We start from the raw sequence: 51,200 nt of genomic DNA, 5'->3' as shown, positions 1-51,200 counted from the left end.
GCTTGGGGCAGGACCCCGGCCTCGAACGCGGGCAAGAGTTCTTCGGGCAGGTCGGCGGAGCCGCGGGCGATCGCGGTGGCCCGCGGCAGGTCCAGGTGCCCGGCGGCCATCGCCTCCACCGTGGCCGGCAAATGCTCGCACAGCTGCGCGGCCTCGGTGAGGTCCTTCTGCGCAGCCCCGCGGGGCTGGGCCAGGGCCGCGGCGATCTCCGTCGCCGCGCAGGAAGAGAACCCGTGCGCGTTGCCCATCTCGGCGCCTTCGGCCGGGCGCAGCTCGGTGAACCGGCTCAACGCCTTCACCCGGCCGGCCTGCAGCCACGCCACCGCCTTCGCGGACGCCTGCAGGTAATCAATGGTCCCGACATCATCCAGGCCATCCGGATCAATCCGCTCCAAAACCGCGGCCAGCGCCGCCGGCGCCAGGTTCTCCCAGCCCTCCGGCAGGCCCGGCGCCTCCGGCAACACCGCAGCCGTCGCCAGGGTCCCGGCCGCTTCCTCGGCCGCTTCATCGAAGGGCTCCGAGTGCCGGCCGCCGAAGGCCAGGTTCTCCTCCGCCCAGGCGTCAAGCAGGAGTTTGTGCAGCATGATTTCCAGCAGCGAACTGCCCGCCAAACCGAGCGCCCGCAAACCGCGCTCCCGGTCCGGCTCCGCCGCCGGTATGAAATCAAACTGGAAATCTTCCATACCCCCACCCTACGAACCGCCTCTGACAGTTTGTGACCACGCGCACACCATGCGGTGGAAAACACTGGAAACATTCCGGCACGTGGCGAGCTTGCGTTGGCTGACCAGGGCGAGGTGATGCTGGGATTGCCGTTTAGCGGCGAACGACGAAACGCGTCAGCTTGGCGTCCCGGCCATCGAGCTCGGCCCAGCTCTTTTCGTGTTCGAACACCGTCAGGCCGGACGTCGGGTAGTGCGTGGCCATGTCCATCACCGACTCCTCGTCCGACTCGACGGATGCGAGCCGCATGGCCAGGTTCTGTACCGCGGGCATGTGGCTGATCACCAGCAGGCTCGTGATGGTATCGGGGAGCTGGTTGATCTCGCTGAGTACCTGCGTGGCCGAGGCTTCGTAAATTCCGTCGGAGAGCATCGGGGTGGGCGCTTTGTCGCCGAGTTCGTTGCAGATCCAGGTGCAGGTCTGCCGGGTGCGAAGCGCGGACGAGCACAAAATGAAGTCGGGAATGTGGCCCTGCTCCACCATCCACCGGCCGATCAGCGGCGCCTCGTTGTGTCCGCGCTGGGCCAGCGGCCGCTCGTGGTCGTCCACGCCCAAGGGCCAAGCGGCCTTCGCATGGCGCAGGATCAGCAGCTTCTTGATGTGGTGCTCGCTCATCCTCCGAGTCTAGCGGCGGCGCCGTCCGACCCCTTGTGCCGGGACGGAGCAACTGGAAGGCTCGGCACATGGCGGATCAAATGATAAAGGTGGACGTAATAGTCATTGGGGCGGGTGCCGTTGGCGAGAACGTGGCCGAACGCACGGCGCGCGGCGGCTTGAAGACCGTCCTGATCGAAAAGGCGCTGGTGGGCGGTGAATGTTCTTGTTGGGCTTGTATGCCTTCGAAGGCACTCTTGCGTCCCGGCACCGCGGTCAATGCCGCGCGCAGCATAGACGGCGCCAAACAGGCGGTAACCGGGTCGCTGGATGTGGATGCGGTGCTCCAGCGCCGGGACGGTTTTACTTCGCACTGGGACGACAAGTCACAGGTGGAGTGGGTGCACGGCGCTGGCATCGAACTGCTCCGCGGCACGGCCCGGCTAACCGGTGAGCGCACGGTGGAACTGGCTGCGGAGGACGGTACAACCACCTCCATCGAGGCGGGCCACGCCGTCGTACTGGCCACCGGCTCAGTGCCCACCGTTCCGCCGATCGAGGGTCTGGACAGCGTGGACTTCTGGGGCACGCGCGAAGCCACTGCCTCGCAGGAGATCCCGCAAAACCTGCTGGTGCTCGGCGGCGGGGTGTCCGGGGCGGAGTTGGCGCAGGCATATGCGCGGCTGGGATCAGCCGTCACGCTGGTTGCCCGCGGTGACCTGCTGGCCAATTACTCGGAACCGGCACGCCGCCTGGTGGAAGCCGGCCTGTGCGAGGACGGCATCGATGTCCGGCTGCACACCACCACGCAGAAGGCTGCGCAGGATGAATCGGGTATCCACTTGACGTTGATACCAACAGATAACGACGGCGGCGCCGCGCCTTCGAATGTCAGCGGCGCCAAGCTGCTGGTTTCCACCGGGCGCCATCCGGCCCTGGTCGACCTGGGCCTGGAAGCCATCGGCGTTGTTCCCGAGGACCTGGAGACCGATTCCAGTGGTCAGGTGGCAGGTGTGGAGGGTGGCTGGCTTTACGCTGTCGGCGACGCCGCGGGAAAAGCGTTGCTGACCCACCAGGGAAAGTACGAGGCCCGCGCCGCCGGAGAGGCAATCGCGGCAAGGGCCGCGGGCGACTTGGACGGCGGGACGCCGGAACCATGGAGCCGCTTCGCCGCCACCGCCGATGAGGCTGCGGTACCGTCAGTGGTCTTCACCGATCCGGAAGTGGCGATGGTGGGGCGGACCCTTGAGCAGGCACGGGAGGGCGGCGCCAATGCCAGAGGCGTTGAACTGCCGATCGCCGTCGCCGGTTCGGCGCTGCACGCGGACGGCTATGACGGCTGGGCGCAGCTGGTGGTGGACGAGGACCGGGAAGTAATTCTCGGCGCCACCTTTGCCGGCCCCGATGTCAGCGAGCTGCTGCACGCGGCGACCATCGCCGTCGTCGGCCAGGTTCCGTTGGACCGTCTCTGGCATGCCGTTCCGGCCTACCCCACCATCAGCGAAGTCTGGCTCCGGCTGCTCGAGGAATACGGCCTCTAAACGGCACCGGCGCCTGGCGAGCTTCAAGCGCTTTGGCTGCTTAAAACGGCGAGGGCGCCTCCTTGCGGAGACGCCCTCGGGCCACAAGCAGGACTTAGATGGAATACTCCGGTGCGGCCCAGACGACAACCTCGGGGTGCTCGTAGAAGCGGTAGCCCTGGCCGCGAACGGTGCGCACGGTGTTGGCCAGGCGCCCGAGCTTGGAACGCAGGCGGCGGATGTGCACGTCGATAGTGCGCTCGTTCGGCACCTCTTCGGCGTTCTTCCACAGACCGGAGAGCAGTTCATCGCGGCCCACGGTCCGGGTGGCATTTTCCACCAGGTAGTTGAGCAGCTCGAACTCCTTGAACGTTAGGTTCAGGGTTTCGCCGTCCAGGTGGACCTCGCGGCGGGACAGGTCGATCAGCACGCCGCTGGGACGGCTCGACTGCTGCGCCGTGTGCACCGTGCGCTGCTGGACCTCGGTCCGCGGACGGCGGCTGACGGTCGGATCGCCAAGGGCCTGGCGGACGACGTCGATATTCTCGCCCTGTGCGTCGGCAGGAGCCAGTGCGACGGCGGCGTGGCTCTGCGCTCCGGGAACCAGGGTCTGGACATAGGAGCGGATCTGGGAAGCAAGCTGTGTCAGCGATGTACCGGCTGCCGCGGCGGCGGACTCGTCCAGGCCTACATACAAAACAAACCCGCGGGCGACATTGTCAGCTGACACTGCCTGCGGGCCTGGTTCCCCATTGGGCGTAATCACCGGCGTGGGGGCGGTGGTCGGGTTGGCGGCATCGCCGTCGAACTGCCCGGGAACGGCGCGGAGCACACGGTACTGCTGAGCGGGATTGGCCTGGGGCGCGCCGTACTGCGGGCGGTTGAAGCCCTGGCGCTGGGCTGCAGCGGCCCGGTTCTGGGCGTTGCGGACGGAGATGTGGACGTATCCGGATGAAACTGACATGTTCTAAAACCTCATATGTGAATGGCCGTCATCGCGGCGCGAATGCATGGGTATGCCCGCACGGGATGCTGTTTGCCCGCCATCGGACAGATGAATTGCCTGAATAACTCTTGGGTGGTGAGTTAGGCCTGCATTCGACAACAGCACAAGGTCCATCCGGAATGGGATCCGGTGAGGATTGCTGCGGCTGCAGATGCTGTTGAAATGTTGTTCACGTCTCTGATTTTGTCCGTAATAAACGGTACGTGCAAGTAACAAAAGCTGATTCGTCTCGCATCGTGAGATTTCTGGCCCTTTTGTGTTCCAACTCACATTCAGAGTCCTGAATATTTATAAGGACCCTTATCGCGATGATGGCGAGGAGTCAGGGCATATTCATGCACGTTAACGGTATGTATATGCAGTTTGAACGATCATAGTTACCCGCAAAGATGCAAGTGTCCCACTATTTGGACTGCTGGGGTCCATAGTGAAGGTCTGTAGCACAACCGGCTGGAGGTGCTTCTCAGGTTTAGGTCAGCCGGCGATGCCGTACAGCCGGTCTCCAGCGTCGCCGAGACCCGGAACGATATAAGCGTGTTCATCCAGCCGATCGTCCACCGAAGCCAGCACGATGGTCACGTTTTCGGCATCGCCAAGTTCGGCCTCGAGCATCTTGAGCCCTTCGGGGGCGCCGAGCAGGCAAATGCAGGTCACGTCGGCGGCGCCCCGGGCGAACAGGAACTTGATCGCCTCGCGCAGGGTGCCGCCGGTGGCCAGCATCGGATCCAGCACGAAGACCTGGCGGCCGGTCAGATCAGCCGGCAGACGCTCGGCATAGGTGATGGCTTCGAGAGTCTCCTCGTTGCGCGCCATTCCGAGGAAACCGACCTCTGCGGTGGGAACCAGCTTGGTCATGCCCTCGAGCATGCCGAGTCCCGCGCGGAGAATGGGCACCACCAGCGGGGTGGGCTTGGTGAAGGCCGTCCCGACGGTCCTGGTCACGGGCGTCTCGATTTCCACCGGTTGCGTGCGCACGTCGCGCGTGGCCTCATACGCCAGCAGGGTCACCAGCTCTTCGGTCAACTGGCGGAAAACGGGCGACGGCGTGGTCTTGTCGCGGAGAACGGTGAGTTTGTGGGCAACAAGAGGGTGGTCCACTTCGAGTACGCGCATGCGTCAAAGTTACAGTCACGCGGATAGGCAGCACAAACACCCCCTGATTAGTCCGAGGGTGTCTGCGGCCGTACCGAAGTTGTCCGGAGCAGTGCCCGCGGCAACAATTGAGCATATGATGCCTGCCAATCCGCTGCACAGCGAGTGGATGGACCTTGCCCTGGAGCAGGCGCGCCTTGCCCTCATCACCGCGGACGTGCCGATCGGCGCCGTCGTTATCGGTCCGGACGGCACGGTCATCGGTTCAGGCCGGAATGAACGCGAAGCCCACCACGACCCCACCGCGCATGCAGAAATGGTTGCGATCCGCGAGGCGGCGCGGAAGCTGGACTCCTGGCGACTGGAGGGCTGCACCCTGGTGGTCACGCTGGAGCCGTGCGCCATGTGTGCCGGCGCGGTGGTTCTTGCCCGGGTTCCCACGGTGGTTTTCGGTGCGTGGGATGAGAAGGCCGGGGCCGCCGGCAGCGTGTTCGATATCCTCCGCGAGCGCCGGCTCAACCATTGGGTGGAGGTCCATCCCGAGGTCCGCGCCGATGAGTGCGGGAACCTGCTGCGGGAATTCTTCGAAGCCCACCGCGACTAGCCATCGCGCCGATAGCAAGTAGGCTTGGCATTTCCGGAACCCGAAAGGATAGCGATGACTCACCAAGAAAACGGACACCAGGAAGTAGCCAAGATCCTCAAGGATGCCGACATCGCGGTACTGACAACGGTGAACGCCGAAAACCAGCTGGTCAGCCGCCCGCTGGCCCTGCAGGCAGTCGAGTTCGACGGCCTCCTTTGGTTCTTCACCCAGGACCCCTCCCCCAAGGCCGACGAAATCCGCGCCAACCAGCAGGTCAACGTCTCGGTCCACGCCGGCGGCGGCTATCTCTCCATCTCCGGTACCGCGGACATTGTGCACAACAGGCCGAAGATCGATGATCTGTGGAGCGCCGCCGTCGAGCCATGGTTCGAGAACGGGAAGGATGATCCAGCTGTCGCCCTGATCCGGGTGGCGGCGGACACCGCCGAATACTGGACAGCCGACTCCCCCAAGGTTGCCACCCTGTTCAAGCTCGCCAAGGGAATGGTCACCGGTGAACAGCCCGACGTCGGTAAGAACGACGTCGTCGAGATGTAGCCGCGCTTGGGAGACATTTAGAGCCCGCGCCGGGCCGCGGACGAGCCGCTGATGCGCCGTTTTGGGCCACAGCCCAACTACCGGTAAAGTTGACGCGTCTGGTGACGTGTCCGAGCGGCCGAAGGTGCAACACTCGAAATGTTGTTTGGTGTAAAAGCCAACGTGGGTTCAAATCCCACCGTCACCGCCACTGATAGCCCCGCAACCACCACGGTTGCGGGGCTATTGTTTTTTCCCGGCCCGTCCCGGCGCAGGCCGGCCGGATCCCGCTGCGGTCTGAGCGATTCCACATCCTCGGCGGCGATCACTAAAGTTGGACCATGGCCGACTCCCTCACCACCACCGCCACGGAACATATTGGTGCCGCGGGCGAAACGCTCCCGGACGCCTACTACATCCGGCTGGACGACACCCGCTTCCACTCGACGCTGCACTCGCAGGGTGCCTGGAATGCGCACGAGCAGCACATGGCCAGCGCTTCGGGCTTGCTGATCCACGCGGTCCAGCAGAACCATCCGCGGCCGGAAGTCGCCCTGAGCCAGGTCACGTTCGAGATCCTCGGCGTCATCCCGGGCGGCGAAATCGAGGTGACAACCGAGGTAGTCCGACCCGGCCGCACCATCGAACTGATCGAGGCGACGCTGAGCGGCAACGGCCGCCCGGCCATCCGCGCCCTGGTCTGGCGCCTGCTCACCGGTGACACCAGTGAAGTGGCCGGCGGCGATGGCGGCCAGCTCAAGCCGCCCGCCGAATGCGCGCCCTATGAAATGGAGTCAGTCTGGGACGGCGGCTTCATCGCGTCCACCGAATTCCGTGTCGCGGAGCGGTACCGCCCCGGCAGCGGCGCCGCGTGGATACGCACGCCATACGCAATTGTGGACGGCGAGGAGTCCGAGCCCATCGCCCGCTTCATGGGCCATGTTGATACGGCCAACGGGATTGCGGTCCGGCAAAGCCCGCGGGAGTACATGTTCCCCAACCTGGACCTCACCGTGCACCTGTTCCGCCAGCCCGAGGGCGACTGGACCGGCATGGACACCCGCGTGCACTTCGGCGCGTCCGGCGTTGGCATGACCGCCACGGACCTTTACGACGAGCGGGGCCTTGTGGGCAAAGCCGCGCAGATCCTCACCGTGCGCAAGTTCCCCGAGCCGAAGGCATAAGCGCCAAACCCCGCAACGAACGACGACGGCGAGGCTCACCTTAGCGCGGCGCTGCTCGCCTTTGCGGAGGCTGATGCGGTCCTCCACAGCTGGTGAAAGCTTCCACCAGCCCATGGCCTAGGATCGAAGTGGGGCCGCCGAAGTGACGCACCAGACAACGGCGGTTGTCTGTCCTGCCCAGTCTCGCAAAGAAAGCAGTCCGCCGTGGAGTTAGTTCTGCCAGCCGTTCTCGTCGTCGTCGTTCTCATCATTATTTTCAGTTTCATGCGGGCCTACCGCGTCGCCGGTCCTTCCGAGGCGCTGATCATCACCGGCCGGGGCGGCCAGGATGACCAGCGGGTGGTCTCCGGCGGACGCGTCATTGTGTACCCATTCATCCAGCGGGCTTACACCATGTCGCTGGCCTCGCGCCAGATCCGGGTGGAGATCGACGGCATCTCGAAGAACGGCATCCAGCTCCAGCTCACCGGCGTGGCGCAGGTCAAGGTCGGCGGAGACGATATCTCCATCCGCCGGGCCGCGCAGCGTTTCCTCAACCAGCAGGACCAGATCGACCACTACACGCAGGAAATCCTGGCGGGCTCGCTGCGCGCCGTCGTCGGAACGCTGACGGTGGAGCAGATCATCCAGGACCGCGCGTCCTTCGCCGCCTCGGTCTCCGAAGAGGCCGAACACTCCATGAACAACCAGGGCTTGGTCATCGACACCTTCCAGATCTCGGCTGTGGATGATGAAGGCGACTACATCAACAACATGGGCCGCCCGCAGGCCGCCGAGGTGGCCAAGCTCGCCGCCATCGCCGAGGCGCAGGCCACGCGCGAGGCCTCCGAGGCACAGGCCCTGGCCGATGAGAAGGTTGCCATCGCCCAGCGCACGCTGGCCCTGAAGCAGGCCGAAATCAAGGAAGAGACCGATGCCCGGCTGGCCGCTGCCAACGCCGCCGGCCCGCTGGCCGAAGCCGCGCAGCGCCAGCGGATCCTGGAGCAGGAAGAACTGGTTGCTGTCCGCCAGGCGGAACTGAAGGCCAAGCAGTTGGACACCGAAGTGCGCCGGCCGGCCGATGCGGAACGTTACCGCCAGGTGCAGATCGCCGAGGCCGCCAAGACCCAGTCCATGCTGGCCGCCGAAGCCGAACTGGCCCGCCGTGAAAACGAAGCCAAGGCAGTGGAGCTTGAAGGTGCCGCCAAGGCCGCCGCCATCCGCGCGCAGGGTGAAGCAGAGGCCGCATCCACGCTGGCCAAGGCCGAGGCCTACAAGCAGTTCAACGACGCCGCCGTGCTGGACCGGATGCTGGACACGCTCCCCCTGATCGCGCACGAGCTGGCGGCACCGTACGCCAACATCTCGGAGCTGAACGTCATCTCCAACGACGGCGAAAGCAAGCTCAGCCAGAACATCTCCACCAACCTGGTGGAAACGCTGTCCATGCTCAAGACGATGACCGGCGTGGACCTGACCGACGTCGCCCGCAACATGACGGCCGAAAAGACATCCAAGGCGGGGGCTACCGGAACCAGCACGGATCTGCTGGCGGCCTCCGACAACCATGAGCGCGCCGGAGGCTAGCGGTAACTCTGTTGGACCGGCGGGGCTCCTGGCCCGCCGGGCGGCAGCCGGATGACAAGATAGTCCAATGGCACTTCGCATTCTGACCGTCGGCCGCAAGCACGAGCCCTGGGTGGCCGAGGGGATCGACCGCTACGAGAAGCGGATGAAGAAGCCCTTCGATGTCACCTGGCTGCCCATCCCGCATTCCGCCCGCGAGCACGACGCTGCCCGCAAGGAGGAATCCGAGCAGCTGCTGGGCAAGCTGGGCGGCAAGTACGCCAACGACTTTGTCATCCTGCTGGACGAACGCGGCAAGAATATCGACTCGCCCACGCTGGCCCGCACGCTGCAGGCGCCGCTGGATACCTCGCGCAACATCACGTTGATCATCGGCGGCGCCTATGGCGTGGACCAGAGCATCCACCAGCGCGCCGATTTCGTCTGGTCCCTGTCCAAGCTGGTGTTCCCGCACCAGCTGGTCCGGCTGATCCTGATCGAACAGCTCTACCGGGCTCAGGAAATTGCAAGCGGCCGACCCTACCATCACGAGTGAGGCAACAGGGGCTGTGCCGGATGCATGATTTGAGGCGCGCGGGTCCCTGGCGGCTAGACTTTTACAGACTGTAGAAGAACGGCAGGAAGGGAGGCGGCCATGCATTCCGCGGCTCCCGTCCGCCTGCTCCGCGCCGCCGCCGTGAGCGCCACCGTGTTGTGCCTCGCCGCCGCCGCGCACGTGGCCGGCGGTGGCACTATGCCGGCCTCCGGCGTCGTTATTGGCCTGAGTGCGCTGACGCTGCTTCCGGTGACCTTGCTCGCCGGCCGCAAACTCGGCCCCACCACGATGGCCGCCATCCTCGCGGGCAGCCAACTGGCCCTGCACCAGGCCTTCACCGCTCTCAGTACGACGGCGGTGTGCACCGAAGCGGGCCACCACGCCTATGCGGGGGCCGGGTCGCTGGAATGCGTGGCCGGTGCCGCTGGTGTTGCTGTGCACGGACCGGCCGAGCATGGTGCTGCCATGGTGGTCGCCCACGTGCTCGCCGCCGCGCTGACCGGGCTGCTCCTGGTCCGGGGCGAAGAGGCCGTCTGGGCGCTTGCCGCCTGGCTTCGGCCGCTCGCCAAGCTGCCCTCCGCCGTCGTTCTTCCCATTCGTCCCGCCCAGAGCGCGCCGGCACCCGGTACGTTGCTGCGCCCGCGGACCCTGTGCCAGCTGAAGCTGGAGCCGCTGCGCGGGCCACCGGCGCTTTCCTTTCACTAAGCCATCCGGCTTGCAGCGTTCCGGGCAACACCCCGGCCATCGCCCGCAGGCCATCCAGCTCACGCGCCCTGCTTGGCGCACCCTGAAAGGGAATAGCCATGACCACCCAGACCACGAACCCTGCCCGCACCGCTGGCGCTGCCAACACTAACCGCCGCACGGCGCGCACCCTGCGCGCCGGGCTTGCCGCCGCCGCGACCATCGGGCTCCTCGGCTTCGGTGCCGCCGCGGCCTCGGCCCACGTCCATGTCACCCCGGACAGCACGGCTGCCGGCTCCTCGTCCCTGCTCACCTTCGACTTCTCGCACGGCTGCGAGGCTGCCCCCACCACCGAAATTGCCATCAGCCTGCCGGAGCAGATCGACGACGCCACGCCTACGGCGCATCCGGGCTGGGACGTCGAGAAGGTCGAGGAGACGTTGGAGACGCCCAAGAAGCTCGAGAACGGGACCACCATCACCAAGCGCGTGAGCGAGATCGTCTACACCGCGAAGGAGCCGCTGGCCGACGGCGTCCGCGATGCCTTCCAGATCCAGGTCCAGCTGCCGGCGGCCGAGGGCGAAACGCTGGCCTTCCCCGTACTGCAGACCTGCACCGAGGGGTCCACGGACTGGGCGCAGGTCGCCGAAGCGGGCCAGGACTCCCACGACCTGGAATCCCCCGCGCCGTCGTTCGCGGTAACCGCGGCCGAGGCGGCGGGCCAGGGCCACGGCACGGCCGCGGGCTCCGCCGACACGGAGCAGGCGTCGAACACCTCCGCGGCCGGTGCCGGTGGAACCAACGACGGCGGTGCGGCCACGGCCGGCTGGGTCGGCCTCGGGGCCGGGCTGATGGGCCTGCTCGCGGGCGTCGCGGCGCTGGTTCGCACCCGCGGAGTGAAGAAGTAAAGAACGCTCCGCAAAAAGTCGGCGAAACCCGGTCCTTGGCGGCCGGGTTTCGTTGACTCCGGGCCGGCTGGCCGTACGCTGGTGTCATGGTGAAACGTAACAAGCTGCCCGGTGCAGCAGCGGCAGTTCTGATGGGTTGTGCTGTACTGCTGGCCGGGTGCGGCCAACCGGAATCGCAGGAGCCCGCCGGCAGTGTTCCCGCAACGTCTCCTGCCGCCCCCGAGGCCTCGGAGCAGGCCTCCGGTTCGGCGTCGGGGTCCGGCTCCGCCGCCACCGAAAGCACGCCTGCGGAGGAAGCAGAAACCTCCGCCCCGGCCGCCGAAGAGACGGACGCGCCGGCCCAGGGCACCGCTGAAACGGGCGAGTGCAAGGCGGACCAGTTGGAGGCCGCCATCAAGACCGAGCCGGGGGCCGGCGCGGCCGGCAGCGTCTACCGCAGCCTGGTGGTCACCAACATCGACTCCGAGGACTGCACCGTCCGCGGCTACCCCGGGGTGTCCTACGTGGACGCCGCCGGCAACCAGGTCGGCGCGCCGGCGGACCGGGATCCGGCAGCGGAAGCCGTGACCGTAACGCTGGCGCCGGGCGAATCCGCCGTTGCCCAGCTGCAGCAGACCAACGCGGGCAACTACGGTCCCGAATGCAACCAGGCGGACGTGGCCGGGGTGCGCGTGTACCCGCCGAACGACACCGCCTGGCTGACCGCGCCGCAGGAGACCATCGGCTGCGCGAACGAGGCCGTGGTGCTCATGACGGTCGGCACTTTTGTAGCCGCATAACCGCTTACCGGATGCATCCTGTCAGTGCCGGGCGATAGTCTCGAACTATCGAAAACAGCTCGCCGGTTCTGTCCAGGTTCTCCCCGGCCACAAGCGCGTGGTTCGCCGGGGCTTTCAGAGCGCCCACGGACGCGCAGGAGGGCGCCTGGAACGCCATCTCGGCCGGCTCCCATGCGCTGGTGGTCGCCCCTACCGGCTCCGGCAAAACGCTGGCGGCCTTCCTCTGGGCGCTGGACAGCTTCATCACCGCGGCCGAACAGGCCCCGGAACTGCCCATCGAAGAACTCCCGGCAGGCAAGCGCGGCAAGAAACCCTCCCGCGGCACCAAGGTCCTCTACATCTCGCCGCTGAAGGCCCTGGGCGTGGACGTGGAACGGAACCTGCGTGCCCCGCTGATCGGCATCACCCAGACCGCCAGGCGCCTTGGGCTGCCCGCCCCTGACATCACGGTAGGCGTGAGGTCCGGGGACACCCCGGCGTCGGACCGGCGCAGACTGCTCACCCACCCGCCTGACATCCTGATTACGACGCCGGAATCCCTGTTCCTGATGCTGACTTCCAGGGCGCGCGAGACTTTAGCGGCGGTGGACACGGTCATTGTGGACGAGGTCCACGCCGTCGCCGGGACCAAGCGCGGCGCCCATCTGGCCCTGTCGCTGGAGCGGCTGGACGCGCTGCTGCCGAAACGTGCCCAGCGGATCGGGCTTTCGGCCACGGTTGAACCGCTGGACACGGTGGCCCGCTTCCTCGGCGGCAGCGCGCCGGTGGAAATCGTGGCGCCGCCGTCGCAGAAGAAATGGGACCTGACCGTCTCCGTCCCGGTGGAGGACATGACGGCGCTGGCGGCACCGTCGGCGGAGGAACTCGGGCCGGGCGCGCAGCCGGCATCCATCTGGCCGCATGTCGAAGAGAAGATCGTGGATCTGATCGCCGCGAACCGGTCCACCATTGTTTTCGCCAACTCCCGGCGGCTGGCCGAACGGCTCACGGCCCGGTTCAACGAGATCTGGGCCGAACGCCAGGCCGCAGCCGATGTCTGGGCGACGGAACAGCCACCGGACAATGCCGCCGGGGCCGACGGGACGTCAGCCGGTGCCGAACCTGTCACAGAGGCCGGTCCAGCCGTTGCCGGTTCCCCGCCGCGCATGCCCGCCCAAATCATGGCGCAGGCCGGTTCGATGTCCGGGGCGGAGCCGTTGCTGGCGCGTGCCCACCACGGGTCGGTCAGCAAGGACCAGCGCGCCCTGATCGAAGATGACCTGAAGTCCGGCCGGCTGCGCTGCGTGGTCGCCACCTCCAGCCTGGAACTGGGCATCGACATGGGCGCCGTGGATCTGGTGGTCCAGGTGGAGTCCCCGCAATCGGTGGCCAGCGGGCTGCAGCGCGTGGGCCGGGCCGGGCACCAGGTCGGCGAGACCTCGCAGGGGGTACTGTTCCCCAAGCACCGGCAGGACCTGGTCAACACCACCGTCACGGTGGAGCGCATGCTGGCCGGACGGATCGAGCCCCTCTACATTCCGGCCAATCCGCTGGACATCCTCGCCCAGCAAACGGTGGCGGCCACAGCATTAGGTCCCGTAGAGGTAGAGGAATGGTTCGACGTCGTACGCCGCTCCGCACCCTTCGGCACTCTGCCGCGCTCCGCCTTCGAGGCCACCCTCGATCTGCTCGCTGGCCGCTACCCCTCGGACGAGTTCGCCGAACTGCGCCCGCGGATTATCTGGGACCGCGTGGCCGGAACCATCACCGGGCGGCCGGGTGCGCAGCGGCTGGCGGTCACGTCCGGCGGCACCATTCCGGACCGCGGGCTCTTCGGCGTTTACCTGGTGGGCTCCGAAGACGGCGCGGGCAAGGGCGGCAGGCGGGTCGGCGAGCTGGACGAGGAGATGGTCTACGAATCGCGTGTGGGGGACGTGTTCGCCCTCGGCGCCACGAGCTGGCGGATCGAGGACATCACCCATGACCGGGTGCTTGTCTCCCCCGCCTTCGGCCAGCCCGGCAAGCTCCCGTTCTGGAAGGGCGATTCGCTCGGCCGGCCGGTGGAGCTGGGCCGCGCGTTGGGCGCTTTTGTGCGCGAGCTGGCCGCAACGGCACCCGAGCCGGCGCTGGAGCGGCTGCGCGGAAACGGCCTGGACGAGTGGGCCGCCGCCAACCTGGTGGCCTATCTGGCCGAGCAGCGGCAGGCCACGGACGTGGTGCCGAGCGACCGGGCGCTGGTGGTGGAGCGCTTCCACGACGAACTCGGCGACTGGCGGGTGGTGCTGCACAGCCCGTTCGGCATGCCCGTGCACGCGCCGTGGGCCCTCGCCGTCGGCGCCCGGCTGCACCAGCGCTACGGCCTGGACGGTTCGGCGATGGCCGCGGATGACGGCATTGTCCTGCGCGTGCCGATGATGGAAGACGAGCCGCCGGGCGCGGAGCTGTTCCTGTTCGACCCGGAGGAGCTGGACCAGATCGTCACCGCCGAGGTGGGCGGTTCCGCCCTGTTCGCGTCCCGGTTCCGCGAATGCGCGGCCCGCGCGCTGCTGCTCCCCCGGCAGAACCCGGCCAAACGCACCCCGCTGTGGCAGCAGCGCCAGCGCTCGGCCCAGCTGCTGGATGTCGCCCGGAAGTACCCCACGTTCCCCATCGTGCTCGAAACCGTGCGCGAATGCCTGCAGGATGTCTATGACCTCCCCGCTCTGAAAGACATCGCCTCGTCCATCGAGCGCCGGGAACTGCGCATGGTCGAGACCACCACGCCGCAACCTTCGCCGTTCGCCCGCTCCCTGCTCTACGGCTATGTGGCGTCCTTCCTCTACGAAGGCGATTCCCCGCTGGCCGAGCGGCGCGCGGCGGCCCTCTCGCTGGATCCGTCGCTGCTCAATGACCTGCTGGGCCGGGCGGAACTGCGCGAACTGCTGGACGCGGACATTATCGCCCGCACGGAGCGCGAACTCCAGCGCCTCAGCGAGGATCGGAAGGTCCGCGGCATCGAGGGCATCGCGGACCTGCTGCGGCTGCTCGGACCGCTCACGACGGCGGAAATCGCCTTGCGCGTCGAACTCCCCGAGGGCTCGGGGCCGGCGGAAGCCGAGACCACGACGCCGGATAGCGAGGCTGCGGTGGACGGTGCCGCCGCGGCCTACGTCGAGCCGCTGCTGGCGGAACTGGCCAAAGCCAACCGCGCACTCAAGGTGGGCATCGCCGGCGTCGGGCGCTGGGCCGCCGTCGAAGACGCCGCGCGGCTGCGCGACGCACTCGGTGTCCCGCTGCCGATGGGGGTGCCGCTGGCCTTCATCGAGCCGGTGGCGGATCCGCTCGGCGACCTGGTGGGCCGCTATGCCCGCACACACGGTCCGTTCACCGCGCCGGAATGCGCGGCCCGGCTGGGGCTCGGCGTGGCCGTGGTGGACACGGCACTGCGCCGGCTGCTCAAGGACGGCCGCGTGGCCGAGGGCGAGTTCCGTCCGCCGGAAAGCGCCGTCCCGCCGGTGACCGGCGTGGTGGAGTGGTGCGATGTCGAGGTGCTGCGCAAGATCCGCCGCCGCTCGCTGGCCGCCCTCCGCCAGGAGGTGGAGCCGGTGGACCCGGCCACGTACGCGCGGTTCCTGCCGGTCTGGCAGAACGTGGGCTCCGGCCTGCGGGGGCTCGACGGGGTGGCCACCGTGATCGACCAGCTCTCCGGCGTGCCCGTTCCGGCGTCGGCCTGGGAGCCCCTGATCCTGGGCACCCGGGTGGCCAACTACGCGCCGTCGATGCTGGACGAGCTGACCGCTACCGGCGAGGTGCTGTGGGCCGGGGCCGGATCGCTGGCCGGAAACGACGGCTGGATCACGCTGCAGCTGGCCGAGAACGCCCCGCTGACGCTGAACCCGCAGCCCGATTTCGAGCCCAGCGTGCTGCAGTACGAACTGCTGAACCTGCTTGCCTCCGGCGGGCAGTTCGGCGGCGCCGCCTTCTTCTTCCGCCAGCTCGCGGATGCGCTGGCCGCCGGCGGCACCCAGGCAACGGATACCGACGTGGTGACCGCCCTGTGGGAACTCGTCTGGGCCGGGCGGATCACCAATGACACGTTCACGCCGGTGCGCGCCCTGCTCGCCGGCGGGACCACCGCGCATAAGCAGCGGCCGTCCGCGCCGCGGGCCCGCTCGGCACGGCTGGGCCGGATCGGGCGGATGCACGGGCTGGGCACGGGGACCGGCCTCGGGTCGGGAGCCGGGCTGAGGCCGGGCGCCGGAGCGGGTCACTCCGGCCGCGCCGCCCTCCCGCTCGCGGCCGGTCGCTGGTCGCTGCTGCCGGCGCCGGAAGCGGATCCGACCATCCACGCGCATGCCACCGCCGAACTGATGCTGGACCGCTACGGCGTGGTGACCCGCGGCTCGGTGGCCAACGAAGGGATTCCGGGCGGCTTCGGGCTGCTCTACAAGGTGCTGGCGCGACTGGAGGAAACCGGGCGCTGCCGGCGCGGCTACTTCATCGAACATCTCGGCGCCGCGCAGTTCGCGGTACCCGCCACCGTGGACCGGCTGCGTTCCTTCAACCGCGACGCGCAGCTGGCCGAGCAGGCCCCGGCCGCGCTCGCCCTCGCCGCCACGGATCCGGCCAATCCCTACGGGGCTGCGCTGCCGTGGCCGGTCCAGGACGGCGGACACCGGCCTGGCCGCAAGGCGGGTGCCTTGGTAGTGCTGGTGGACGGGGAGCTGGCGCTGTATGTGGAGCGCGGCGGCAAGACGCTGCTGACCTTCACCGAGGATCCGGTCGCGCTGACACTGTGTGCCGAGGCCTTGGTGGGCATCATCCGCCGCGGCGCCGCGGACAAGATGGCGGTGGAGAAGGTCAACGGCGCACCCGTGCTGGACACGGACGTGGCTCGGGCGCTGACCGGCGCCGGCTTCTACACCACGCCGCGGGGACTGAGGTTCCGTGCCTGAGGGGGACAACGTCTGGCGCACCGCGCGCAGCCTGCACGCGGCGCTGGCCGGGCAAGTGCTGCTGCGCTCGGACTTCCGTGTGCCCAAGCTGGCCACCCTGGACCTCGCGGGCAACACCGTGGACAACGTTGTCTCGCGCGGCAAGCACCTGCTGATGCGCACCTCCGGCCCCGCCGGGGACCTGAGCATCCATTCCCACCTGCTGATGGACGGCAGCTGGCGGATCTACGCCCCGGGCCAGCCGTGGAACAAGCCGGCATTCCAGGCCCGCGTGGTGCTGGAGACCAAGCCGGCCACCGCCGTCGGGTTCCTGCTGGGCATCCTCGAAGTAATACCGACGGCGGAGGAAGCCCAGGCGGTGGGCCATCTGGGGCCGGATCTGCTGGGCCCGGACTGGGACGCGGAGGAGGCGCTGCGGCGGCTGCGCTCGGACCCGGAGCGCGGCATCGGCCTGGCGCTGCTGGACCAGCGGAACATGGCCGGCGTGGGCAACGTCTACCGCTGCGAACTGTGCTTCCTGGCCGGTGTGCACCCGCTGGCGAAGGTAGGACAGGTACCGGACCTGCCTAGGATCGTGCAGCTGGCCAAGACCCTGCTCGAAGCGAACAAGGACCGGAACCGGCGCAACACCGTCGGCGGGCCGGCGGGCCGGAACGCGAGTCCGGTCTGGGTCTACGGCCGCGCCGGACAGCCCTGCCTGCGCTGCCGCACCCCGGTGGTCCATACCAAGCTGGGCGAGACGGAGCTAACGGAGCGGGACCTGTATTTCTGCCCGCGCTGCCAGCCCGAGACCATATGATTAGCAACGGAACGCGAGAAGGGGGACTATGAGCTGGGTCGAGACCATCCCGGCCTTCGTGACGGCCGTGGTGCTGGTCTTCGGACCCGGCCTGCTCTGGGGCAGCGTCCTGGGACTGCGCCGCCTGGCGCTGGTCGCCGTGGCCGGGCCGTTCAGCGTCACCGCCATGGTGGTCGCTGCGGAATTGGGCGGGCTGACCGGATTACCCTGGGCCTGGCCAACCCTGCTGCTGGTCACCGTGGTCGTTGCGGTAGCGCTCTGGTGGCTGCGGCGGCTGATGCGCAACCGGCTCCACCGCGAACATACCGCGGCATCGGCCCCGGCGCCGTGGCGGACGGTCGCGATTACCTGGGCCGTCTCCGCCGTGCCGCTGGCCGGCTACATGTTCTGGATCATCGGCTCGCCGGACAATATCGCCCAGTCGCACGACAACATCTTCCACCTCAATGCCCTGCGCTACATCGCGGATACCTCCAACGCTTCCTCGCTGACATTGGGCTACCTGGGCACCACCGACCAGGGAGTCTTCTACCCGGCGGGCTGGCACGCCGTCGTTTCCCTGGTCATGACCACCGCCGGCCTACCCGTGGCCGCGGCCATCAACGTCACCAACATTGTCCTGATCACCGGCATCTGGAGCACCGGCTGCCTCTTTTTCGTCAGCCGCATTACCGGTGAAAGGATGATGCCGCTGCTGGTGGCCGCGGTACTCACTACCGCCTTCAGCAGCTTTCCGTACCTGCTGCTGGAATTCGGCGTGGTCTATCCGTTCATGCTCTCCATCGCCATCCTGCCTGCCGCCCTGGGCCTGGTGATCCAGTTGCTGCGGATCGGACTGCCGGGCACCATCTCCACCGAGGGCAACATCCTGCTGCTGGTCGGGCTGATACCGGGCATGGCGCTGGCGCACCCGGCCACCGTGATGGGACTTCTGGCGCTTGCGACGCCGATGGTACTGGCTGCGGCGTACGGCGTCTCCCGCTCGGGTACTTCACGCGACAAGACAAAAGCCGGGCTCAGCACGGTGGCCTATCTGGTGGTGCTCGGCTTCCTGTGGGCAGTGCTCCGGCCGGCGCGCAGCAGCTCGGAAAACTGGGACAACATGGGCAACGCGCTCCTGGCGCTCTGGGAGGTGGTGGTGCATGCCCCGCTCTACCGGCCCATCGGAATCCTGGCGACGATACTCACCATCGTGGGGGCCGCCGTCGTACTTAATGTGCGCAAGCACCGGTGGGTCCTGGGGATCTATCTGGTCGCCGCCGTGATTTTCGTGGTGGGGAACTGGAAGGAAGCCCCGCTGATCCGCTGGCTGGTGGCCGGCATCTGGTACAATGACTTTTTCCGGATCAGCGCCATGCTCCCGGTGGCCGGCATCCTGATCGCCTCGCTGGGCGGCGTGGCGTTGGCCGGGACGGCGCGGTCCTTCTTCCGGGCGTGGCTGGCGCACAAGGACAAGAGGCAGCCGGTATGGTTCCGGCCGGCCGCCACGGCGGTGCTGACCATCGTGGTGCTGGCGGTCGCTCCGCTCTTCGCCGCCCAGCGCAGCATCCAGGAAGCGGCGTTCAAGTACCGGTTCACGGACGATTCGTACCTGCTGACCGAGGACGAACTCGCGCTCATCAAACGGCTGCCCGAGCACGTTCCGGCGGACGCCGTCGTCGTTGGCAATCCGATGACCGGCGCGTCCTTGTCCTACTCGTACACGGGGATCCAGACGCTGCTGCCTTCCGGCACTACCTCCCCCGCCGTCAACGGGAAGCTCATTCTTCAGAAGCTGGACGAAATGGACACAGACCCGGCGGTCTGCGAAGCCGTGCGCGCAGCCGGCGTGGGATTTGTCCTGGACTTCGGCACGAGTTCGGTCCACCCGGGCGAGACCAGCATCCAGCCGGGGCTGCGGGACCTGGATACAGAGAACGGTTTCGAGCTCGTGGACAGCGAAGGCGACGCGTCGCTCTACCGGATCACCGGCTGCAGCTGAGCGGACGGGGCGCGATGGCTGCCGGGTGCGGTGGATGCCGGCCGCGGGTCAGCCTTCGCAGTCCTTGCAGTAGAAGAGGCCGTCCTGTTCCCGGGCCAGCATGGAGTGGTGGCGGATCAGGAAGCAGGATGAACAGGTGAATTCGTCCTCGCCGGGCGGGATGATCCTGACCTGGAGCTCCTCGCCGGAAAGGTCGGCACCGGGCAGCTCGAACCCCTCTGCCGCGTCGGCTTCGTCCACCTCGATCTCCGAGGACCGGCTGTCGCTCTTGTGGGATTTGAGTTCTTCGATGGACTCTTCGGGCTCGTCCTCGGTCGATTTTCGCGGTGCATCGTAGTCTGTAGCCATCGCGGGCCTCCACTTCAACTGTTGACAGTCCTCGTACGCTTCAGCACGCTCCCGCAAGAACGTTGGTTCCCCACTATAGGGCAGTTGCCGGGGTCGCTGTCATCCCTTTCCACAGGAATGGCAGCGACGCTGGGAGCGGGCCTGGGCAGCGGCGGCCGGACAGCTGCTGCGCCGGGCGCCGGTACCCTTGAAGGGTGATGAAATCCCCCCTCCCCGTGCGCGACGGCGTCAACGCCACCCGGCTGCGCCTGCCTGATAACGGACCTTGGCAGACGGCGCTGGACTACATGCTGCACCGCTGGGGCCATGTGGATCCGGAGGGCATCAAGGACCGTTTCGACCGCGGCGAGATTGTCGGCGAGGGCGGTGTGCGGTTGCACCGGGACACCGCGCTGGAGGAGCACACCTTCATTTGGTACTACCGGACGCTGCCGGCCGAGGACCGGCTGCCGGTGGAGCTGGACATTCTGCACCAGGACGAGAACATCCTGGTGGTGGACAAGCCCCATTTCCTCCCGACGACGCCGGGCGGGACCTACATCAGCGAATCGGCCCTGGTCCGGCTGCGCGTCCAGCTCGACATCCCGGACCTGATTCCCATGCACCGGCTGGACCGCCTCACGGCCGGTGTGCTGCTCTTCTCCACCAACCCCGCCACCCGCGGCAAGTACCAGGTGCTGTTCGAGAAGCGCCGCGTGGAAAAGGAGTACGAGGCAATCGCGGCGGTGGACCAGCGGCTTCAGTTCCCTCTCGTCGTGCGCAACCGGATGGTCAAGTCCCGCACCTACTTGCTGGCCGAGGTAGTGGAGGGCGAGTTCAACGCCGAGACCCGGATCGAGCTTGAAGAAACCCGGGGTGTGCTCGGCAAGTACCGGCTGGAACCGCATACCGGCAAGACCCACCAGCTGCGCGTGCATATGGCCTCGCTGGGAGTGGGCATCCTGCACGATCCGTTCTACCCGGTCCTGCTGGACAAGGCCCCGGACGATTACAGCCGGCCGCTGCAGCTGCTTGCCCGGGGCGTGCGGTTCACCGATCCCCTCTCCGGCGCACCGGTCGAATACCGCAGCCGGCTGGAGCTTTCCGAATGGGCAGCCGCTGCCGCTCCGCAGCCTGCGGGACGCTGAGCGGGACAGTCAAAGCCGACTGATCATTCCGGCTCAGCCCCTTACACGGCCGGAACTACGTGGTTAGAGTCGAAGCAACGAGCCGTTGCCCGATCGGGCCTTGTGCGGTGGGGCGGAGGTTCGGCCGACCAGTGCTGCACGCCGACAAGGGAGCCTCGACATGTTCCACCGCAACGTAGCCGAGAAGATCCATCTCATCGAGCACGCCAATGTGAACCTGTACCTCGTCGAGGACGGCGACCGGATCATGCTCGTTGATTCCGGCCTGCCGGCCATGTGGAAGATGACGGTCGCTGCCCTCCGCGAGCTCGGCCGTTCGCCACGTGACATTTCCGCGCTGGTCCTGACGCACGCGCACTTCGACCACCTCGGGTTCGCCGCCAGGATCCAGCACGACCTCGATGTGCCGGTCTACGCGCACCCGGGCGACAGCTACATCGCCGAGCACCCGTACCGGTACAAGCATGAAAAGAACCGGCTGACCTACCCCGTTAAGTACCCCGCCTGCGTTCCCATCCTGGCCCGGATGACGCTGGCCGGAGCGCTCAACGTCCGGGGTGTCAAGGATCTTCGCGTACTGGGCGCCGAGACCGGCCTGCAACTGCCCGGCGCACCGGCGGTTATCCATACCCCGGGCCATACCGAAGGCCACTGCGCGCTCCATTTTCCGGAACGGGACACCATTATCACCGGAGACGCCTTGGTCACACTTGATCCGTACACCGGCAAGCGGGGGCCGCACATCGTCTCCGCGGCCGCCACGGCAGATACTCGACAAGCGCTGAAATCGCTCGAGCTGCTGGCCGAAACGGGCGCCGGTACGGCGTTGTCCGGCCATGGCGAACCGTACCGCGGCGGGGTTGCCTCCGCAGTGGACGAGGCCGTGCGTCGCGGCGCCACCTAGCACCGGCGGCCAGGACGGCAAGGGCAGGAGGACAGGCTGCGATGGAATCCGTGGTGGAGGTTGACCCCGACGATCTGTACGGACTGATCGCCACCCTGACACAGGACCAGTGGTTGCCCGCGCGTCCGCGCATCCGTGTTGCCGTGGCCTACCGCGGACACACCTCCGCAGTGCGTGACCTGTCTACCGGACTCGTGCGGCTGCGCGGGGACTCCAGTGCCGAGGTGGAACCTCATCTGATGCGCAACTTCCGCAAGTACGCCCACCGGGACACCGCCCCCGGGGACTCGGACTGGAACTGGCTGAGCGTCGCGCAGCATTACGGCCTGCCGACGCGCCTGCTCGACTGGAGCCACTCGCCCTACGTCGCGCTGCACTTTGTCACTAGGGACACCTCCCGCTATGACGAGGACGGCGCGGTGTGGTGCGTGGATTATGCGGCGGCCCATGAACTGCTGCCGCAGGAGCTGCGCAGCGAGATCGAACCGGCCGGCGGCGGGCTCTTCACCACTGAGATGCTCTCCCGCTCTGCCTACACACTGTCCGAGTTCGACCGGTTTCACGACGACGATGGACACAGCATCCCGTTGTTTTTCGAGCCGCCCTCGCTGGACGAGCGCATTGTGAACCAAGCCGCGATATTTTCCGCCATGTCCGACGCCACGGCCGGCCTGGACGAATGGCTGCAGCGCCATCCCGAAATCTATCGCAAAGTCATTGTTCCCGCGCAGCTCAAGTGGCGGATCCGGGACCATCTGGACCAGGCCAACGTGACCGAACGCGTGCTGTTTCCCGGTCTCGACGGCCTGTCACGCTGGCTGCGGCGCTACTACAGTCCGCGTGACCCGGTGCGGAACCCGCGGGACGCCTGAGGAAGCGGCCTGCTCATGGCCGACGGCGAGCGCCGCTGGTCCAAGCGAGCGCTATTGTCCCAGCAGGCTCCGGTGGACGGAACGGAAGGTCTCGGCCAACCCGGCAGAAAACAGTACGAACTCGATGAGCTGGACGCCGCCGTCGTACTTCATGGCCTCCCCCAGCCCGGCCAGGGCGACGCTCCCGCCGTCCCAGCCGTAGACCCCGGCGCTGATCGCCGGAAAGGCCACGGACCGTGCGCCCAGCTCATCGGCCACGCGGAGGCTTTCGCGGAAGCAGGAGGCCAGCAGGGCGGGATCATTCTGGCCTGCGTGCAGGTTGGGTCCGACGGTGTGGATCACCCAGCGGGCGGGCAGCCGGAAGGCCTCGGTGGCGACGGCGGATCCTACCGGCAGACCGTCGGGCAGCTGCGACGACCGCAGTTCCCGGCACGCGGCCAGCAGCTCCGGACCGGCGGCGCGGTGGATGGCGCCGTCCACCCCTCCTCCGCCCAGCAGGCTTGAGTTCGCCGCGTTGACCACGGCGTCCACCTCGCGACGGGTGATGTCACCTTCGAGAATCCTTATCTCCATACTTTGTACTCTGCCACCGGTGCAGCATTGCGGGTAGATTGGGGAGGTGGAAATCCCCGAAGGGCCGTGGCAATGGCTGTATTATCCGATGACCTTGCTGATGGTCGTTCTGGATGCTCCCATGCCCGCCGCGCCGTCGGAAATCATGGTCATCGGCGGCGGCACACTGCTGGCCCACGGCGACCTGATCCTGCCGCTGGTGGTCCTGACCGCGTTCGCCGGCAGCATGGCCGGGGACGTGCTGCTGTTCCTGCTCTTCCGCGGCGGCATCAACACCCTGCTCAACCGGTACCGGTGGGGCCGCAGGGTGGACCGTGCCGTGACCCAGGCGCTGGAGAAGGCCGGCCGATCCTCCACCTATGCCGCCATTGTCGCCGCGCGCTTTATCCCCGGCGGCCGGACCGCGTCCGTCGCAGCTGCAGGCCTGGCGGATGTCCCGCTGAATGCGTTCCTGGTCTTGTCTGCCACGGGCTCCACTGTCTGGGCATTGTGGATGACCGGATTGGGGCTGGCCACCGGCCTCGCCACGGATCTGCCGTTCTGGGTGAATCTTGTTTTGGGCACGGTGATTGGCATACTGGTGGGCACGGCCATAGCTGCCGTCATCAGCCTGCGCCGCCGCAGCCAGCCGGCGCCGGTGCTCGGGGGTGCCGTCGACATCGAGGAGTAGCAGGAGCGAACACCCCGCTTCGGTCCAAGCCGTTATGGACGCCGTAAAACCCTACCTCCACAAGACCCGGACCATCCTCGCCACTGACCTGGCACGCCAACTCGCGGTCAGCGTCAGCCTCGTGTTCGCGCTGCTGATCGGCGTGCGCGGTGCCGGCCTGCTGGGCGGCACCTCCATCAAGGACGCGGCCGGGGGCGCGTTTGCCCCGGACTTCACCCTGCTGGCCCCGGCTTCGGGCGCGTTCAGCATCTGGTCGGTGATCTACGTGGGGCTGGTGGGCTACACCATCTTCCAGTGGTGGCCGACGCAGCGCCGCACCCCGCGGCAGCGCGCCGCAGGCTGGCTGGTGGCCGCGTCGCTGGTCCTCAATGCCTGCTGGATCCTGAGCGCGCAGGCCTCGAATGTGGGGCTGAGCCTGATCGTCATGATCCTGCTGCTGGCGGTACTGCTGGCCGCGGTCTACTTCCTGACGCGGTATCCGACAAAGTCCCTCGTGGAAGGGCTCCTCACAGATGCTCCGGTAGGGCTGTACACCGGCTGGATTCTGGTGGCGGCAGGCGCCAACGCGGCCAGCTGGCTCACGCTGCGCGGCATCGACCTGTTCGGCTGGGGCGCCGATGTCTGGGCAGTCATCACCCTCGGCATGGTCTCCTTCGCCGGAGCGGTAGTGGCGATGACTGGCCGCGGCCGGATGTCCGCCGTAGCGGCCTTGTGCTGGGGGCTGGGCTGGATCGCCGTGTCCCGGCTCCTGGGTGATCCGGTCTCCGTGCCGGTGGTCATCGCGGCCGGATTCGGTTTCTTCTTCGTGCTGGTCTGCGGGACATCGCGCCGTTTCCGGGTGGGGCACGAAGAGCGCCGGGCCTTTCGCCGCGGCTACGTTCCGGAGATCTGAAATCCAAACAACGACGGCGGGCCACGGCGGCCAAGGGGGTATCAGTATGACCAGCAACTACGGCACTTTCGTCCAACGTCCCACAGGACCTGCCGGGGCGATGGAGAGCACGTGGTGGCCGTGGCGCGACATGGACGTCCATGTTGAGCGCATCGGCGCCCCGGACGCCCCGGTGCGGTTGGTACTCTTCCACGGTGCCGGCGGCAACGCCGCTGCCATGCGTCCCTTCGCAGAACATCTGGCAGCCCTGGGAACCGATGTGAGCGTTCCGGATCTTCCCGGGTACGGCCTCACTCGGTCACCCGATCCGGCGGGTATCCGCTATGGACACTGGCAGCAGTTCGCCCAGGACTTCGTGCGTGCCGAATCCGATGATCGTCCGCTGGTCCTGATGGGAGCCAGCATGGGCGGGCTGCTCGCTTTCGAAGCGGCAGCCGCCACCTCGCTCGCCGCCGCCCTAGTGGTGACATGCTTGCTGGATCCCCGGGACGAGAGGGTCCGGGCACGCCTGACCTGGCATCCGGTACTGGGGAAAGTAGCCGGCCCTGGGCTCCGGCTCCTGGCCGGGCCCCTTGCCCGGGTGCAGGTTCCCATCCGCTGGCTTGCCGATATCCGCCATATCAGCAACGATCCCGGGCTGGTGCGTACCGTCCTCCGGGATGCCCGCGGCGGCGGTGGCTCGATGTCCCTAGGCTGGATGCGCAGCTTCATGGAATGGGAGCCCGATGTTGAACCGGAAGACTTCAGCTCGGGCCGGGTCCTGATGGTGCATCCCGCCGAAGACCGGTGGACGCCACCAGAGATCAGCAAGCCGTTTTTCGAGCGCATTGCGGCGACCAAACAGATCGTGATGTTGGAGAACGCGGGGCATTTCCCGATCGAGCATCCCGGGCTGGACCAGCTCGTGGCTGCAGTCGGTCAGCTGGTGGCGGACCTCCGGTAGCGCTCTGGTTTGGGCGCGGCAGGTCGAGGTCAGCGCAGCGTCTGCCACTTTCCGCGGCTGCGGCGCAGCACGGCGAGTCTTTCAGTGGTGGCGACCTGCTCGACAGCATGGCGCATGTTGGCGGCGGCCTGCAGCGCCTGGCGGTTTTCGGCGTCGTACGCATTCGGATCGACGGTGAAACGCACGGTGATCCGCGGGACCCCGGCAACGACGTCGAGCTGGTTCGCCTCGACCACATGGGCGGAGCCGACGGCAGCGACGGCGGCCTCCATCACGTGCTCTGGAACGTGTCCGGGGCGCAAGCCAGTGATGTTTAGCTGGGCTCGGAAGGATGGCATCCGTCCACTTTATCGGGGCACGGCACCCTCTCCAGGTCCGCCGGCGGACGAAGCGGACGGGGCATTCTCCCGGAGGAAACGGATCGCCTCTTTGACCCGCCGCGGGACGCGGGTCCCCGGCGGCAGGGCGGCAACCACGGCGTTAGGCGGCAGCTCGTCGGCAAGCGGAACATAGGCGACCTTGAGCCCGTCCCCCGTTGTATCGTTCACCGGGCGGGTATTGACCATGGAATAGCCCAGTCCGCGGGCGACAAGGGAGCGGATGGTTTCCATGTCTGTGCTGGGCCAACGAAGCTTTGGCTCGACGCCGACAGCGCGAATCATGCCGGTCACTCTCTCGATGGTGGGCGGCACGTCATGAAGGATGGCCCATTCATCCTGCACCTGGGCGAAAGTAATGGACTTCTGACTGGCCAGCGGGTGCGTCGCCGACAACATCAGGTGCGGTTTCACCCGGGCAATTTCCGCCAGCTCCACGCCGTCGACTGCCTGCAGCGAGTAGATCAGGGCAAGATCGATCCGCCCCTCCAGGACGTCCTGCTGCAGTCCGGCAGCGCTGGCCTCACGGAATGAGACGTCTACTGCCGGATACTCCCGGCTGAAATACTCCACGAGGCCAGGCAACAAGCGCGGGGACAGGGTGGGGCTGCAGCCCGCACGCAACGCTCCCCGCATTTCGTCGAAGCCGCCGGCAACGGCACCTTCAATGTCGCCGATCATGCTCAGGATGTGCCTTGCCCTCGCCGCGAGCTCCACCCCCGCCGGCGTTGCCACCACTTTCTTCGCGCGGGTCCGGATCAGCAGATCAACACCTACTGCGTGCTCCAGCTGGGCGATGGCCATGGAGGCCGCCGCCTGGGAGATATTCGATTCCTTCGCGGCTGCCGTGACGGAACCGTGGTCCAGCACGGCAACGAAGTACTGCAGTTGCCGAATGGTGAACTCAGCCATCAACTCCCCTTATGAACTTCATCAGATTGATTGACTATACACATTATGTGATTGGAGCCACACTTGAAGAAATCAACGATCTTCATTTCGAGGAGCATTCATGACCGAGTCGAACCTCAAACCCCACATCGTGACCCTCGGCACGGCCGGCGGCCCCCGGTGGTGGACGCCCGCTGAGGAGAACAACCGGACCGGAATCGCCACCGCCGTCGTCGTCGGGGATTCCTTCTACCTGGTGGATTGCGGACACGGTGTTGGCCGCCGTTTGAGCCAGGCCGGCCTGAAGCTGGCCAACCTGCGCGGCATCTTCCTCACCCACTTGCATTCCGACCACACTGTGGATCTGGCCAGCCTTGCCATTTTCGGGCTGTACGACCTTCTCGACCGGCGCAACGATCCGGTCAGGATCATCGGACCCGGAAACCGCGGCATGTTGCCGTACACCTCGCCGCGGGCCACCGTTGAGCCCGTCCCGGTGGCTCCGCACTGTCCGACTCCCGGAACCCGCGAGATGTTCGAGCAGCTGATGTACGCGCATGCCACGGACCTCAACGACAGGATCATCGACAGTCTGCGACCGTCCCCGTTTGAGCTGTTCGAAGCCTCCGATATCGAGATTCCGCAGGACATCGGCTACCACCCGAATGAGAATCCGACGCCGGCCATGGATCCGTTCGTGATCTACGAAGACGACCTCGTCAAGGTCTCGGCAATCCTGGTGGAGCACCCGCCGGTGGCGCCGGCTTTCGGATTCCGCTTCGACACGGCGGAGGGCTCGGTCACGTTCTCCGGCGACACCACCTACACGCAGAATATGGTCACGTTGGCACAGGACACCGACCTGCTGCTGCACGAGGCTATCGACTTCGATTTTGTCGAGGCCCTGTACGCGGACAAGACGGACGAAGGCTCCCGCGCGGCCAGGGACCACCACTACAAGTCGCACACCAGCGTCCGCGACGCGGCGAAGGTCGCCAGCGAGGCCGGTGCCAAACAACTGGCCCTGCACCACCTCGTTCCCGGCATGGCCGGCGATTCCGTCTGGAAGCAGGCCGCGGAACACTTCCACGGCACCTTCCACGTACCGGCAGACCTCGAACACATCGAACTCCGCCCGTCCCGCTGAATCCTAGCGCTCCATCTATGAACCCCTCCCCAGATCCCTCGACCTCATCATCAGGAGGAATTGTGTCCGAGTCACCGACGACCGTTACGCAGTCCGCACCGTCCACACCGCAGCACCAGTCCGGCTCCGAGTCCTTGAACACGAAGGACATGCGCCGGATCCTCGCGTCCAGCTTCATCGGCAGCGCCATCGAGTACTACGACTTCATCCTGTACGCGACCGCAGCCAGCATCGTCTTCAATACCGTTTTCTTCGCCAACCTCAGCCCCGCCTTCGGCCTCTTCGCCTCCTTCGCGACGCTGGCCGCAGGCTACCTGGCGCGTCCGCTTGGCGGCATCGTCTTCGGTCACTTCGGCGACAAGATCGGGCGCAAGAAAATGCTCGTGCTGTCCATGCTGCTGATGGGCGCCTCGACAGTCCTCATCGGCCTGCTGCCCACCACCGCCGTGATCGGAATCCTTGCCCCGGTCCTGCTGGTGACCCTGCGCGTCATCCAGGGCATTGCCGTGGGCGGCGAATGGGGCGGCGCAGCCTTGATGGCGCTGGAATCCGCACCGCAGAAGAAACGCGGCCTGGCCACGTCCTTCGCCACCGCCGGCGGCCCCGCCGGTGCAGTACTCGCCACCCTGGTGGTTTCGCTGACGTCCGCCCTGACCGGTGATGCGTTCCTGCAGTGGGGCTGGCGCATTCCGTTCCTGCTCAGCGCGGTACTGATCGCCGTCGGCATGATCATCCGGCTCAAGGTTGCTGAAACGCCGATGTTCCAGAAGCTGCAGGAAGCCGGCGAGAAGAAGCGCATGCCGCTCTTCGACGTGCTGCGCAACCATCCGCGTGCCGTGGTTGTTGCCCTGATCGCCACCATGAGCTTCTACGCCTGCCAGGGCATCCTGACGGTGTGGGGAGTTTCCATCGCCGTCGGCAACGGGGTGGACCGTTCCGGCGTCCTCAACTGGAAGGCGGCAGGCGCCGTCCTCACCCTGATCATGTGCTTCTACACCGCCCGGCTCAGCGACCGCATCGGCCGCCGCAAGGTTCTCACCGTCGCGGGCATCACCGGCATCGTGCTGGCCTACCCGCTGCTGATGCTGCTGAACAACGGCACGCTGTGGGGCTTCGCCGTCGCCATCGTGGTCGGCAACGGCATTGTCCAGGGCGCCCTCTTCGGCCCCATCGGCGCCTACATCGCCGAGCAGTTCCCCACCCGCATGCGCTACACCGGGGCCTCGCTGTCCTACCAGGGTGCTTCGGTGCTCGGTGCCGGCTTCACCCCGATGATCGCCACCGGCCTGATGATCGCGGGCAACGGCAGCATCTGGCTGGTCGGAGCGTTCTGGATCGCCGTCATCCTCGCCGGTACCATTGCCGTCCGCGCCACGCCGGAAGGCACCAAGGTCAACCTCGACTGACGCGGGCCACACCGAACAACTGAAGAGGAAGTGCCCGGGTGGAAACTCCATCCGGGCACTTCCTGTTCGACACGTAAGACAGTCGCAGGTTACGGCCGGCGGTGGATGGACTTGTAGCTGAGGTAGGCGTTGAGCCCCTCGATGCCGTATTCCGTACCGAGGCCCGAATCGTGCCGGCCGCCAAACGGCGCGGAGTGGTTGGAGGCAAAGAAGTTGATGCCCACGGAGCCGGTGTCCATCCGGTCAGCGACGGCGAGGGCAGCGTCCTGGTCCGCACCAAACACCAGGCCGCCCAGCCCAAACTCGGTGTTGTTCGCCAGCGCGACGGCCTCGTCCACGTCCGAGTACTTCAGCACGGAGATCACCGGGCCGAAGATTTCCTCCCGGGAGATCCGCATGGACGGTGTGACATCGGCGAAGACCGTTGGCTCCACGAAGAAGCCTCCTTCGAGTCCGCCGCCAAGCCGCGCTGCGCGGCCACCGGTGGTCGCCCGGGCGCCTTCGGCCCGGCCGGCGTCCACGTATTCCAGCACCGTCCGGTACTGGGATTCGGTGGCTGCCGGCCCGAAGACGGTGGCGGGATCCAGCGGGTCTCCCTGCACTCCGGCGGCGATGGTGGCGGTCGCCATATCCACCACCTCGTCGTAACGTCCCGCGGGGGCCAGGATCCGGGTGGAGATGTAGCAGGTCTGGCCGGTGTTGCGCATGCAGGAGCGCACGAGACCGCTGGACATGGCATCCAGATCAGCGTCCGGCAGCACGATGGCACTGGACTTGCCACCCAGTTCCAGCGTGACCGGGCGCAACAGTTCACCGCAGGCCGCGGCGATCTTCCGGCCCACTGGCGTCGAACCGGTGAAGGCCACCTTGTCCACGCCCGGGTGCCTGACCAAGATGTCGCCCAGCCGGCCGGAACCGGTGACCAGGTTGACCACGCCGGCCGACACACCGGCGGCGGCCACGGCGTCGACAATCAGCCGGAAGGACAGCGGGGTGGGCGATGCAGGTTTCATCACCACGGTGCAGCCGGCCAGCAGCGCCGGCGCCAGCTTGATCACCATCAGATTGATCGGGAAGTTCCACGGGGCGATCAGCGCGCACACGCCCACCGGATCCCGGCGCACCACCGACTCGCCGCCGCCGCGCGGAAACGGCCGGACGTCCTCGCGCTCCAGGTACTCCGCGAGCGTAGCGAAGTAGCGGAAGATGCTCGCCGCGTTGGCCGCGGCCCCCGAGGACTCTGAGATCGGGGAACCGTTCTCACGGGTGTTGGTCAGCGACAGCTCCTCCGCCCGCTTGTCCACTTCGTCGGCGATGCGCAGCAGGTAGGCAGCCCGCTCGGATGGAGCGAGCCGGGACCACCCGCCGTCGAACGCCTTGCGCGCCGCGCCGACCGCGGCGTCGATATCCTCCGGGGTTCCATCAGGAACCGAGCCCCAGATCTGGCCCGTGGCCGCATCCGTGACGGGGTTGCGGCCGGTGCCGCGGGCGGGGACCCAGGCGCCGTCGATGAAGACATCGTCCACGTGGGTGTAGGGCAGGGTGAGCGCGGCGCGGGCGTCCACGGCAGGGCCGGAGAACGACGCCGGCGCTTGCCCGGTTGCCGCGGCGGCAGTTGCGCTGTGGGCGGCGGAAGTCATCGGATCACTCCAGTCTTGAGCAGTGCGTTGGACCGGGCGAGGTCGGCCGTGCCCATCGCGTAGGCGGCTTCGGTGATGAGTTCGGGGATGATCTCCGCAGCCAGGCGGTCCGTGTAGACAGCCGGGGTCATGCCGAACCAGGACGAGGCCAGCGCGATGCCGGCGTGGTCGAAGCGCCACAACCGGTCGGCGTCGCGGACCAGGGCATCCTCCAGCGAGAAGGCCACATGGCGGGTGTCGTGCCCGTCGATGATTTCACAGACCCGCGCGATGAAGCCGTCGGAGTAGCCCAGTCCGGGCAGCACCCGGCGGGCCACCTGGCAGCCTTCGGCCTCGTGCTCGAAGCGGACGGCCGCCTTCCGCCAGTCGCCCGTGAAGCCCTCGGAGAGGATGCGCGATTCGTCCACGTGCGCCCAGCCGGTGTCATGCAGCACGATCGCCACGCGGACCAGCTCGGCGTCGGCCTCCGGGTAGGCCCGGCAGAGCCGTTCGGCGTAGGCCAGCGAGATGGGCAGGTGGATGTCGTTGCCGCGGCTGCGGGTTTCCGCCACCACGGCCTTCCAGAGCCGGTCCAGGTCTTCGGCCGCAGGGGTGCCGGCGATAGGCGAGGTGTCCAGGGTGCCGGTGGCCGGAACGGGGCGCACCGGATGCGCGGCGGCAAAGGCGGCGGCACGGGGATCTTCCGCGTGCGCAGCCGGATCCGCTGCCGGCCAGGCGGTGCTGGCGGCGTCGCTGTTGGTCTGCGGACTCTGCGTGTCGGGGGTTCTCATGGGGCTCCTTAGCCGTCCGTGATGATGGTCTTCAGCACGACGGCGGGATCCGCCGCCGCGTCCGCGGGTATGTTCTGGCCCTTGGCCAGGGCGTTCTTGACCGACATGAAATCCAGCGGTGCGTTGACGCAGTCCGCGGCAATGATCCGGCCGTTGCGGTAGTAGAGCACGGAGAATTTTCCGCGTTCCTCGTCGCGCCGGACCACGGTCTGGTCGTAGCCGAGGGTCAGGCCGGCGATCTGCAGTTTCAGGTCCGCCTGGTTGGACCAGAACCACGGGATGCCCGCGTAGTCCTCGCGCCGGCCCATCAGCGAATAGGCGGCTACCTTGGCGTGCTCGATCGCGTTGTTCACGCTTTCCAGCCGGATGCGCTCGCCTGCCGGCGAACCGGGCAGCGGGTTGGGCATGTTCGCCACATCGCCCACCGCCACGGTGGTGCCGTCCGAGGCCAGGGCGTGCGAGTCCACCACGATGCCGTTGTCCACCTCCAGGCCCAGCTGCTCGGCCAGTTCGGTGTTGGGGACCACGCCGATCCCGACCAGCACCAGCTGCGCGGGGATCACCGTGCCGTCCTCAAGTTCGACGCCGGCCACCCGGCTTCCGTCTTCGGCTGCGGTCAGGCGCTCCATCCGGGCATCGAGCCGGATGTCGATGCCGCGGCCGCGGTGGGTCTGGAGGAAGTAGTCGCTGGTGTCTTCGCCCACGGCGCGGCCGATCAGGCGCGGGCCGTACTCGAGTACCGTGACGGACTTGCCCATTTTGTGCAGGCTGGAAGCCGCTTCCAGCCCGATGAAGCCGCCGCCCACCACTACAGCTTCGCGGACATTGTCCAGCTGTGCCTTCAGGGCCAGGGCGTCGTCCGCGTTGCGCAGGTAGACCACGCCGTCCAGGTCCGCGCCGGGCAGGTCGAGCTTCCGTGCCCGGGCGCCGACCGTCAGGGCCAACCGCTTGAAGCCGAATTCGGCTCCGGAGGCGGCGTGCGCGATGCCGGAGCCGTCGTCGTTCTTATCGATCCGGGTGATGTACTCGCCCTTGACGAGGGTGATGTTGTGCTCGTCCCAGTACTCGTTGGAGCGGAAGATCAGCGTCTCGCTCTCCACGGTGCCCTGCAGGAACTCCTTGGACAGGGCGGGGCGCTGGTACGGCCGGTGGTCCTCGTCGCCGAGCAGCGTGATGTGCTCGTCGAAGCCCAGGGCCCGCAGTGAGACGGCCAGCTGCACGCCGGACTGGCTGGCGCCGATGATCAGCAGGCCGGTCCGGGCTGGCGCCTTCGGTGCTGCGGCGGCGCCGTCGTTGGTCTTGGTTGCCGCGTCAGCGGTTCCGGTGCTCATGATCAGACCTGTGTTTCCGGTGTGGTGACATGGATGTCCTGGCCGTCGCACAGCTTCAGCTGGCAGGACAGGCGTGAGTTGTCCTCGCGGTCCACGGCGGTGCCGTAGAGCATTTCGTCCTCCATGTCCTCCATGGGCGGCAGCTCGGCCAGCTCGTCCTCGCGGACAAAAACGTGGCAGGTGGCGCAGGACAGCGAACCGCCGCATTCGGCGACGATGCCGGGGACGCCGTTGCGCACGGCCGTCTCCATGACCGAGTCCCCGGTGTTGCCGGTGATCTCGCGTGTGGTGCCTTCCGTGTCGGTGAAATAAACCGTTGGCATGGCTCCTCCTTGTACTGGAAATCTCGTTGGAAATGTGGGTGGAAGCTTTAGATGAACTGGCGGCCGCCGTCGACCACCATGGTTTGGCCGGTGATGTATGAGCTGTCCGGACCGGCGAGGAACAGCGCGGCCCCGACGATGTCTTCGGGCTGGCTGGCCCGCTTGAGCGCCCCGCGGTCCACGCCGTAACTTTCGGCGTCCTCCATCAGCGAGTAGCTGGCTTCGGTGAGCGTGAAGCCGGGAGCGATTGCGTTGACGGTGATGCCGCGCCGGCCCAGCTCCTTGGCCAGCACCCGGGTCAGCGCAACCACTCCGCCCTTGGAAGCGACGTAGTGCAGCCACTGCTCGGAGCCGGAGAAAATGGTGGCGCTGGACAGGTTGATGACGCGCCCGCCGTCGGCCAGATAAGGGCTCGCCGCGCGGGTCACCAGCCACGGGCCCTTGAGGTTCACGTTCATGACCAGGTCCCATTCGTCCGGGTCGATGTCCTCGAAGGGCGTGCGGGTCACCGTAGCGTAGATGGCCGCGTTATTAAGTACGACGTCGATGCGTCCGTTCCCGAATTCCGCCACCTGGGCGGCGAGCGACTCGGTGGACGAGCGATCTGTCACGTCGGCCCTGTAGGCCGCCGCGTCGGCGCCGGCTTCGCGGACCAGCTTGGCCGTCTCTTCGGCGCCTTCCAGGTTCACGTCCGCGACGGCCACCCGGTAGCCGCGGCCGGCGAAGCCGAGGGCGAACGCCCGGCCGAGGCCCCCGGCGGCGCCGGTGATCAGCACGGTCCGCTGGGCCATATCAGGGACCGCACGCTCCACACCGCGGGTAGCGGCGGCGTCGTTGGCGTCGGTGGGTTGCTGCGTCATCTTCAAACCTTTGCGTTGGGTTGTGCCGGGCCTTCGGCCTTGGGAAGGGACGGCTCGCCCGGCCCGGCACTGGAATCACCTGAGGGGGAGGTGCTCAGGCGTGGCTGTGGGCGCCCGGGCCGGTCACTGTGACTATAGGATCGAGTTCCTCGGCATCCAGGATCTGCACGGTACCCTTGGTGCCGTCGACCCGCAGCAGCTGCCCGGTCTTGATGGTGGTGGAGCCGCTGCCCGTGCCGGTGACCGCCGGCAGCCCGTACTCGCGGCAGACAATAGCGGCATGGCTCATCATGCCGCCGATGTCGGTCACGGTGGCCTTGATCTTGCCGAAGATCGGGCCCCAGGACGGCGCGGTCACGGTGGCCACCAGGATCTCGCCCTGCTGGACCTCCGAAAGCTGGTCCGCGTCCGTCACGACGCGGGCAACGCCCTCGACGACGCCGGGTGAGGCCGCCATGCCGCGCAGTCCCCCGCCCTCGACTTCCTCGCCCGCGCCCAGCCACTGCTGGACCTGCTCGGTGGTGATGCCCCAGAGCATGCGGGTGAACGGTTCGGTGATGGATTCCGGCGGCGTGTTCAGCGCCGGTTGCGGACGGACGGTCTTGAGCGCATCGACAATGCCGCGGCGGCGTTCGATCTCCTCCGGCCAGTAGGTGGGGCCGATCGATTCGGCGCCCACACCCCAGCCCGTGACCATGTCGAAGAGCGCGTCGCGGACCTCGTTGCGGGTCAGGTAGAGCAGGTCATCGGGTTCGGTCCAGAAGCCCTCGGCGTGCATCATCCGGGACAACTCTCGGATCTTGCGCCAGAAGACGCCCATGGTCCAGTGCTCGATGTAGAAGTTGTGGTTTTCCACGTACGGGTACGCCGTGGCGGCCAACTGGCGCTTGGCGTCAAAGAGGGCCTGGGTTTCACCTTCGAGCAGGTCACGGTATTCCTCGACGATGCGTTCCTTCTCCGCGATGAGCTCCTCGGTGGGGCGCATGATGTTCTGGCCCTCGACAAGCCGGCGGATGTAATCGGCAATGTAGCCCAGGGGGATCTCCTGGTGCTCGTACCAGTACTTGTCGTGCCCGTAGAAACCATTGCCCACGGTGAAGTTGAACCACGGATCCTTGGCGCCCTCGTACTGGGCAATCCAACGCTCCCCGCCCGGTGCCGAAGCAATGGCACCCAAGGTGGCATCGACGTCGTCCGTATTGCCGAAGGCGGACTCCAGGTGAAGCTCCACGGCCAGTTTCGCGAGCTTCTTGAGCTCATCGTCCGGGCGGAACAGCTCCATGTCCACGCCCTGGACCATGGTCGCGATGGACTGGTCCGGGATGTTCGGGAACACTTCCTTGCAGAAGTTGAAGAAGTCCAGGTAGGCAATGTAGCCCAGGTTCAGGAACTCGAAGTGGTACTGCCAGTTCTGGTAGGCCAGCTGGATCAGCCGGTCGTAGTTCTCCAGCAGGACTTCGGAGCCGTCCATCGCCTTGCCGGTGGTGATGTCATCCATCGGAACCATGTCCGGCAGCTTGTTGAAGGACAGCGTCTCCATCTCGTCGATGGTGCCGCGGACCTTCACGTGCCACTGCCGCAGCAGCTCCTCCCAGTTCTGGAAGTAGTGGCCCACGCGCTGCTCGAAATGCGGAACCCGCGCCGCGATCTGGTCCTCGGGGACCGGGATCGGGGACATGTACAGGTAGCCCAGATGGACACGGAACTCAATGCCGTTGGCGTTGGGGATCATCAGGTGCCGGGCGTTGTACTGCCCCAGGCACTTGACCGCGAACTCCCCGCCGATGGTTTCGAACGGCTTGTACACGGTGGGCCAGTGCTGGCTGTCGCAGAACCAGAACTTCGCGTCCTCCTGCTCCTTGAGCTTGTCCTGGAAGACCAGATAGTACGGGTAGATCTGCTCCCAGCCTTCGGCGCCGGCGGGCACCGGCAGTTCGGAGGGCTTCGGGAAAGACTTCATGGACATGACGGACCTTTCAATGGTGGCTCGGCGGTGAGCCGGTGGGTCGGTAACGGCGGGTTTCAGACCGAGGGTTTGAGCAGCGAGGCGGTGATGCTGCCGAGGCTGAAGCCGCTGCTGGCGGTGCCGGTGGAGCTGGTGGCGGAACCGGCAACTGGTGCAGAGCCCGCTGCCGGGGTGGAGCCGGTAGTGGTGGAACCAGCCTTGGTCCCGGTGGCGCCGAAGGCTGCGGCGTATCCGCCAGTGCTGGCGGCGGCGGGAACCGCCGGCTTGGAGGAATGCACCGTTTCGGGACGGGACTGGAGCAGCAGCAGATTCTCGCCGTCGGGCAGGTCCGCATCCAGCGCCCACTCCACGTCCTGGGGGCACTTATAGTGCTTCTCGGCCCGTTTGGCCATCTGTGCCACGGCCTTGGCTTCCTCATCGTTCAGGCTGCGGCGGGCGCGGCGCTCGGCGTCGACCTCCCGTTCCACCAGGGCGCGTGCGGCGCTGTCGGGAACGAGTTCCGCGTGCTTGTCGCCCAGGTGTTCGGACACGAGCGCAAGCGTCACTTTGTCCAGCACGATGTTGTCCGGGGTGACCTGGCCCGAGACCACCATTTCGCCGACACCGTAGGAAGAGTCGATGGTGATCTTCGAGCGGTCCCCGTTGGCCGGGTCCATGGTGATGGCGACGCCGGAGACCTTGGAGTTGACCATCTTCTGCACCACCACGGCCATCGACAGTCCCTCGTCGGGAATGTTGTTCTTCAGCCGGTAGATAATGGCGCGCGAGGTGTACAGCGAGGCCCAGCACTGGCGGATGTGCTCGGTAACGGCCTTGACGCCCTCCAGCCACAGATAGGTATCTTGCTGGCCGGCGAACGAGGCGTCCGGCAGGTCCTCGGCCGTGGCGCTGGAGCGTACGGCCACCGGGACCGGTGTTTCGAACCGGGACATCAGGGAGTCGTACGCCTGGATGGTCACCGCCCGGATGGCCTCCGGAACCGGCCGGGAACAGATGTCCTCACGGATAGCCGCGGAGACCTTGTCCACCTGGGCAATGTCTTCGAGGTCGAGGCCCGCCAGCAGTTCGTTGATCTGCCGGGTGATGCCGGCTTCGGCCATAAACGCATCAAACTCGGCGGTAGTGACCACAAACCCGGGCGGAACCGGCATGCCGGCGGCGGTCATGGTGACCAGGGATGCGCCCTTGCCGCCGAGCGTTTCGAGCTTCGGCTCAAGGCCGCCGTCGAAAAACTGGATGTACTCGTTGCTTTCCATGTGCTTAGGCCTCCCAAGTAACGGGAACGGTTTCGGGGACCCGGAAGGACAGGTTTTCCCGGAACGCGATCTCCTCGGGATCCTGCAGTTTCAGGTTCGGAGCAAGCCGGGCGACTTCCTCGAGGGCAATCTTCGCCTGCAGTTTGGCCAGCATGTTGCCCAGGCAGTAGTGGATGCCGAAGCCGAAGGACAGGTGCTCGCGGGCATTGGGCCGGGAGATGTCGAAATCTTCGCCGTTCTCGAACTTGCCCTCTTCGCGGTTGGCCGAGCCCATCAGCAACAGCAACTGACCGCCTTCTTCAATCTTCACCCCGCCGACCTCGGTGTCTTTGAGCGCCTTGCGCCGCCAGCCGACAATAGAGCCGGAGTAGCGCAGGACCTCGTCGATGGCGCCGGGGATCTTCTTCGGCTCCTCGACCAGCACCGCCCACTGTTCCAGGCGGGCCAGCAGCACGCGCAGTGAATTGGCGATCAACGTGGTGGTGGTTTCGTGGCCAGCGAAAAGCAGGCTGTAGAGGACCGATGCGATCTCGTGGTCGGTGATCTCCGCGCCGTCGTTCTGCGCACGCACCAGGTCGGCGGTGAGGTTGTCGCCGCCCTCCTCATGGGCTACGCGGACCAGGCGCAGGCATTCCTGCCAGTACTCCACCAGGTTGTGCGCATGCGGGATCTGCTGATCGTCGCTCAGGTCGCCCCAGGTCATCGCCGCGCGGGAATCGCTCCAGCGCTTGAACTTGTCGACCTGGCTGACATCGGCGCCGATCAGCGTGAGGATGGTGATCGTCGGAACGTCGTAGGCCAGGTCTTTCACTAGGTCGCCGGTGCGTTCGGGCCGGGCCAGCATCTTTTCCACCAGGTCCACCACGTTCTGGCGGATGAAGGGCTCCAGCGCCTTGTAACGGCGGGGTGTGAAAGCCTTTTGCACTACCGAGCGGATCCGGGTGTGCTCCGGCGGGCGGCGGGCGGAGAGTCCCGAGTACGCGGTGAAGCCGCCCTCTTCCATGATCTTCTTGGCGGCCGGGCCGCGCTCGCGGACCGGGGCCTGCGCGTTTTCGCTCGAGAAGGTCTCCCAGTCCTCGAAAACTGCCTTGATGTCGTCGTAGCGGGAAACTACGTAGTAGCCGATGCGCTCGTCGAACATGACCGGCTGCTCGGCCCGCAGTTCCGCGTAGGCGGGGAAAGGATCCTTCATCTGGAACGGTTCGTAGCCGTGGTGCCCGGCAGGCGCCTCGGCTCCGTGGCCGAACGGGCAGCGGGCCGCCGTTTCCGTCGAGGGTGACATCTGTTCTCCTTGGGGTTGGTTCCCGTTGGTGGTTGCTGGACCGTCAAACGGGTTCGTTCACACCAGTGTTGTCCACATCACCCCGTGGTGCACATCACGGTCTTCCACTGAGTAGAAACCGAATATAACAACGACGGCGTCCTGTCTTCGCTGGAGCCGTGCAGGAAGCGGCTATTTGCGGTGGCTGCCCAGCAGCGTTTCGAGCGGGATGTGGGCCGTGGCGCGCTCGATCTGCACCGAGACCCCTTTGAGCACAGGCAGGTGCCGGTTCATGGTGGCGGCCTGTGCGGTCGGCAGCACCAGCCCCAGTCCTGCACCGATGGCGCCGGTGTGAAAGACCGGAACGGCGATCGAGCAGGATCCGAGTCGGACTTCCTCCAAGGTGGTGGCAAAGCCCTGCTCACGGATGGTGTCGAGTTCCTTGGCCAGCCGGCCAGCATGGACATGCGTGTGCGCCGTGGGACGTTCCAGCTCGCGGTTCAGATACGCGATGCGGACCCATTCCTCCTCGAAGGCCAGGATCACCTTGCCGACGGCGGTGGCATGCATCGGCAGCCGACCGCCGACCCGCGAGGCCCGCGGGACACGCTTCGTGCCGTAGATGCGCTCGATATAGAGCACCTCGTGTCCTTCGCGGACCGCGAGCTGGGATGTCTCACCGGTGAGGGAAAACAGGTCCTGGACGAAAGGCCGCGCTGCCTCGCGCAGCTGCCGTCCGGCGTTCTGCGCCAGCTCCCACAGGCGGATCCCCAACTGATAGCGGCCGTTGGCTCCGCGCGACAGGAATCCCCAGTCTGTCAGCTCGGCGACCAGCCGGTGCGTGGTGCTGAGCGGCAAACCGGATCCCTCGGAAATCTCCGTGAGACTGAGCGATCCGCGGGCCTTTTCGAACGCCTCGAGGATGGCAAGCACCCTGGAGGTCACGGATCGTCCCCCATCGCGGCTTCCGCCTGCCATCGCTGTCTCCTCATCCGGCCGCTCTCGGTACGGCACCTGCCGCCGGCCGAACCGAGTCTAGTCCTCAGGCCAGCAGGGCACGCCGCTGCGGCCACAGGGTCACCGATTCCAGCGCCGACAACGCCCGCGCCATGGCTTTGGCCTCCTCGGTGAACAGGTGGCCGTGGACCCGCTGGCTGCACAGCCGTACGGCTTGCTCCCGCTCCAGGCCGAACCAGTCCATTACGGTGTCTATCCCATGCGGGGTCAACCGCCAGGTCTTATCCGAGTCCTTCACAATGGCGTCCTCGACCGAGAGTGCCTCGCGCCGCGAATCGTGTCCGTCAATGATCTGCAGAATCGCGGGTACCTTGTCCGCGTCGTAGCCGACCTCGGCCAGAATATCCGCGGCCAGGCGGGCGCCTTCCTTCTCATGCAGAAGCACCAGATCCGGCCGCCCACCGCCTGGAGCGATCGCGGAGAGCACTTCGTCCGGGGGCACCTGCGACCAGCCGATGTCGTGCAGCATGATCGCCGGAAGAACGACGTCGGCATCCGCCTCTGGATGCAAGTCCAATAAGGCTTGGGCCAGGCCGAAGGCGTACAGAGTGTGCGCGTCGTTGTCGCGGACGGCCAGCAAGGATGCTGCCAACTCCCAGATCCGGGCGAGGACCTGATCCAGGCCGATCACGCCGTCGGGATTTGCGGCAATGGCGCCGGTGACATCGTGGCCGTACTGGTTGGCGGCAGGCAGGAGCTTGGTCATGCTCCCACCGTGGACCAGCAGGCGGGCCGTGGCAACAATCGGATTCCGCTGGCCGGAAGCGGCGCGCGACCCGCCTCAGCCGGTGTTGCGCAGGCCCGCCGCGACGCCGTTGACCGTGATCAGCATGGCCCGCTGCAGGCTTTCATCCGGTACGTCCCCGCTCGAGGTCCCGTTCGCACGCAGCCTGCGCAGCAGCTCCACCTGCATGTAGGAGATCGGATCCAGGTACTGGTCCCGCACTTCTAACGACTTCTTGAGCACCGGCTGGTTGTCCAGCAGCCGTACTTCGCCGGTGAGGCGCCGGACCTCGGCCACCGTGAGCTCGAACTCTTCGCGGATCCGGTCGAACAGGTGCTGCAGCCGGGCAGGCACCAGCGTGGCCACATAGTGCGCGGCGATGTCCAGGTCCGTCTTGACGAGGGTCATTTCCACATTGGAGACCACGGTCTGGAAAAAGTGCCAGCGGTCCGCCATTTCCTGCAGCATTTCGCCGTGGCCGGCCTCGCGCGCGGCCTTCAGCCCGGAACCGACGCCGTACCAGCCGGGCACGATCTGCCGCGACTGGGTCCAGCCGAAAACCCACGGGATGGCGCGCAGCCCTTCCAGTCCGGCGCCTGAATCCGGCCGCATGGAAGGACGTGAGCCGATCTTCAGGGAGCCCAGCTGTTCCACCGGCGTCGAGGTGAAGAAGTATTCCGGCAGGTCCGGATCGTCAATGAGCTCCCGGTAGCAGCGGAAGGACGCGTCGGAGACGGTCTCCATCACCTTCCCGTAGCGTTGGCGTTCACTGGCGGATGTGCGCGGCTCCCGGTGCAGCGCAGAGCCTTCCAGCACAGCCGCCAGCGCCAGTTCCAAGTTCTCCCGTGCCAGCGTCTGCAGTGAATACTTGTCTGAAATGACTTCGCCCTGCTCGGTGAACTTGATTTCGCCTTCCAGCACGCCGTTCGGCTGGGCGAGGATGGCGTCATACGTGGGCCCTCCGCCACGGCCCACGGATCCCCCGCGGCCGTGGAAAAGCCGCAGCCGGACACCATGTTTGGCGGCTACGTCGCGCAGGACCCGCTGCGTCTGGTGGATTTCCCAGAGGCTGGTCAGCACACCGGATTCCTTGTTCGAGTCCGAGTACCCGAGCATGACTTCCTGCACGTCGCCGCGGAGCCGGACAATCTCCCGATACTGCGGATCCGCCAGCAGCGCGTCCAGAATCCGCCCGGACCGGCGCAGCTCCTCCACCGTTTCCAGCAGCGGCGCGAAGCCGATGCGGACAAACGCGTCCCCGCCGTGCAGCCGCAGCAGGCCGGCTTCCCGCGCCAGCACCACGGCGGCCAGCACGTCGTCGGGACCGCGGGTCATGGACACGATGTAGGTCTCCACGACGTTCGAGCCGTAGGTCTCCAAAGCCCGGTGGATTTCGCCGAACACCGCGTACGTCTTGGCTTCCTCTCCTGCCAGCGGAGCCGGCACCGGCGCCAGCGGACGGCGGGAAGCGAGCTCCTTCGACAGCAGTGCCTGGCGCTCCGCCCGCTCCAGGTCCGCGTACGGCACGGGCAGTTCGCCCAGCCGGTCTATCAACACACCGACGACGGCGTGGTGCCGCTCGGCATGCTCGCGGACATCCAGCGTGGCCAGGTTCAGGCCGACGGCGGACATGATCCGCCGCACCCCCGCCAGTGCTCCATCCGCCGCCAGCGAGGACCCGTGGGCGCGCAGCGATCGTTCCAGCAGCCCCAGCTCGTCCAGCACCTGCGCGGCGGAGGCGTAGTCCCGCCCGGGCTGGTGGGCGGTGCCGTTACGGACGCGGGCGGAGGTGTTCATCAATTTGGCCTTGATGCACGTGAGCTTGAGCCTGTACGGCTCCTGCGCGTTCAGTACGAGCACGCGCTTATCCAGCCCGGGCAGCTTTTCCAGGTCCTGCTGTATGGATTCCAGCAGCTCCGGCTCCGCTTCGGCGAGCGCGGTGGAGTTGGACAGCACCGAGATCAGCTCGTCCACCTGCTCGATCCCGATCCGCACGGCGTGCTGGTTCTGCAGGGCGAGGATCTCCCTGGTCACGCCTGCTGTGACATTCGGGTTGCCGTCCCGGTCGCCGCCGATCCAGCTGCCGAACCGCAGCGGCGTGCGCTCGGCGGACAGGACTGCGCCGTGGCCATCCAGCAGTTCCGCCAGTTCGGCCAGCAGCTCCGGCACCGCGCCGCGGAAAATGTTGTCGAGGTAGTAGAGGGCGTTGCGGGCCTCGTCCACCGGGCTGGGCCGCACTTGCCGCAGCTCGTCCGTCTGCCACATCTGGTCGATGATTTCCGCCAGGATGCGGTCCTGCCGCCGCCTGGCCACGCTGTCCTCGGCGGTCCGCACCGCCAGCACATCGGAGAGCTTGCGCAGCTTATCCAGCACCGAACGGCGCGATGCCTCGGTGGGATGCGCGGTGAAGACCGGCCGCACATCCAGCGCGTCCACGGCCTCCTGCAGCACTGCGGGGCCTGCCTTCGCGGCGACGTCCGCCACGGCCTTGGCCAGCCAGCCGTCCTGTTCCGGGCGGGTCCGCAGGGTCCGGACGCGGTGGACCTGCTCGGCGGCATTGGCCAGATGGAAGTAGAAGGTGAAAGCCCGCACCAGCTGCGTCGCCTGGCCGGTGGGCAGCCCCGCCAGCAGTTCGCGCACCTGGTCCGCCACATCACGTGCCGTCCACGGGCCGCTGGCCTCCCCGCCCCCGCGGGCCGCCTCCTTGGACTCCTTGGTCAGCAGCCGCACCTGCTCCACCAGCTCCAACAGCTCCGGACCGTGCTGGCGCACCAGCGATTGGCCCAGCAACGTGCTGACGCGGCGGACATCCGCACGCAGCCTGGCATCGAGATCCCCTTCAGGCATCAAAACCCTCCTGTGCCATCAACCGGCCCTACAGATTGAACGCGGGCGCGTGCGAGGGCTGGTACAGCAGGATGTCGTCGACGCCGGGCACCTGCAGCATCGCGCCGGCGCCGAAGCCCATGTCCGTTGAGTCTGAGCTGAAGCCCGCGCCGCGGCTTTCCAGTTCGTACATGGTCGCCGCCAGATCGTCGCACATCAGGGCGATCTGGTGGTGGCGCGGGGCAGAAAACTCCTCGCCTTCCCAGACGCCGCTGGTCGGATGCACGCCCAGCTCGCTCGGACCGGTCTTGAAAATCAGCCAGTCCTCGCCCGAGCCGGCGTCGGGAACCGAGGGCCACTGCAGGACGTCGCGCAGGAACGCCCGGGTAGCCGCCGGATCATCGGAGTAGATCAGCGTGTGCACGGAAGTGATCATGGACCTAGGCTAGCGCCCAGCAGTGCCTCCGGTAACCTCCCCCAGGTGCGTCCCGGTGCGGCTTGTCTTGCGGCAGGCCCCGGGGCAGACTGTGCTGATACAGCCCCGGGTGGGCGGTGACAGCCTCAGCCAGCCCCAAGGAGCGCAATGACCAGCCTGGAAAACGAGGTCACTACGGCCGAAGCGGAGTTCGGTGCCTGGCACAGAAAGCGCAATGACGCCTTGTCCGAGGATTTCGGGCTCCTGACCCTCACCTCGTTCCAGTGGCTCGCCGCTGAACCGTCAGCCGTCGATCTTGTCCCCGGTCTGTGGAGCGCCGACCGAGCGGTGGCGGCACTGAACGCCGGTGCCTCGGATGGCTTCCTGATGTACGACGGCGGCACACCGGTCCGCGGGATCCTCACCCAGGCGGTGGCCGAGCGGGGCCAGACAATGTGGGTGCGCTGGTGGTCCGGTCCGGAACAGGTGGCGGTGGAGCTGGTCAGGCGGGACGGCCGCTATCTGATCCGCACACGAGCCGCCTCAACGCCGGCACAGCAGAATTTCAGCGGCGTGCCGGTCTTCGACTTCGATCCGGACTGGATCCTCAAGGGCCGCTATGTTCCGTACGACTCGCCCCAGGTCTCGCGGATCTCGACGTCCCGCAGCGATACCTCGCTGACCCTGGTCCTGGCGGGCGAGATCACCTTCAACTACCAGTGCTCAAGCTACCGGCTGCGGGCCGAGTTCGAACCGGGCACGGGCGCGCTGCGCGTGACCTTCCACGATGCGACCAATGGACTTGGTACCGTGCCCTGGCGCTTCCTCGACGTTCCGCCGCCTGCGCTGGACGGAACGGTACTGCTGGATTTCAACCGCGCGCAGAACTATCCGTTTGCCTTCACCGGGTACGCGGTGTGCCCGGCGCCGGTGGCACGGAACCAGCTTCCCCTCGCAGTCACCGCCGGGGAGAAGCTGCCGGTCTGACCGGCTCAGGCGATGGCGGAAATGCCCGTGACCGCGCGGCCCACAATCAGGCTGTTGATCTCGTACGAGCCCTCGTAGGTGTAGATGGCTTCGGCGTCGGAAAAGATCTTGGCCATGAGGTAATCGGTCACGATCCCGTTGCCGCCCAGAATGGACCGGCCCAGCGAGACGGTCTCGCGCATCCGCGCCGAGGTGTAGGACTTGGCCAGCGCGGCCTGCGCCATGTCAGCCCCGCTGTGCCGGGTGCCCCGCGGGCCGGTGTGGCTCTCCTCCTGCAGCTGGGCGACCCGGGCCAGCATGCCCAGCGACGCCGTGGCATTGCCGAGCATCCGCACCAGCTGGTCCTGGATCAGCTGGAAACTCGCGATCGGGCGGCCGAACTGCTCGCGTTCCAGCGCATACCGCCGGGCCACCTCGTAGGCCGCGAGCTGCTGGCCGACCGCTTGCCAGCCCACCATGATGCGCGAGCCCCGCAGCAGATGCTTGGTGTCGTCGAAGCTGCCGATCCCGGCAAACCGGTCCGCTTCCGCAACGCGGACGTTGTCCAGGATGATGTCCGCGTTCTGCACCGTGCGCAGGGAGATCTTGTTGCCGATCCGCTCCGCCCTGAACCCCTTCAGCTTCGAGTCCACAATGAACCCGCGCACCTGGTCGGTGTCTTCGTCCCGGGCCCAGACCAGCATGTAGTCGCAGAAGGTTCCATTGCCGATCCAGCGCTTGGCCCCGTTGAGGATCCAGTCTCCGCCCTCGCGGCGCGCCCTGGTTGCCATGCCGCCGGCGACGTCGGAACCGTGCTCCGGTTCGGTCAGCGCGAAGGCGCCGGTGATGCGCAGCGCCAGAGCGTCCTCAAGCAGTCGGGCCTTCTGCTCAGCGCTGCCGAACTCGTACAGCGCCTGCACAAACAGGTCGTGGTGGACCATGAAGAAGGTGGCGATGGATGTGTCCGCGCGGGTCATTTCGGCGATGACCAGCCCGGCGAAGAGGTGGCTGTAGCCCTGCTGGACCGGCGTGCTCAGCTCCAGCCCGGCCAGTCCGGGCAGCAGCTCCGCCGGAAAGCGGCCGCGGTTCCACCAGTCCACCGCATGCGGTTCCACCTCGGCGGCGAGGAACTCGCGCAGCTGGGCCAGCTTCAGCCGCTCCCGGTCGCTGAGCAGGGACTCGAACCCGTAGAAGTCCGGCCGCGGCAGGTCCGCCATGTTCACCGTGTCCCCAGTGCCCGGCATTAGCGCGGCGCCATCCGGATGGCGCCGTCCAACCGGATGACCTCCCCGTTGAGCATGGCGTTGTCGATGATGTGCGCGGCCAGATTCGCGTATTCGCCAGGCCGGCCCAGCCGGGACGGATGCGGCACCTGTTGCCCGAGCGAATCCTGCGCCTCCTGCGGCAGCCCGGCCATCATCGGCGTCTCGAAGATGCCCGGGGCAATGGTGACCACGCGGATCAGCGAGCGCGCCAGTTCGCGGGCGATCGGCAATGTCATGGCAGCCACGGCTCCCTTGGAAGCGGCGTACGCGGGCTGGCCGACCTGCCCGTCGAAGGCAGCCACGGACGCGGTGTTGATGATGACACCGCGCTCGGGCCCGCCCAGTTCCGTGCTGACCGGCTCCGTCTCGGCCATGGCGGCGGCCGCCAAACGGATCACGTTGAAGGTGCCGATGAGGTTGACCTGCACTACCTTGCTGAAGTTCTCCAGCGGGAGCACGCCGCCGCGTCCCAGCACCTTGCCCGGGGTGGCAACTCCGGCACAATTGACGACGACGCGCAGCGGGCCGAGCGAAACGGCCGCATCAACCGCCGCCTGCACGTCTTCTTCGCTGGTCACATCGGCCGGCGCGAAGACCGCCCGCTCCCCCAGTTCCGCCGCATACTCGGCCCCCGCGGATCCCGGGAGGTCAACCAGCACCACGGAGGCACCGGCGTCGTACAAGCGACGCGCGGTGGCAGCTCCTAGTCCGGACGCACCCCCGGTCACCAGCGCAACGGAATTGGCAATCTCCACGTCAACCTCCTGAAATGAATCCTTTCCGCCAGCCTAGTGTGGTCCGGCGCACAACGCATTGGGGCGGCTGGCCACTGGGCAAAATTTCTATCGTGAATACTCGGACCGGGACAGCTACGCTGGTCAGATGGTCGCAGAGTCCAGCAAGCTTCCCGGCGAACACCCGCCCCCGCCCAGGTTCGCCTCGGGCCGGGCGGACGAGGCCGCCGTCGCTGTCATCCGGCACTTCGGCCAGCGTCTGCTGTGCCTCCCGTTCACCCATCTGGGGGCCGTGGCCAGACCGCGGCAGAGCTACCTGCCGCTGGTCGGGCCGTGGCACTACTGGTGGCAGGCGCACTATCTGGACTGCCTGGTGGATGCAGGCTGGCGCGAACTCGAACACCAGCAGCACTACGATGGCGGGGTCGGCGTCAGTGCCGGCCAGCTCGGTGCGCTTCTGCTGCGCAGCATCAAGTGGCGCAACTGCTTCCGGTTCACCAACTCCTACTATGACGACATGGCATGGCTGGCGCTGGCCGTCGGCCGCCTGGACGCGCTGGCCGCTGCGACGGGCAAGCCGCGGTTCCGCAACCGGGCCGCTGCCCGCGCCTTGCTGCCGGCGCTGGAATCAGCCCATACCGCGGACCTGGGCGGCGGGCTGTTCTGGAACACCAAGCGCGATTTCAAGAACACCCCCGCCACGGCCCCGGCCGCCCTCCATTTTGCCCGCATCGGCCAGACGGACCGCGCGGCGGCCCTGCTGGACTGGCTGGATGACAAGCTTTACGACGGCGTTTCCGGGCTGTACCAGGACGGGCTGCGCGTTGTGGGCGGCGAGCCGGTGCTGGTGCCGGACATCTACAGCTACAACCAGGGTCCGGTGCTGGCGGCGCTGCTGGAAGTGGGCCGGGAGGCAGACCTGCGGCGTGCCGCCGACCTGATCAAGGCGGTGGCCGCCGGGCTCACCACCGACCATGACGGCATGCCCGTGCTGCGCACCCACGGCGATGGCGACGGCGGACTGTTCACCGGGATCCTGGCGCGCTATCTGGCCGTTGCGGCCAACTCGGATCGGCTGCCCGGAGACACCCGGGAGCAGGCGCGCACGCTGGTAGCCAACACCGCCGCGGCGTTCTGGTCCGGCCGCCGGCTGGAGAACCACCGGACGTGGGAGGTGCTGGTGTTTTCCAAAGATCCTGCCCTGCCAGCCAAGACCACTTATCCGCCGGGCGAGCGCGTGCAGCTCTCCACCCAGCTACAGGCCTGGATGACGCTCGAAGCCGCCGCATCCGTCGCCTGACAACCGGCGTCGTTGTCATGATTCGACAATAAGTCACACAAGCGTTGCCGATTCGCTGCGGGTTCTGCCACAATGACGAGCACAGGTGAGCTAAGCCTTACCTAATTTTTACCGGGCAACGCGGTGGGGACCGCGCCCGGTCCTCATTTTCCTGAAAGGTTCTCCATGAAGATCCGATTTCCGCAGCTTTCCGCAGCCGCCATCGTCGCCGCCGCTGCACTGACCCTGTCCGCCTGTGGCTCCGGCTCCGCGTCGCCGGCACCCGAAGGATCCACGGCCGCCGCAGCCGGTGAACTCACCGTCTACAACGCCCAGCACGAATCCATGACCCAGGTTTGGGTGGATGCGTTCGAGGCCGAGACGGGCATCAAGGTGAACGTCCGGCAGGGCAAGGACACCGAGATGAGCAACCAGATCATCGCCGAGGGGGATGCCTCCCCCGCCGATGTCTTCATCACCGAGAATTCACCGGCCATGACGCAGGTGGAAAACGCCGGGCTCTTCGCCGACATCTCCTCCACCGTGCAGGAGAACGTGCCCGAGCAGTACCGGCCGTCGTCGAACAAGTGGTCAGGCGTCGCGGCCCGGTCCACGGTCTTCGTGTACAACAAGGACGCCGTGAAGGAAGCCGACCTGCCGGCGTCGATCATGGATCTGGCCGATGACAAGTGGGCCGGCAAGTGGGGAGCGGCTCCGGGCGGAGCGGACTTCCAGGCCATCGTCTCCGCCATGCTGGAACTCGAAGGCGAAGAGGCCACCGCCGAATGGCTCAAGGCCATGAAGGAGAACGCCAAGGCCTACCCGAAGAACGGCGCGGCTATGAAGGCCGTCAACACCGGAGAGGTCGACGGCGCCGTCATCTACCACTACTACTACACGGCGGACCAGGCAGAGACGGCGGAGAACTCCGGCAACGTTGCCCCGCACTACTTCAAGAACCAGGATCCGGGCGCCTTTATCAGCATCTCCGGCGGCGGCGTCCTGAAGTCCTCCCAGCACCCGGAAGAGGCGATGCAGTTCCTTGAATTCATCACTTCCAAGCAGGGCCAGGAGTCTCTGGCAACGGGCAGCGATTACGAGTACCCGGTGGGCAAGGATGTCACCCCGCGCGAAGGACTCGTTCCCCTCGAGGAGCTCGAAGCTCCCTCCGTCGACGCCGCCAAGCTGAACAGCCAGAAGGTTGTCGAGCTCATGACGGATGCCGGCCTGTTGTAGAACTGCCCATGTCGGTTCATCCACGAACGCGTACCGGTAGCCGGGGCCCTGCGGTCCCGGCTACCGGTGCGCCGTCCGTAGACATTCCGGGTGAGCTGCCCCAAGCCGCACAGCCGGGCTCTCCGGCTTCGACCGACGCTGCTCCACCGGGCGCTGCTCCGTCTGGCACAGCTGCCGGCGTTGCGTCACCCCGCATCATTCCGTCCGGCCCTAACCTGCCCGGCCCGCACCCTCCGGTTCGGCGCGCACTCCGGCGCAGGCGCAGCCCTGTGCGACCGCCGTATGGAACGGTAGCGGCCGCCGTCGTTATTTCGCTGGCAACCCTGGTGCCGCTGGGCTTCGTCATCGTGATGACGGTGGCCACCGGCTGGGAGACGGCGGCGGAGCTGATCTTCCGGCGCCGCGTGGGCGAGCTGCTGTTCAACACCGTGGCGCTGGTGCTGGCCGCGGTGCCGCTGTGTATCCTGATCGGCATTGCGGCGGCCTGGCTGGTGGAGCGGACGCAGCTGCCCGGCGCGAGGTTCTGGTCCCTGGTGCTCGCCGCGCCGCTGGCCGTGCCCGCGTTCGTCAACAGCTACGCCTGGGTGAGCACCATTCCGTCGCTGGGCGGGATCGGCGGCGGCACGCTGATTTCGGTGCTCTCCTATTACCCGCTGGTGTACATTCCCGCGGCCGCCGCCCTGCGCCGGATGGACCCCGCGCTCGAGCAGTCCGCGGCGTCGCTCGGGCTGGGACGCTGGCGCACCTTTTTCCGCGTGGTCCTGCCCCAGCTCTGGCTGCCGATCACCGGCGGCGCGCTGCTGGTGGGCCTGCACCTGCTGGCCGAGTTCGGCGCGTTTTCGATGATCCGGTTCGCCACCTTCACCACCGCGATCATGGAGCAGTACCAGTCCACCTTCAACGGCGCGGCCGCCAACATGCTCGCCAGCGTGCTGGTCTTCATCTGCATGCTGATGCTGCTTGCCGAATCCCGCCTGCGGGGCAACGCCCGGTACGCGCGCCTGGGCTCCGGGGTAGCCAGCCGCCCGCCTGCCCTGCCGCTGGGACGCTACCGGGTTGCCGCCGTCGTTGGTGTGCTGGCCCTGGCGGTGCTGGCGCTCGGGGTGCCGCTGGGCAACATCCTGCGCTGGCTGGTGGCCGGCGGAGCGGAAATCTGGGACCTGCCCCTGATCGGCGAGACGCTGCTGCAGACCCTCGGTTTCGGCCTGGCCGGCGCGCTGCTGACCGTGGTGCTGGCCTTCCCCGTGGCATGGCTGGCCGTACGGTATCCGGGCTGGTTCACCAAGCTGCTGGAAAGCACCAACTACATCACGTCCTCGCTGCCCGGCATTGTGGTGGCGCTGGCCTTCATCACCGTGGCGATCAACTTCGCGCGGCCGCTCTACCAAACCGTGCCGCTGGTCATCGCCGCCTACGTGCTGCTGTTCCTGCCGCGGGCGCTGGTGAACCTGCGCGCCGGGCTGGCGCAGGCGCCGCAGGAGCTCGAAGAGGCCGCGCGGTCGCTGGGCAGTTCGCCGTTCAGGGCGTTCCTGCGGGTGACCCTGCGCCTGACCGCGCCCGCTGCCGCCGGCGGGGCCGCCCTGGTTTTCCTGGGCATTGCCAACGAGCTGACCGCCACCTTGCTGCTCGCGCCCACGGGCGTGAACACGCTGGCCACGCGCTTCTGGGCGCTGAGTTCGGAGATCGACTACACCGGCGCCGCGCCGTACGCGCTGATCCTGATCCTGCTCTCGCTGCCGATGACTTACCTGCTGTACACCCAGTCGCAGAAAGC

The 51,200-nt window shown here is 67.1% G+C and carries 46 protein-coding genes and 1 tRNA gene (1 of these 47 running past the window's edge); 25 read left to right on the top strand and 22 right to left on the bottom strand.

The features are described from left to right. Nucleotides 1-683, bottom strand: a 683-nt coding sequence (locus AC5RWO_RS16360; RefSeq protein ID WP_498732590.1) for a DUF222 domain-containing protein, incomplete at its 3' end; no start/stop codon positions are given. A gap of 133 nt (nt 684-816) precedes the next feature. Next, nucleotides 817-1,338 carry a SixA phosphatase family protein gene (locus tag AC5RWO_RS16355; RefSeq protein WP_139004201.1) on the bottom strand — a complete coding sequence of 174 codons (522 nt, stop codon included), beginning with the start codon at nt 1,336-1,338 and terminating at the stop codon, nt 817-819. Between the two features lie 68 nt (nt 1,339-1,406). Between AC5RWO_RS16355 and AC5RWO_RS16350 the strand changes: the two genes are divergently transcribed. Beyond that, nucleotides 1,407-2,858, top strand: coding sequence for a dihydrolipoyl dehydrogenase family protein (locus tag AC5RWO_RS16350; protein WP_498732589.1), 1,452 nt, complete (start codon nt 1,407-1,409; stop codon nt 2,856-2,858). Nucleotides 2,859-2,952: 94 nt separating this feature from the next. On the opposite strand, the gene AC5RWO_RS16345 is transcribed toward AC5RWO_RS16350, so the two are convergent. Together AC5RWO_RS16345 and upp are read right to left on the bottom strand one after the other, a co-directional pair. Continuing rightward, nucleotides 2,953-3,801 (bottom strand): winged helix-turn-helix domain-containing protein, encoded by an 849-nt coding sequence (locus AC5RWO_RS16345; RefSeq protein WP_074699833.1) that lies wholly within the window; start codon nt 3,799-3,801, stop codon nt 2,953-2,955. 516 nt (nt 3,802-4,317) lie between these two features. Next, nucleotides 4,318-4,956, bottom strand: coding sequence for a uracil phosphoribosyltransferase (upp, locus tag AC5RWO_RS16340; RefSeq protein ID WP_074699834.1), 639 nt, complete (start codon nt 4,954-4,956; stop codon nt 4,318-4,320). A 115-nt stretch (nt 4,957-5,071) separates the two neighbouring features. Here upp and tadA point away from each other — a divergent pair, with 115 nt between their 5' ends. The 12 genes from tadA (at nt 5,072) to AC5RWO_RS16280 (ending at nt 19,407) form a co-directional block, all read left to right on the top strand. Beyond that, entirely contained in the window at nt 5,072-5,539 is a 468-nt protein-coding gene (tadA, locus tag AC5RWO_RS16335) for a tRNA adenosine(34) deaminase TadA (protein ID WP_498732588.1), read from the top strand. 54 nt (nt 5,540-5,593) lie between these two features. Continuing rightward, a complete protein-coding gene (locus tag AC5RWO_RS16330; protein ID WP_208575589.1) occupies nt 5,594-6,079 on the top strand; it encodes a pyridoxamine 5'-phosphate oxidase family protein in 486 nt (161 codons plus the stop codon). 100 nt (nt 6,080-6,179) lie between these two features. After that, nucleotides 6,180-6,269: transfer RNA gene (locus AC5RWO_RS16325), tRNA-Ser, on the top strand. A gap of 130 nt (nt 6,270-6,399) precedes the next feature. Then, nucleotides 6,400-7,242, top strand: a complete 843-nt coding sequence (locus tag AC5RWO_RS16320) for a thioesterase family protein (protein WP_498732587.1) — start codon at nt 6,400-6,402, stop codon at nt 7,240-7,242. A gap of 204 nt (nt 7,243-7,446) precedes the next feature. Further along, complete coding sequence (locus AC5RWO_RS16315) at nt 7,447-8,808, top strand: flotillin family protein (RefSeq protein ID WP_498732586.1); 1,362 nt, start codon at nt 7,447-7,449, stop codon at nt 8,806-8,808. A gap of 67 nt (nt 8,809-8,875) precedes the next feature. Further along, nucleotides 8,876-9,343: a 23S rRNA (pseudouridine(1915)-N(3))-methyltransferase RlmH gene (locus AC5RWO_RS16310; protein ID WP_498732585.1), complete on the top strand. Its 468-nt coding sequence runs from the start codon at nt 8,876-8,878 to the stop codon at nt 9,341-9,343. A gap of 99 nt (nt 9,344-9,442) precedes the next feature. Then, entirely contained in the window at nt 9,443-10,048 is a 606-nt protein-coding gene (locus AC5RWO_RS16305) for a hypothetical protein (RefSeq protein WP_498732584.1), read from the top strand. Nucleotides 10,049-10,146: 98 nt separating this feature from the next. Further along, nucleotides 10,147-10,935 (top strand): YcnI family copper-binding membrane protein, encoded by a 789-nt coding sequence (locus AC5RWO_RS16300; RefSeq protein WP_498732583.1) that lies wholly within the window; start codon nt 10,147-10,149, stop codon nt 10,933-10,935. 86 nt (nt 10,936-11,021) lie between these two features. Continuing rightward, a complete protein-coding gene (locus AC5RWO_RS16295; RefSeq protein ID WP_498732582.1) occupies nt 11,022-11,714 on the top strand; it encodes a DUF4232 domain-containing protein in 693 nt (230 codons plus the stop codon). 47 nt (nt 11,715-11,761) lie between these two features. Further along, nucleotides 11,762-16,627, top strand: a complete 4,866-nt coding sequence (locus AC5RWO_RS16290) for an ATP-dependent helicase (protein WP_498732597.1) — start codon at nt 11,762-11,764, stop codon at nt 16,625-16,627. Beyond that, complete coding sequence (locus AC5RWO_RS16285; RefSeq protein ID WP_498732581.1) at nt 16,620-17,426, top strand: Fpg/Nei family DNA glycosylase; 807 nt, start codon at nt 16,620-16,622, stop codon at nt 17,424-17,426. Before AC5RWO_RS16290 ends, AC5RWO_RS16285 begins: the two co-directional genes overlap by 8 nt. A gap of 28 nt (nt 17,427-17,454) precedes the next feature. Continuing rightward, nucleotides 17,455-19,407 (top strand): DUF6541 family protein, encoded by a 1,953-nt coding sequence (locus tag AC5RWO_RS16280; protein WP_498732580.1) that lies wholly within the window; start codon nt 17,455-17,457, stop codon nt 19,405-19,407. Between the two features lie 48 nt (nt 19,408-19,455). Here the strand turns inward: AC5RWO_RS16280 and AC5RWO_RS16275 are convergent, their stop codons facing one another. Continuing rightward, entirely contained in the window at nt 19,456-19,755 is a 300-nt protein-coding gene (locus AC5RWO_RS16275) for a DUF4193 domain-containing protein (RefSeq protein ID WP_498732579.1), read from the bottom strand. A 197-nt stretch (nt 19,756-19,952) separates the two neighbouring features. Between AC5RWO_RS16275 and AC5RWO_RS16270 the strand changes: the two genes are divergently transcribed. The 3 genes from AC5RWO_RS16270 (at nt 19,953) to AC5RWO_RS16260 (ending at nt 22,658) form a co-directional block, all read left to right on the top strand. Beyond that, nucleotides 19,953-20,882, top strand: a complete 930-nt coding sequence (locus AC5RWO_RS16270) for an RluA family pseudouridine synthase (RefSeq protein ID WP_498732578.1) — start codon at nt 19,953-19,955, stop codon at nt 20,880-20,882. Between the two features lie 160 nt (nt 20,883-21,042). After that, entirely contained in the window at nt 21,043-21,786 is a 744-nt protein-coding gene (locus AC5RWO_RS16265; RefSeq protein WP_498732577.1) for an MBL fold metallo-hydrolase, read from the top strand. 41 nt (nt 21,787-21,827) lie between these two features. Further along, nucleotides 21,828-22,658 carry an FRG domain-containing protein gene (locus AC5RWO_RS16260; RefSeq protein ID WP_498732576.1) on the top strand — a complete coding sequence of 277 codons (831 nt, stop codon included), beginning with the start codon at nt 21,828-21,830 and terminating at the stop codon, nt 22,656-22,658. Between the two features lie 51 nt (nt 22,659-22,709). On the opposite strand, the gene AC5RWO_RS16255 is transcribed toward AC5RWO_RS16260, so the two are convergent. Continuing rightward, nucleotides 22,710-23,231: an O-acetyl-ADP-ribose deacetylase gene (locus tag AC5RWO_RS16255; protein ID WP_498732575.1), complete on the bottom strand. Its 522-nt coding sequence runs from the start codon at nt 23,229-23,231 to the stop codon at nt 22,710-22,712. A gap of 46 nt (nt 23,232-23,277) precedes the next feature. Between AC5RWO_RS16255 and AC5RWO_RS16250 the strand changes: the two genes are divergently transcribed. From AC5RWO_RS16250 to AC5RWO_RS16240, 3 genes are read left to right on the top strand one after another with little or no spacing between them, the layout of a single operon-like run. After that, nucleotides 23,278-23,901, top strand: coding sequence for a DedA family protein (locus AC5RWO_RS16250; RefSeq protein ID WP_498732574.1), 624 nt, complete (start codon nt 23,278-23,280; stop codon nt 23,899-23,901). A gap of 34 nt (nt 23,902-23,935) precedes the next feature. Then, nucleotides 23,936-24,793, top strand: a complete 858-nt coding sequence (locus AC5RWO_RS16245) for a TspO-related membrane protein (RefSeq protein WP_498732573.1) — start codon at nt 23,936-23,938, stop codon at nt 24,791-24,793. A gap of 46 nt (nt 24,794-24,839) precedes the next feature. Then, a complete protein-coding gene (locus AC5RWO_RS16240) occupies nt 24,840-25,736 on the top strand; it encodes an alpha/beta hydrolase (protein ID WP_498732572.1) in 897 nt (298 codons plus the stop codon). Nucleotides 25,737-25,765: 29 nt separating this feature from the next. On the opposite strand, the gene AC5RWO_RS16235 is transcribed toward AC5RWO_RS16240, so the two are convergent. Both AC5RWO_RS16235 and AC5RWO_RS16230 read right to left on the bottom strand, forming a co-directional pair. Beyond that, a complete protein-coding gene (locus AC5RWO_RS16235) occupies nt 25,766-26,074 on the bottom strand; it encodes a hypothetical protein (protein WP_498732571.1) in 309 nt (102 codons plus the stop codon). A 9-nt stretch (nt 26,075-26,083) separates the two neighbouring features. Continuing rightward, nucleotides 26,084-27,025, bottom strand: coding sequence for a LysR family transcriptional regulator (locus tag AC5RWO_RS16230; protein ID WP_498732570.1), 942 nt, complete (start codon nt 27,023-27,025; stop codon nt 26,084-26,086). A gap of 100 nt (nt 27,026-27,125) precedes the next feature. On the opposite strand from AC5RWO_RS16230, the gene AC5RWO_RS16225 reads away from it, so the two are divergent. Together AC5RWO_RS16225 and AC5RWO_RS16220 are read left to right on the top strand one after the other, a co-directional pair. Next, nucleotides 27,126-28,151 (top strand): MBL fold metallo-hydrolase, encoded by a 1,026-nt coding sequence (locus tag AC5RWO_RS16225; protein ID WP_498732569.1) that lies wholly within the window; start codon nt 27,126-27,128, stop codon nt 28,149-28,151. 62 nt (nt 28,152-28,213) lie between these two features. Continuing rightward, nucleotides 28,214-29,557, top strand: coding sequence for an MFS transporter (locus AC5RWO_RS16220; RefSeq protein WP_498732568.1), 1,344 nt, complete (start codon nt 28,214-28,216; stop codon nt 29,555-29,557). Between the two features lie 89 nt (nt 29,558-29,646). Here the strand turns inward: AC5RWO_RS16220 and AC5RWO_RS16215 are convergent, their stop codons facing one another. The 12 genes from AC5RWO_RS16215 to AC5RWO_RS16160 form a co-directional block, all read right to left on the bottom strand. After that, the gene (locus tag AC5RWO_RS16215; protein WP_498732567.1) at nt 29,647-31,197 is read right to left on the bottom strand and encodes an aldehyde dehydrogenase family protein; all 1,551 of its coding nucleotides are present in this window, start codon (nt 31,195-31,197) and stop codon (nt 29,647-29,649) included. After that, a complete protein-coding gene (locus AC5RWO_RS16210) occupies nt 31,194-31,967 on the bottom strand; it encodes an HD domain-containing protein (RefSeq protein ID WP_498732566.1) in 774 nt (257 codons plus the stop codon). Before AC5RWO_RS16210 ends, AC5RWO_RS16215 begins: the two co-directional genes overlap by 4 nt. A gap of 8 nt (nt 31,968-31,975) precedes the next feature. Then, nucleotides 31,976-33,298 carry an NAD(P)/FAD-dependent oxidoreductase gene (locus AC5RWO_RS16205; RefSeq protein WP_498732565.1) on the bottom strand — a complete coding sequence of 441 codons (1,323 nt, stop codon included), beginning with the start codon at nt 33,296-33,298 and terminating at the stop codon, nt 31,976-31,978. A gap of 2 nt (nt 33,299-33,300) precedes the next feature. Continuing rightward, nucleotides 33,301-33,621: a 2Fe-2S iron-sulfur cluster-binding protein gene (locus tag AC5RWO_RS16200; RefSeq protein ID WP_498732564.1), complete on the bottom strand. Its 321-nt coding sequence runs from the start codon at nt 33,619-33,621 to the stop codon at nt 33,301-33,303. Between the two features lie 47 nt (nt 33,622-33,668). Beyond that, nucleotides 33,669-34,481, bottom strand: a complete 813-nt coding sequence (locus tag AC5RWO_RS16195) for an SDR family NAD(P)-dependent oxidoreductase (RefSeq protein ID WP_498732563.1) — start codon at nt 34,479-34,481, stop codon at nt 33,669-33,671. Nucleotides 34,482-34,575: 94 nt separating this feature from the next. After that, complete coding sequence (locus AC5RWO_RS16190; RefSeq protein ID WP_498732562.1) at nt 34,576-36,447, bottom strand: PEP-utilizing enzyme; 1,872 nt, start codon at nt 36,445-36,447, stop codon at nt 34,576-34,578. A gap of 56 nt (nt 36,448-36,503) precedes the next feature. Then, the gene (locus tag AC5RWO_RS16185; RefSeq protein WP_498732561.1) at nt 36,504-37,703 is read right to left on the bottom strand and encodes a PEP/pyruvate-binding domain-containing protein; all 1,200 of its coding nucleotides are present in this window, start codon (nt 37,701-37,703) and stop codon (nt 36,504-36,506) included. A gap of 4 nt (nt 37,704-37,707) precedes the next feature. Continuing rightward, nucleotides 37,708-38,985, bottom strand: a complete 1,278-nt coding sequence (locus tag AC5RWO_RS16180; protein ID WP_498732560.1) for a cytochrome P450 — start codon at nt 38,983-38,985, stop codon at nt 37,708-37,710. Between the two features lie 171 nt (nt 38,986-39,156). Then, a complete protein-coding gene (locus AC5RWO_RS16175; RefSeq protein ID WP_498732559.1) occupies nt 39,157-39,942 on the bottom strand; it encodes an IclR family transcriptional regulator in 786 nt (261 codons plus the stop codon). A 64-nt stretch (nt 39,943-40,006) separates the two neighbouring features. Further along, nucleotides 40,007-40,687 (bottom strand): HD domain-containing protein, encoded by a 681-nt coding sequence (locus tag AC5RWO_RS16170; RefSeq protein ID WP_498732558.1) that lies wholly within the window; start codon nt 40,685-40,687, stop codon nt 40,007-40,009. Between the two features lie 75 nt (nt 40,688-40,762). Next, nucleotides 40,763-43,552, bottom strand: a complete 2,790-nt coding sequence (ppc, locus tag AC5RWO_RS16165) for a phosphoenolpyruvate carboxylase (RefSeq protein ID WP_498732557.1) — start codon at nt 43,550-43,552, stop codon at nt 40,763-40,765. Nucleotides 43,553-43,580: 28 nt separating this feature from the next. Then, on the bottom strand, nt 43,581-43,967 hold the full coding sequence (locus AC5RWO_RS16160) for a VOC family protein (RefSeq protein ID WP_498732556.1): 387 nt from the start codon (nt 43,965-43,967) through the stop codon (nt 43,581-43,583). A 147-nt stretch (nt 43,968-44,114) separates the two neighbouring features. Between AC5RWO_RS16160 and AC5RWO_RS16155 the strand changes: the two genes are divergently transcribed. Further along, a complete protein-coding gene (locus AC5RWO_RS16155) occupies nt 44,115-44,933 on the top strand; it encodes a DUF1684 domain-containing protein (protein WP_498732555.1) in 819 nt (272 codons plus the stop codon). A 5-nt stretch (nt 44,934-44,938) separates the two neighbouring features. Here the strand turns inward: AC5RWO_RS16155 and AC5RWO_RS16150 are convergent, their stop codons facing one another. Together AC5RWO_RS16150 and AC5RWO_RS16145 are read right to left on the bottom strand one after the other, a co-directional pair. Further along, on the bottom strand, nt 44,939-46,156 hold the full coding sequence (locus AC5RWO_RS16150) for an acyl-CoA dehydrogenase family protein (RefSeq protein WP_498732554.1): 1,218 nt from the start codon (nt 46,154-46,156) through the stop codon (nt 44,939-44,941). Next, on the bottom strand, nt 46,156-46,932 hold the full coding sequence (locus AC5RWO_RS16145) for a 3-hydroxyacyl-CoA dehydrogenase (protein ID WP_498732553.1): 777 nt from the start codon (nt 46,930-46,932) through the stop codon (nt 46,156-46,158). Before AC5RWO_RS16145 ends, AC5RWO_RS16150 begins: the two co-directional genes overlap by 1 nt. A 127-nt stretch (nt 46,933-47,059) precedes the next feature. Between AC5RWO_RS16145 and AC5RWO_RS16140 the strand changes: the two genes are divergently transcribed. The 3 genes from AC5RWO_RS16140 to AC5RWO_RS16130 form a co-directional block, all read left to right on the top strand. After that, on the top strand, nt 47,060-48,211 hold the full coding sequence (locus AC5RWO_RS16140; RefSeq protein ID WP_498732552.1) for a glycoside hydrolase family 76 protein: 1,152 nt from the start codon (nt 47,060-47,062) through the stop codon (nt 48,209-48,211). A 165-nt stretch (nt 48,212-48,376) separates the two neighbouring features. Beyond that, the gene (locus AC5RWO_RS16135; protein WP_498732551.1) at nt 48,377-49,426 is read left to right on the top strand and encodes an iron ABC transporter substrate-binding protein; all 1,050 of its coding nucleotides are present in this window, start codon (nt 48,377-48,379) and stop codon (nt 49,424-49,426) included. 269 nt (nt 49,427-49,695) lie between these two features. Then, nucleotides 49,696-51,200: the 5' portion of an ABC transporter permease gene (locus AC5RWO_RS16130; RefSeq protein ID WP_498732550.1), read on the top strand. It continues 13 nt past the right edge of the window; only the first 1,505 of its 1,518 coding nucleotides appear in the window; it begins with the start codon at nt 49,696-49,698; its stop codon lies beyond the right edge, outside the window.

Source organism: Arthrobacter sp. B055-34 (assembly GCF_059090425.1).
This window is presented reverse-complemented; position numbering and strand designations above follow the sequence as displayed.

Bases quoted from the DNA above. Each gene is read 5' to 3' on its own strand.
- AC5RWO_RS16350 (WP_498732589.1), top strand. From the start codon at position 1,407: ATGGCGGATCAAATGATAAAGGTGGACGTAATAGTCATTGGGGCGGGT.
- AC5RWO_RS16305 (WP_498732584.1), top strand. From the start codon at position 9,443: ATGCATTCCGCGGCTCCCGTCCGCCTGCTCCGCGCCGCCGCCGTGAGC.
- AC5RWO_RS16245 (WP_498732573.1), top strand. From the start codon at position 23,936: ATGGACGCCGTAAAACCCTACCTCCACAAGACCCGGACCATCCTCGCC.
- AC5RWO_RS16310 (WP_498732585.1), top strand. From the start codon at position 8,876: ATGGCACTTCGCATTCTGACCGTCGGCCGCAAGCACGAGCCCTGGGTG.
- AC5RWO_RS16295 (WP_498732582.1), top strand. From the start codon at position 11,022: ATGGTGAAACGTAACAAGCTGCCCGGTGCAGCAGCGGCAGTTCTGATG.
- AC5RWO_RS16180 (WP_498732560.1), bottom strand. From the start codon at position 38,985: ATGTCACCCTCGACGGAAACGGCGGCCCGCTGCCCGTTCGGCCACGGA.
- AC5RWO_RS16300 (WP_498732583.1), top strand. From the start codon at position 10,147: ATGACCACCCAGACCACGAACCCTGCCCGCACCGCTGGCGCTGCCAAC.
- upp (WP_074699834.1), bottom strand. From the start codon at position 4,956: ATGCGCGTACTCGAAGTGGACCACCCTCTTGTTGCCCACAAACTCACC.
- AC5RWO_RS16240 (WP_498732572.1), top strand. From the start codon at position 24,840: ATGACCAGCAACTACGGCACTTTCGTCCAACGTCCCACAGGACCTGCC.
- AC5RWO_RS16190 (WP_498732562.1), bottom strand. From the start codon at position 36,447: ATGTCCATGAAGTCTTTCCCGAAGCCCTCCGAACTGCCGGTGCCCGCC.
- AC5RWO_RS16195 (WP_498732563.1), bottom strand. From the start codon at position 34,481: ATGACGCAGCAACCCACCGACGCCAACGACGCCGCCGCTACCCGCGGT.
- AC5RWO_RS16215 (WP_498732567.1), bottom strand. From the start codon at position 31,197: ATGACTTCCGCCGCCCACAGCGCAACTGCCGCCGCGGCAACCGGGCAA.
- AC5RWO_RS16205 (WP_498732565.1), bottom strand. From the start codon at position 33,298: ATGAGCACCGGAACCGCTGACGCGGCAACCAAGACCAACGACGGCGCC.
- AC5RWO_RS16185 (WP_498732561.1), bottom strand. From the start codon at position 37,703: ATGGAAAGCAACGAGTACATCCAGTTTTTCGACGGCGGCCTTGAGCCG.
- AC5RWO_RS16225 (WP_498732569.1), top strand. From the start codon at position 27,126: ATGACCGAGTCGAACCTCAAACCCCACATCGTGACCCTCGGCACGGCC.
- AC5RWO_RS16175 (WP_498732559.1), bottom strand. From the start codon at position 39,942: ATGGCAGGCGGAAGCCGCGATGGGGGACGATCCGTGACCTCCAGGGTG.
- AC5RWO_RS16210 (WP_498732566.1), bottom strand. From the start codon at position 31,967: ATGAGAACCCCCGACACGCAGAGTCCGCAGACCAACAGCGACGCCGCC.
- AC5RWO_RS16200 (WP_498732564.1), bottom strand. From the start codon at position 33,621: ATGCCAACGGTTTATTTCACCGACACGGAAGGCACCACACGCGAGATC.
- AC5RWO_RS16280 (WP_498732580.1), top strand. From the start codon at position 17,455: ATGAGCTGGGTCGAGACCATCCCGGCCTTCGTGACGGCCGTGGTGCTG.
- AC5RWO_RS16275 (WP_498732579.1), bottom strand. From the start codon at position 19,755: ATGGCTACAGACTACGATGCACCGCGAAAATCGACCGAGGACGAGCCC.
- AC5RWO_RS16150 (WP_498732554.1), bottom strand. From the start codon at position 46,156: ATGCCGGGCACTGGGGACACGGTGAACATGGCGGACCTGCCGCGGCCG.
- AC5RWO_RS16235 (WP_498732571.1), bottom strand. From the start codon at position 26,074: ATGCCATCCTTCCGAGCCCAGCTAAACATCACTGGCTTGCGCCCCGGA.
- AC5RWO_RS16230 (WP_498732570.1), bottom strand. From the start codon at position 27,025: ATGGCTGAGTTCACCATTCGGCAACTGCAGTACTTCGTTGCCGTGCTG.
- AC5RWO_RS16270 (WP_498732578.1), top strand. From the start codon at position 19,953: ATGAAATCCCCCCTCCCCGTGCGCGACGGCGTCAACGCCACCCGGCTG.
- AC5RWO_RS16160 (WP_498732556.1), bottom strand. From the start codon at position 43,967: ATGATCACTTCCGTGCACACGCTGATCTACTCCGATGATCCGGCGGCT.
- AC5RWO_RS16345 (WP_074699833.1), bottom strand. From the start codon at position 3,801: ATGTCAGTTTCATCCGGATACGTCCACATCTCCGTCCGCAACGCCCAG.
- AC5RWO_RS16135 (WP_498732551.1), top strand. From the start codon at position 48,377: ATGAAGATCCGATTTCCGCAGCTTTCCGCAGCCGCCATCGTCGCCGCC.
- ppc (WP_498732557.1), bottom strand. From the start codon at position 43,552: ATGCCTGAAGGGGATCTCGATGCCAGGCTGCGTGCGGATGTCCGCCGC.
- AC5RWO_RS16260 (WP_498732576.1), top strand. From the start codon at position 21,828: ATGGAATCCGTGGTGGAGGTTGACCCCGACGATCTGTACGGACTGATC.
- tadA (WP_498732588.1), top strand. From the start codon at position 5,072: ATGATGCCTGCCAATCCGCTGCACAGCGAGTGGATGGACCTTGCCCTG.
- AC5RWO_RS16255 (WP_498732575.1), bottom strand. From the start codon at position 23,231: ATGGAGATAAGGATTCTCGAAGGTGACATCACCCGTCGCGAGGTGGAC.
- AC5RWO_RS16170 (WP_498732558.1), bottom strand. From the start codon at position 40,687: ATGACCAAGCTCCTGCCTGCCGCCAACCAGTACGGCCACGATGTCACC.
- AC5RWO_RS16140 (WP_498732552.1), top strand. From the start codon at position 47,060: ATGGTCGCAGAGTCCAGCAAGCTTCCCGGCGAACACCCGCCCCCGCCC.
- AC5RWO_RS16155 (WP_498732555.1), top strand. From the start codon at position 44,115: ATGACCAGCCTGGAAAACGAGGTCACTACGGCCGAAGCGGAGTTCGGT.
- AC5RWO_RS16330 (WP_208575589.1), top strand. From the start codon at position 5,594: ATGACTCACCAAGAAAACGGACACCAGGAAGTAGCCAAGATCCTCAAG.
- AC5RWO_RS16265 (WP_498732577.1), top strand. From the start codon at position 21,043: ATGTTCCACCGCAACGTAGCCGAGAAGATCCATCTCATCGAGCACGCC.
- AC5RWO_RS16320 (WP_498732587.1), top strand. From the start codon at position 6,400: ATGGCCGACTCCCTCACCACCACCGCCACGGAACATATTGGTGCCGCG.
- AC5RWO_RS16355 (WP_139004201.1), bottom strand. From the start codon at position 1,338: ATGAGCGAGCACCACATCAAGAAGCTGCTGATCCTGCGCCATGCGAAG.